Annotated in this window: 47 protein-coding genes (1 of these 47 running past the window's edge); 9 read left to right on the top strand and 38 right to left on the bottom strand. The window is 57.8% G+C overall.

The features are described from left to right. Positions 1-231: 231 nt before the first annotated feature. From AC4HNJ_RS20095 to AC4HNJ_RS20125, 7 genes are all read right to left on the bottom strand, one after another. Positions 232-3258 (bottom strand): beta-galactosidase, encoded by a 3027-nt coding sequence (locus tag AC4HNJ_RS20095; RefSeq protein ID WP_490481391.1) that lies wholly within the window; start codon positions 3256-3258, stop codon positions 232-234. Positions 3259-3366: 108 nt separating this feature from the next. Then, positions 3367-5334 (bottom strand): CocE/NonD family hydrolase, encoded by a 1968-nt coding sequence (locus AC4HNJ_RS20100; protein WP_490481440.1) that lies wholly within the window; start codon positions 5332-5334, stop codon positions 3367-3369. A gap of 95 nt (positions 5335-5429) precedes the next feature. Further along, positions 5430-8438: a TonB-dependent receptor gene (locus AC4HNJ_RS20105; RefSeq protein WP_490481392.1), complete on the bottom strand. Its 3009-nt coding sequence runs from the start codon at positions 8436-8438 to the stop codon at positions 5430-5432. A 533-nt stretch (positions 8439-8971) separates the two neighbouring features. Beyond that, on the bottom strand, positions 8972-9739 hold the full coding sequence (locus tag AC4HNJ_RS20110; RefSeq protein ID WP_490481393.1) for a DeoR/GlpR family DNA-binding transcription regulator: 768 nt from the start codon (positions 9737-9739) through the stop codon (positions 8972-8974). Continuing rightward, entirely contained in the window at positions 9729-11417 is a 1689-nt protein-coding gene (locus tag AC4HNJ_RS20115) for an ABC transporter permease subunit (RefSeq protein ID WP_490481394.1), read from the bottom strand. The genes AC4HNJ_RS20110 and AC4HNJ_RS20115 overlap by 11 nt, the downstream gene beginning before the upstream one ends. Further along, on the bottom strand, positions 11414-12421 hold the full coding sequence (locus tag AC4HNJ_RS20120) for an ABC transporter ATP-binding protein (protein ID WP_490481395.1): 1008 nt from the start codon (positions 12419-12421) through the stop codon (positions 11414-11416). The genes AC4HNJ_RS20115 and AC4HNJ_RS20120 overlap by 4 nt, the downstream gene beginning before the upstream one ends. A gap of 31 nt (positions 12422-12452) precedes the next feature. Next, positions 12453-13460, bottom strand: a complete 1008-nt coding sequence (locus tag AC4HNJ_RS20125; protein WP_490481396.1) for an ABC transporter substrate-binding protein — start codon at positions 13458-13460, stop codon at positions 12453-12455. 236 nt (positions 13461-13696) lie between these two features. Here AC4HNJ_RS20125 and hisN point away from each other — a divergent pair, with 236 nt between their 5' ends. Further along, a complete protein-coding gene (hisN, locus tag AC4HNJ_RS20130) occupies positions 13697-14485 on the top strand; it encodes a histidinol-phosphatase (protein ID WP_490481397.1) in 789 nt (262 codons plus the stop codon). Between the two features lie 359 nt (positions 14486-14844). Here hisN and AC4HNJ_RS20135 read toward each other — a convergent pair whose 3' ends face one another. The 8 genes from AC4HNJ_RS20135 to AC4HNJ_RS20170 form a co-directional block, all read right to left on the bottom strand. Then, the gene (locus AC4HNJ_RS20135) at positions 14845-15402 is read right to left on the bottom strand and encodes an AidA/PixA family protein (protein WP_490481398.1); all 558 of its coding nucleotides are present in this window, start codon (positions 15400-15402) and stop codon (positions 14845-14847) included. 69 nt (positions 15403-15471) lie between these two features. Further along, a complete protein-coding gene (locus AC4HNJ_RS20140) occupies positions 15472-16032 on the bottom strand; it encodes an AidA/PixA family protein (RefSeq protein WP_490481399.1) in 561 nt (186 codons plus the stop codon). Positions 16033-16101: 69 nt separating this feature from the next. Next, entirely contained in the window at positions 16102-16653 is a 552-nt protein-coding gene (locus AC4HNJ_RS20145) for an AidA/PixA family protein (protein WP_490481400.1), read from the bottom strand. Next, positions 16650-16790: a hypothetical protein gene (locus tag AC4HNJ_RS20150; protein ID WP_490481401.1), complete on the bottom strand. Its 141-nt coding sequence runs from the start codon at positions 16788-16790 to the stop codon at positions 16650-16652. Before AC4HNJ_RS20150 ends, AC4HNJ_RS20145 begins: the two co-directional genes overlap by 4 nt. Before the next feature lie 244 nt (positions 16791-17034). Then, positions 17035-18066, bottom strand: coding sequence for a hypothetical protein (locus AC4HNJ_RS20155; protein ID WP_490481402.1), 1032 nt, complete (start codon positions 18064-18066; stop codon positions 17035-17037). A gap of 202 nt (positions 18067-18268) precedes the next feature. Further along, positions 18269-18829: an AidA/PixA family protein gene (locus tag AC4HNJ_RS20160; protein ID WP_490481403.1), complete on the bottom strand. Its 561-nt coding sequence runs from the start codon at positions 18827-18829 to the stop codon at positions 18269-18271. Positions 18830-18941: 112 nt separating this feature from the next. Then, on the bottom strand, positions 18942-19517 hold the full coding sequence (locus AC4HNJ_RS20165; protein ID WP_490481404.1) for an AidA/PixA family protein: 576 nt from the start codon (positions 19515-19517) through the stop codon (positions 18942-18944). A gap of 154 nt (positions 19518-19671) precedes the next feature. Beyond that, complete coding sequence (locus AC4HNJ_RS20170) at positions 19672-20232, bottom strand: AidA/PixA family protein (protein WP_490481405.1); 561 nt, start codon at positions 20230-20232, stop codon at positions 19672-19674. A gap of 675 nt (positions 20233-20907) precedes the next feature. Between AC4HNJ_RS20170 and AC4HNJ_RS20175 the strand changes: the two genes are divergently transcribed. Continuing rightward, complete coding sequence (locus AC4HNJ_RS20175; RefSeq protein WP_490481406.1) at positions 20908-22293, top strand: DUF418 domain-containing protein; 1386 nt, start codon at positions 20908-20910, stop codon at positions 22291-22293. Positions 22294-22409: 116 nt separating this feature from the next. On the opposite strand, the gene AC4HNJ_RS20180 is transcribed toward AC4HNJ_RS20175, so the two are convergent. Together AC4HNJ_RS20180 and pdxR are read right to left on the bottom strand one after the other, a co-directional pair. Then, positions 22410-23303, bottom strand: coding sequence for an AidA/PixA family protein (locus AC4HNJ_RS20180; RefSeq protein WP_490481407.1), 894 nt, complete (start codon positions 23301-23303; stop codon positions 22410-22412). Positions 23304-24097: 794 nt separating this feature from the next. Next, entirely contained in the window at positions 24098-25591 is a 1494-nt protein-coding gene (pdxR, locus tag AC4HNJ_RS20185; protein WP_490481408.1) for a MocR-like pyridoxine biosynthesis transcription factor PdxR, read from the bottom strand. A 166-nt stretch (positions 25592-25757) separates the two neighbouring features. Here pdxR and AC4HNJ_RS20190 point away from each other — a divergent pair, with 166 nt between their 5' ends. Beyond that, the gene (locus tag AC4HNJ_RS20190; RefSeq protein ID WP_490481409.1) at positions 25758-26732 is read left to right on the top strand and encodes a transporter family protein; all 975 of its coding nucleotides are present in this window, start codon (positions 25758-25760) and stop codon (positions 26730-26732) included. Positions 26733-26773: 41 nt separating this feature from the next. Beyond that, positions 26774-27535: a class I SAM-dependent methyltransferase gene (locus tag AC4HNJ_RS20195; RefSeq protein ID WP_490481410.1), complete on the top strand. Its 762-nt coding sequence runs from the start codon at positions 26774-26776 to the stop codon at positions 27533-27535. A 246-nt stretch (positions 27536-27781) separates the two neighbouring features. On the opposite strand, the gene AC4HNJ_RS20200 is transcribed toward AC4HNJ_RS20195, so the two are convergent. From AC4HNJ_RS20200 to AC4HNJ_RS20245, 10 genes are all read right to left on the bottom strand, one after another. After that, complete coding sequence (locus AC4HNJ_RS20200) at positions 27782-28591, bottom strand: ferritin-like domain-containing protein (protein ID WP_490481411.1); 810 nt, start codon at positions 28589-28591, stop codon at positions 27782-27784. A gap of 156 nt (positions 28592-28747) precedes the next feature. Then, positions 28748-30223: an amidophosphoribosyltransferase gene (gene purF / locus AC4HNJ_RS20205; RefSeq protein ID WP_490481412.1), complete on the bottom strand. Its 1476-nt coding sequence runs from the start codon at positions 30221-30223 to the stop codon at positions 28748-28750. 7 nt (positions 30224-30230) lie between these two features. Next, the gene (locus tag AC4HNJ_RS20210) at positions 30231-30833 is read right to left on the bottom strand and encodes a CvpA family protein (RefSeq protein ID WP_490481413.1); all 603 of its coding nucleotides are present in this window, start codon (positions 30831-30833) and stop codon (positions 30231-30233) included. Positions 30834-30861: 28 nt separating this feature from the next. Beyond that, positions 30862-31830 carry an SPOR domain-containing protein gene (locus AC4HNJ_RS20215; RefSeq protein ID WP_490481414.1) on the bottom strand — a complete coding sequence of 323 codons (969 nt, stop codon included), beginning with the start codon at positions 31828-31830 and terminating at the stop codon, positions 30862-30864. Between the two features lie 87 nt (positions 31831-31917). After that, positions 31918-33189 carry a bifunctional tetrahydrofolate synthase/dihydrofolate synthase gene (folC, locus tag AC4HNJ_RS20220; RefSeq protein ID WP_490481415.1) on the bottom strand — a complete coding sequence of 424 codons (1272 nt, stop codon included), beginning with the start codon at positions 33187-33189 and terminating at the stop codon, positions 31918-31920. Positions 33190-33333: 144 nt separating this feature from the next. Beyond that, the gene (locus AC4HNJ_RS20225) at positions 33334-33498 is read right to left on the bottom strand and encodes a hypothetical protein (protein ID WP_490481416.1); all 165 of its coding nucleotides are present in this window, start codon (positions 33496-33498) and stop codon (positions 33334-33336) included. Positions 33499-33596: 98 nt separating this feature from the next. Then, positions 33597-34346, bottom strand: coding sequence for a slipin family protein (locus AC4HNJ_RS20230; protein WP_490481417.1), 750 nt, complete (start codon positions 34344-34346; stop codon positions 33597-33599). Then, a complete protein-coding gene (locus tag AC4HNJ_RS20235) occupies positions 34343-35734 on the bottom strand; it encodes an NfeD family protein (RefSeq protein ID WP_490481418.1) in 1392 nt (463 codons plus the stop codon). Before AC4HNJ_RS20235 ends, AC4HNJ_RS20230 begins: the two co-directional genes overlap by 4 nt. A 174-nt stretch (positions 35735-35908) precedes the next feature. After that, positions 35909-37570, bottom strand: coding sequence for a PQQ-dependent sugar dehydrogenase (locus AC4HNJ_RS20240; protein ID WP_490481419.1), 1662 nt, complete (start codon positions 37568-37570; stop codon positions 35909-35911). A gap of 147 nt (positions 37571-37717) precedes the next feature. Beyond that, on the bottom strand, positions 37718-38077 hold the full coding sequence (locus tag AC4HNJ_RS20245) for a helix-turn-helix domain-containing protein (protein ID WP_490481420.1): 360 nt from the start codon (positions 38075-38077) through the stop codon (positions 37718-37720). Between the two features lie 133 nt (positions 38078-38210). Between AC4HNJ_RS20245 and AC4HNJ_RS20250 the strand changes: the two genes are divergently transcribed. Then, on the top strand, positions 38211-38504 hold the full coding sequence (locus AC4HNJ_RS20250; RefSeq protein ID WP_490481421.1) for an XAC0095 family protein: 294 nt from the start codon (positions 38211-38213) through the stop codon (positions 38502-38504). Between the two features lie 52 nt (positions 38505-38556). Here AC4HNJ_RS20250 and AC4HNJ_RS20255 read toward each other — a convergent pair whose 3' ends face one another. From AC4HNJ_RS20255 to AC4HNJ_RS20265, 3 genes are all read right to left on the bottom strand, one after another. After that, a complete protein-coding gene (locus tag AC4HNJ_RS20255; RefSeq protein ID WP_490481422.1) occupies positions 38557-38781 on the bottom strand; it encodes a hypothetical protein in 225 nt (74 codons plus the stop codon). A gap of 110 nt (positions 38782-38891) precedes the next feature. Continuing rightward, a complete protein-coding gene (locus tag AC4HNJ_RS20260) occupies positions 38892-39269 on the bottom strand; it encodes a hypothetical protein (RefSeq protein ID WP_490481423.1) in 378 nt (125 codons plus the stop codon). A 130-nt stretch (positions 39270-39399) separates the two neighbouring features. Then, on the bottom strand, positions 39400-39609 hold the full coding sequence (locus AC4HNJ_RS20265) for a hypothetical protein (protein WP_490481424.1): 210 nt from the start codon (positions 39607-39609) through the stop codon (positions 39400-39402). A 286-nt stretch (positions 39610-39895) separates the two neighbouring features. Here AC4HNJ_RS20265 and AC4HNJ_RS20270 point away from each other — a divergent pair, with 286 nt between their 5' ends. Next, the gene (locus tag AC4HNJ_RS20270) at positions 39896-40084 is read left to right on the top strand and encodes a hypothetical protein (protein WP_490481425.1); all 189 of its coding nucleotides are present in this window, start codon (positions 39896-39898) and stop codon (positions 40082-40084) included. Between the two features lie 195 nt (positions 40085-40279). Here the strand turns inward: AC4HNJ_RS20270 and AC4HNJ_RS20275 are convergent, their stop codons facing one another. The 3 genes from AC4HNJ_RS20275 to AC4HNJ_RS20285 are packed head-to-tail and all read right to left on the bottom strand — an operon-like array spanning position 40280 to position 46219. Continuing rightward, a complete protein-coding gene (locus AC4HNJ_RS20275) occupies positions 40280-41731 on the bottom strand; it encodes an efflux transporter outer membrane subunit (RefSeq protein ID WP_490481426.1) in 1452 nt (483 codons plus the stop codon). Positions 41732-41748: 17 nt separating this feature from the next. Then, a complete protein-coding gene (locus AC4HNJ_RS20280; RefSeq protein ID WP_490481427.1) occupies positions 41749-42912 on the bottom strand; it encodes an efflux RND transporter periplasmic adaptor subunit in 1164 nt (387 codons plus the stop codon). A 13-nt stretch (positions 42913-42925) separates the two neighbouring features. Continuing rightward, entirely contained in the window at positions 42926-46219 is a 3294-nt protein-coding gene (locus AC4HNJ_RS20285) for an efflux RND transporter permease subunit (protein ID WP_490481428.1), read from the bottom strand. A 136-nt stretch (positions 46220-46355) separates the two neighbouring features. Between AC4HNJ_RS20285 and AC4HNJ_RS20290 the strand changes: the two genes are divergently transcribed. From AC4HNJ_RS20290 to AC4HNJ_RS20300, 3 genes are read left to right on the top strand one after another with little or no spacing between them, the layout of a single operon-like run. Next, on the top strand, positions 46356-47036 hold the full coding sequence (locus tag AC4HNJ_RS20290; protein ID WP_490481429.1) for a heavy metal response regulator transcription factor: 681 nt from the start codon (positions 46356-46358) through the stop codon (positions 47034-47036). Next, the gene (locus AC4HNJ_RS20295; RefSeq protein ID WP_490481430.1) at positions 47036-48436 is read left to right on the top strand and encodes a heavy metal sensor histidine kinase; all 1401 of its coding nucleotides are present in this window, start codon (positions 47036-47038) and stop codon (positions 48434-48436) included. Before AC4HNJ_RS20290 ends, AC4HNJ_RS20295 begins: the two co-directional genes overlap by 1 nt. Positions 48437-48484: 48 nt before the next feature. After that, positions 48485-50809 (top strand): FdhF/YdeP family oxidoreductase, encoded by a 2325-nt coding sequence (locus AC4HNJ_RS20300; RefSeq protein WP_490481431.1) that lies wholly within the window; start codon positions 48485-48487, stop codon positions 50807-50809. 45 nt (positions 50810-50854) lie between these two features. On the opposite strand, the gene AC4HNJ_RS20305 is transcribed toward AC4HNJ_RS20300, so the two are convergent. From AC4HNJ_RS20305 to AC4HNJ_RS20325, 5 genes are all read right to left on the bottom strand, one after another. Beyond that, positions 50855-53695 (bottom strand): IPT/TIG domain-containing protein, encoded by a 2841-nt coding sequence (locus tag AC4HNJ_RS20305; protein ID WP_490481432.1) that lies wholly within the window; start codon positions 53693-53695, stop codon positions 50855-50857. A 271-nt stretch (positions 53696-53966) separates the two neighbouring features. Continuing rightward, complete coding sequence (locus AC4HNJ_RS20310; RefSeq protein ID WP_490481433.1) at positions 53967-54347, bottom strand: hypothetical protein; 381 nt, start codon at positions 54345-54347, stop codon at positions 53967-53969. Between the two features lie 30 nt (positions 54348-54377). Then, entirely contained in the window at positions 54378-55031 is a 654-nt protein-coding gene (locus AC4HNJ_RS20315) for an RHS repeat-associated core domain-containing protein (protein ID WP_490481434.1), read from the bottom strand. A 35-nt stretch (positions 55032-55066) separates the two neighbouring features. Next, positions 55067-55495, bottom strand: a complete 429-nt coding sequence (locus AC4HNJ_RS20320; protein WP_490481435.1) for a hypothetical protein — start codon at positions 55493-55495, stop codon at positions 55067-55069. Beyond that, positions 55495-57671: the 3' portion of an RHS repeat-associated core domain-containing protein gene (locus AC4HNJ_RS20325; protein WP_490481436.1), read on the bottom strand. It continues 364 nt past the right edge of the window; 2177 of the gene's 2541 nt are visible here — the last part of the coding sequence; its start codon lies beyond the right edge, outside the window; the stop codon is at positions 55495-55497. Before AC4HNJ_RS20325 ends, AC4HNJ_RS20320 begins: the two co-directional genes overlap by 1 nt.

Raw genomic sequence — 57671 nt, forward strand, 5'->3', positions numbered from 1 at the left:
GATATGGCCCATAAATAAAATGCCCTCGGGGTCTGCGAGGGCATTCTTGCTTGCGACCGCTTCAGCGTCTATGTGTCAGATGAGTTTTGACACAGCCTGCTGAGCCGGCTTTCTTATGCATGGCGTTTCTTCGCCGGCGCTCGCCGCCTCGCATTCACACACCATCGCATCGAACGCGCATCAGCCCGAGCAGGCAACCTCATCGCCTGCTCGGGCCAACACACTCGTCGTTCACTGACTCGCTTCGCTGCCGCGCTTCAGGGTGGCACCAAAGATCTCTTTGTAGTCCGGCGAACGTACCAGCGGCACCCGCAAGGCACTGAGATAGTTCCCCTGAACGACCAGGGAGACTTTCCCCAGCCCACCGTCGTGCTCGGTATTCCACACCGCCAGCACGATGCTGTTTTCGCCTTGCGGCCGAAGGATGCCGGTGGGCAGTGAGAACACATGCTGCGGACCAAGCTCGTTGATGTAACGCCCCACCTGCCAGCCATTGACGAAAATCAGCACGCGGTAATGCCGTGACGGAACGTCGTCGATGCGAAGAGCGACCGGCACATCCTGGTCCGCCGGCAGGCTCAACGAGAACGTCGTTCGATACCAGTCCACGCCTGGTTCGGACATGCTTTGCGGCAGCGATACTGCTTGCCAGGACCGATCGGGGTAACCCGGCAAGGACCACCCTTCGCGCTCACCGTAAAGCCCTCCGTTATTCAAAGGGCCACGCACAGGGTCGACCAGCGTCTCGCCACCGCGCGTTCCCTGGATCCGCCACGAAATCGGCGCGGAGGAGCCGACCAGGGTCGCATCGGTCAAGCCACGCGGCTCTTTATACGCATCCTGATACTCCTCTTCGTTATGACCCATGTTATCGACCAGCACCGAGACCACATTGTCCTTGCCGGCCTTCAGATGGGATGGATCGATCGCGAAGTATTCCGCACCGCTGGGATAGCTGCCCAAGTAATGGCCATTGAGCCATGCCGTGAACACACCGGCGTTGCCAAGATGCACGCCCATCTTGGCGCCGAGGATGATGCCTCGCTCCTTGCCCGTGGCCGTGAAATGGCCTCGATACCAGATCATGCCGTGATGAAATCCGTATTCATCGGCGTTGAGGATAGGCAACTTCCCGTTCCAATCGGGGTTGTACGTATGCTTCTTGTCTGCCAGCTGCCAACCGGCATCATCGAACGCCGGCATGATTTCCGGCGCCCCTGCCTTGAACATCCAATGCGTGAGTACCGGCAGTGAAACCGGCTGCGGACCGGGTAGCGCTCCGACCAGACTTTGCGATGCCGTGCGTTGCGTGGCGATCGCATGATCGTTCCACCGGATAGCAGACGTCTCGCTGGAGCCGAACACTTCAAGCGTGGTGGGTTTATCCGTATCGCCGCGCAGCGCCAGCTCGCCATGTCCGGATTGCCCCGGTATCCAGCTGGCGGAGCGCACCAGATAGGGTCCCAGCACCAACATCGAGCCTTCATCGGTATCGAGCTTCCAGATACGGTTCGTCGTCGGGTCATCCGCAATCAGCAACAATAGCGAGCGATCCCCTTGCTGGATCCACACGCGCGCCAGTCCCTCATGCCGATAATTCAGCCTCAAGGTGCCATGCGCTGCATCCCATGTGCTGCTTACCTGCCCGGCCAACACCTCCATCTGTGGTTTCGCGGCGTATCTCAGCACCGTCTCGCCATCCTCGCCGCGCCGCCCGTACAGCACCGCCACATCGCGACCGTCGAGGGCGAGATCCATCATCAGCTCCGATGTCGAATACACCAGCTCCTGATGACCGAAGCGGTAATGCGCCAGCAGGATTTTCGAATCGCGTCCATTGATCCGTAAAGTCGTGCCCGCCTGCTGCGGAACCTCGGTGTAAACGGGCGAACCGGTGTTTGACCCAGACAGATCAAACCAAAGATGCGTCGTGTCGTCCGCCGTGGAGGTCGCATCCGCATGACGCAGAATGTAGAACTGCGTACCGTCATCGGGGTTATAGCGACCGTCCAGGCGCAAGGCCGGATTACTCGGCCGCTTGATCGCCATCCCCTCAGTCTTCCTCAACGACTGCACCGTCTGCAGAAAATAGCCAAGCCGCTTTTGCTGGTAATACTTGGATGTGAGACGGCGATCGACATCGATCGCGGCGCCATAATCGTAAGACGAATACATGCCCGGCGATGCCAGCCAGCCCCAGTTGAGGCCGCCATATGTCATGTAGAAATTCTGCATGGTCGAGCCCACGGCGATATTCGCCTCATAGAACACGCGCTCGAAATCAGCTCCAGTCAGGCGACGACATGCGTCGTACCCGTCCGCGCCCCAAGCATCGAAGGCGCCACCCTGGAATTCAGGAAAAAAGAGCGGTGACCCGGTCAACCCGAGTCGCTCCCGGCTATAGTCGTAAATAGACGTCCATTGTTCCGGACGCGAGCAATCGAAACCCAGCGGATAGGAATCATAGCCCGGTATATCGACAGCGCCGAGACCGCTCTGAAAACTTGCATTGTAATTGCCAGTAAGCGGCACCGTAATGCCGTCGGCACGCACTTTTTGTTCAATGTCATGCATGTATTGGCGGCCCGTCGGCGAGTTATCGTAGAACTCGTTTTCGACCTGATACAGGATCACCGTGCCCTTCCCCTGCGTCAGCTGATGGCGCGCGATGATGCGGTCGATCTGGGTCAACCATTGTTGGTAATCCGCGGTGTAGTCCGGAGAGGGTGACCGCACCTTGCCTTCGATCGTGGTCAGCCAGCCGGGAAAACCGCCGGCATCGGTTTCTGCATTGATATAAGGCCCCGGCCGGGCGATTACATAGATGCCGACGTCCCTGGCCATATCGAGCAACTGATCCACGTCGCGGATGCCCGAGAAGTCATACACACCTTTGCTCGGTGAGTGGTAATCCCAGTCGAAATAGATTTCCACCGTGTTGTAACCGGCAGCCTTCATTTTCTGCAGGACATCCCGCCACAACCCCGGACTCGGCAAGCGCCAATAATGAAAAGAGCCGGACCAGATATAGGCACGCTTGCCATCGATCTTCAGCGAATAGCGGTCATAGCTGATTGTGTGCGGCCTTGCGGAAACAAGCGCCGGTGCAGAAACGGGTGCGGCAGTCGCCATGCCTGCCGGCAACGCCGCGAGCAGCAACGCGCAGCCCATGTTTCGAAGCCAACCAGTCTTTCCGGAAAAAAGCGGAACCAAGGACCGGAAGGAACTGAAGGGTTTAGCGAGCTTTTCGTCATTCATAGATACCTCATTGATATCTCAGCTTCCATGTCGTCATCGACGCGCCAGCATGGAAGCGACGACAACGCACAAACAACTTCATGGATATAGGCGGCTGACCCGTCCACCTCAGTCTCCTGCCCGAACCACCGGCAGGTCGATATAGGTCGCCTGTTGTCCCGCATGGTAGACACGCTGCGTCGCTTTTTTATAGTCAGCAGGCTTGGCCAGGAAAATATTCGGCACGAAGGTCTGCGGATTGCGGTCGTAGAGCGGGAACCAGCTCGACTGAATCTGCACCATCAGACGATGCCCTTTTTCGAACACATGATTCGAGGTAGGCAAATCGAACTGATAGACCAACGGACGATCCGGCGTGATCGGTTGCGGATGCGCAAAACTCTGGCGATAGCGCCCACGAAAAATATCCATGGCCACGCCCAGCTCGTAGCCACCCATCGACGGCTTTTCGCGCACTTCGTCCGGATACACATCGATCAGCTTCACCACCCAATCACTGTCGGTGCCACTGGTCGAGGCCACCAGATGCACCATCGGCTCGCCACTGATTTTCAGCGGCGCGGTGAGCACATCGGACACATAGGTCAGCACATCCGGACGCGTCGCAAACTGGCGCTGGTCATCCACCAGCCATTCCGGCCATGACTCCACTTCGTCAGGTACACCATGACTCCAAGGCTGGATCGGACGGATGCGATAAGGCACCGGCTTGGCCGGATCGGACACGTATTCATCGTAATCGTCAGCGCCCGCAGCGGGCGCGGCGAAGCCAAGATGAAAATCGGGCTGCAGATACAGCGGCTTCATCTGCGGCTTGCAACCTTCAGCACAGCCGGAAGGCCATTGCTGCAATGGCTCCCAGGTATTGGCGCCCGTCACGAATGCATTCACCGGCGCAATGCTTGCCTTGGGTGCATCGTCCTTGAGGTACTGCGCCAGGAATGGCCGCAAGATGTGTTCACGAAAATACCCGGCCGTATCGCTTCCCAGCTGGATTGCGCCAATCGTCGGCGCCGCCTCCAACTGCTTGGCATGCCGCCAGGGGCCGATCACCAGAAACAACTTCTTGTGCGCTGGATCCTTGGGCTCCAGCGCACGATACACAGCCATATCCCCGTAGATATCTTCTTCGTCCCACAAGCTGTGCACCAGCATGGTGGGAACCGTCAACGGCAGCTTCGCCAGCAACTTGTCTACCGCCTGATCCCGCCAGAACGCATCGTAGGCGGGATGCTCGATCAATTTGCGCCAGAAGCCCAGCTGTTCCATCCCACGCGAGCGGGCCAGCGCATCGGCAGAGCCGGCGCTGAGATAAAGATCGTAGTCATCGCGATAACCGGACCACCAGGGATACTGGCTGGAGCGCCCGGCAACCTGCCCGTAAATGTACGGGATCATCTGCTCGCGAAAAGCGCCGTTGTGAAACCAGTCATCGCCCATCCAGCCATCCACCATCGGATTGATGGGAACCGCCACCTTCAGTGCCGGATGAGGATGCACGGTCGCCATCAGCGCTTCGAAACCATCATAGGAAATACCGATGATACCGACCTTGCCATTGCTCTCCGGCACGTGCTTCACCAGCCAATCGACGGTGTCATAGATATCCGTGGCTTCATCGACGGGCGTCTGGTTGAGCGGCCCACGCAGCGGCCGGTTCATGATGAAATCGCCCTGCGAACCATACTTGCCGCGAATATCCTGCACGACGCGGATATAGCCATCCTCCACGATGATGTCCGCAGGATTGTCATAGCCGTTGATCACCGGCCCCAGATGCGGGCTGGCCGCGCGCTGCGTCATGCTGTCGGCGCCATAAGGCGTACGCGTGAGCAATATGCCGGCATGCGTCGCACCACGGGGAATCAGGATCACCGTATGCAGTTCGACGCCATCGCGCATGGGGATCATCACCTCCCGGCGGATGTAATCGTCACTCTTCGTCACCGGCACGAAGTGCGAGGGCGTTTCACTCGGAAGTTGCGCATACGTGCGGTCTTCGCCCTGAACCGCACCGACCATCGACGTCAGTAACAGGCAAAGCACAAACACAGCAGATCGCCTGGATCGGAACATCATCAACGCCCCTCATACCGGTAAACGGAAACATCGAAAACACAAACGTCCGTGGCAATCGAACACGCTGCCCGATTGCCACGGCCAACCATCGATCAGAAGTCGTAATTGATGCTGAAACGGAAGTAGCGCGGCATTTCGTAGCTATCCACGCGCTCGTAGGAGTTCGAGATCGCGTCGCTCGCACCGTAGTTAGGACTCAACTGGTTCGCACGTTGCTGGTTGAACAAGTTGAAGACAGCCATGGTAAAGCCAAGCTTCTTGCCGGCCCATTCCGGACGATATTCCGCGCTGAGGTTGACGATCTCCTGCCACGGATTGCGACCGGCATCCCCCGGCCGCGAAGGCACGCCGCCGCAGAAGTGGTAGTAACTGCCATAGCCCACCGGGTCGGTCTGATCCGGTCCAAAGAAGCCCAGACATTCCTTAGGTGTGCCGGACAGTACGGAGATATTTGCCGACACCAACCACTCCGGCGCAACCTGATAAGAGCCATAGATCTTCAACTGATGCCGGCGATCGTTGCCCTGGTCACCGTTGGAATACTCCATCAACTGCCAATAATCCCAGTCGCGTGTGGCAGACACATTCTGCTGACCGGTGAACGACGTCACCTGTCCTTCCGTATCGCCATAGCTGTGTGAATACACGTAGTCGATCATCGCCGACCAGGTACCGTCGAACGGATGCGACAGATACGTTTCCAGGCTGTCGTAATTGCGCTTGAGGGGCGGGAAGTTGAAGTCGGCATTGGTAACCGTCACGGCGGTATAACCGCCATTGGCGTTGACCAGATCGTAGACATTGGCGCGGCCAGGGTTGGAGAGATAACACGAGCCGATGGTGAGCGCGGATACGTCGGCACCTTGTGCCGCCGCCGCGCGAGCGATTGCACCGTTGTCGCAGATGTCATCCAGTGCGTTGCGAAGATGGCGCACCGTACCCTTCATGCCCCATACCCACTTGTCGTTGAGTTGCTGATCAAAGCCGGCCAGGTATTCATCCTGATATTCGGATTTGATGTTCTGCGCACTCACCGTCTTGGGATCGGGCGCCTGACCGTATTCACCGTTCGGCGACACGGCGCCACCAGTGGACGAAGCAATCTGCGTCAGGCCGGTGGGCACACCATTGGGTGCGATGCCGGTATAGGTGTAGTACTCGTTGACGGCCAGCGAACCCGCTGCTGTGCGCAGCGCCACGCTCGCCGGCATCGCCAGGTAATAGCGACCCGCATTGGCATACACCTTCAAGGACGAATCGCCATGGACGTCCCAACTGGCGCCGATACGCGGCGCCCACTGTGGTTTGGTCAGTCGCAGATAAGGCACGCTTTCCGGGTTGTAGTTGGTGAACTCGTCGTCGCGGATACCCAGCGACAGCAATACCCGATCGGTGACCTGCCACTTGTCCTCGATGTACTGTGCGCGCTGCTTCACGCGAACGGTCGCGTTGGTGTCGTAGTGGCGGAAGTACACGTAATAGCCGGTCTGGCCACCCGGATACTTGCCGGGCGCATCGACAAACGGCGATGAACTGATCGGTGTATTAGGATCACCATAGGCGTACCAGATTTCGTAGCCGTCGGCGCCGATCGTCGTGCCATCGTCGATATCGGCTGAATCCTGGTTATCGATACCTGCGGTAATCGAGTGGTTGCCGATCTTGTAGTTCAGATCGAGACGAAGATTGCGATTGGTAGAGCGGTGACCCGGTTCGTTGATGGTATCGACGGTCTGGTTGTCGGTCAGGATATTGCCGCCGGTGAGCGCCGGGTTTTCGTTGTCGTCGCCGCCGATAAACGGACCGCTGCCGTTGGAAGTGGGCGGTTCGCTGTAGTACCGGATGCTCGACTTGCCATACATCGCCGTCAAGGTCAGATCGTCGGTGATGTAGCTGGTGAACTTGGCGACGTAGATGTTCGCGCTAGTCTTGGTGGTCGTTTCCGTACCGGCCTCGGCGCCGGAGGTATTGGTGCCGTAGTCGTACAAGTCATCCGTCGCGTTATAGCGGTGCATCTGCGATACGCCGGTCAGTTCGAGGATATTCTTGTCCGTGATATTCCAATCCAGCTTGGCGTACCACTTCGGATCGTTATACGTGTAGTGCGCGTTATACGAAGAAGAAACCGGGCCGACATTATTGCCTTCCTCGCGCTGCGCCTCCACATCCGTGAACAGGTACAGCTTGTCCTTGATCAGCGGACCGCCCACATACGCATCCATGGTCGTCGTCCAGGACTTATCCAGCTCGTTGCGCTGATAGATCTGGCCGGCCGTATTGCCATTGACGTAGAAAATGTTGCGCATGTCGGCTTGCGCAAATGCGGGCTGCCACAGAATCTGCCCACCGAAATGCCACGTATTGGTGCCGCTCTTGCCAACCTGGCTGATCACACCCCCATCCGAGCGTCCGTAGGCAGCCGAATAGCCACCATTCAACACTTCCTCCTGATCCACGGCATCGTACGGCAGCGTGATGCCGCCAAAGCCACTCAAAGGATCGGTGGTGTTGAAACCATTGATGTAATAAGCGTTCTCCGTGGCAGACGAGCCACTGAACGAAACGAGCGTATTACCCATCGAGCCTTTGAAATAATTACTGGCCGGCACCGCACCGGGTGCCAGCAACGCAACCGCCTCCGCCGTGCGAGCCAAGGGCAGCTTTGCCATTTCATCGGCCGTGATGATGGTGCTGGACCCGGTCGTCGTCACGTCGATCGGTGGCAGCGAATTGGCCTTCACCGTGATCGTGCCGAGATCTTTTGCCGCACTGACAGCTGCGCCGGTACTGGAAGAAAACGAGACGTCCGTGGCCAAGCCTACGCGCAAGGTAACGTTCGAACGCGTATCAACTGTCTTGCCGTTCTGACGCAGTGATACCGAATAAGTAGCCAACGGTAGCGACACTGCGCTGTACCGCCCACGGCTATCTACCGGAACCTCGCGCATCAGACCGTTGCTGCCTTGGATCAACACCGTTTCGCCGGGCGCCGCCGGCACGGTTCCCACGATGCTGCCGGTGGTGGACTGCGCCTGGACGCCGCCCGCAAACATCGCGGCCAGCGCGATGGCAAGCGCCGTGCGGCGATGCATAACCTTCATTTGACCAATCATGTTGAAGCCCCAGAAAGTAAGAAGAACGTGCTTGCAGAGAAGTCACGCCAGATTTAAATCGATCTAAATCCGAAACCAAAAAAAAGCAGCTCCGCTACTCCCTCATCAACGCTCCACGATTACGCAAGACGAGGCGATATCTGCGCGCGGGCTGAGCTGCATGGCTCAACGCTACATGCGCTGCCGCGCGTATTCCTCGCGGCATGCGGTTCGCCTTCCCCTCTTCATCTCGGGCAGCTTGTCGTGTGCAAGCATGTCGGCTGCATGCAAGGGGTGTTACATGCCCTCCTGCATATCGCCGTGCCCGTCCGCTATCGCCACATCGTGTGACGTGTCTCCGGATAGCGCGACTGACCAGGACAATCCGCGCGTCCGCGCCGCCTGTGCCGTCGAGTCCTCCGGAACTTCTATATGTCGATATACCGTCTTCCCGTTCCATGTCGTGCCGCTCCTGACGTAGCCGCAAGACCAGCGAGCCCGCTCGCCTGCTAGCTACGTTCCGCTTTCTAGGACGCGGATGGTCAGGCATAGATCACCTCGCCCACCACCTTGTTGATCGCCTTCATAGCGGCGATCTTCGACGCGCTCTTGTTCGTCACCAGCACATGGATGTCCTTGAGCGCGCAATAACCCACGCGACTGCGAACACCCATCTTCGAATAATCGGCAGCAATGATGGTTCGCCGTGCATTGACGCTCATTGCTCGTGCAACTTCTGCTTCGTCGAGCACGAAGCTGCTCGCACCGAACGTGGTATCCACCCCTACCGGCGACAGGATCGCAAGATGCGCCTGATAGCGATTGATCTCCGCAATCGTCGTCGCACCGTACGTCGATCTTAGCTCGCCATGGAACCGTCCGCCGAGCAACTGCACATGATTGCCATTGTCGGTGCCCTGCACACTCGCGATCCGGGTCGCGACGTCCACCGAATTGGTGATTACCGTCAGCCCACTCAGGCCCGACAAGGCTTCAGCCACCAGTGATACGGTGCTGCCCGCGTCGAGAAAAATGGTCTGCCCGCTTTCCACCAGCAACGCGACCTTCTTGGCGATCAGGCGTTTTTCTTTCACCCGTGTCGTGGCGCGCACACCGATCGGCGGCTCGCCGTCGGCCAATACCGCCCCGCCATGCACGCGCAAAATTTCGCCCTTGGCTTCCAGTTCCAGCAGATCGCGGCGGATGGTTTCCCGCGACACGCCAAGATCACTGGTGATGCGTTCAACCGACACCTTGCCGAAGGTCTTCAGCAAACCGCGTATCCGTTGATGACGTTCCTCATGCCACATACTGCTGCCTCCGCTGCTGCAGATAACGCTGGACGCGCGTGGCGAACCCGCGCATCAATCCGAGGGCTACGGCCACTACCACCACAATGCACGTGGAATACGCCGCCGCCTGCGATATGAAACCGTTCTGATCCAATTGCATGACCGACACCGACGCCAGATTCAGGTCGGGTGTCACCAGGAAAACTACGGCCGACAACGTCACCATCGATTGCATGAAAAGCAAAAAGAAGATGGATACCAGCGCAGGCGCCGCAAACGGCAGCACGACATCCCGGATCGACTGCAAGGCGTCGCCGCCAAGGCAAGCTGCCGCGTCTTCCAGCGACGCTGGTATTTGCCGAAGGCCCGTCGACATGGTGAGAAAAGCCTGCGCGTGGTTGTGATAGAGATTGCAGAGCACCACGATGAATACGCTGCCATACAGCCACTGCGACAGCAGGCCGGTGTTGAAGCTCAAAAGATAGGCGATGCCCACGATCATGCCCGGCACCGCCGCGGGTATCGTGGCCCATAGATAGATCAGCCGTGACAGAGCGCCCGGCAAACGCCGCGCACCCCATGCCAGCATAAAGACAAGCAAGGCACCCAATGCGGCAACCGCCAGCGACACCTTCAGCGACGTCAGGATCGGCGCATACCCACCCGGCAAATCAGTGTGGTAGTGCGCCAGCGTCAGGCTGAAGTTGTAGGGCCACAACTTCGCGAAACTCGCGTAGATCACCACGGCGAAGATCGCAAGTACCGGCAACAGAAGTACCACGGCGGCAACCGTCAACCCGGCATCACGCGCAAAGCGGCGTGGCGCTTCGAAGGGCAAGGCATGTTCGGATCCGCTCCCCCCACGCGAAGCTACGCGTTCCAGATAAAGCGACAACACCGCCGGCAACAAAAGGATGATGCCGATCGTGGCGCCCATGCCAAAATCCATCTGGCCCGATACCTGGTTATAGATCTCGGCGGCCAGCACACGATAAGGACCACCGACGATCATGGCGTTGCCGAAGTCGGTCATGGTGAGGGTGAACACGACGAACGCCGCCGACAGCAGGCCGAGCCGCGCCTGCGGCAAGGTGATGTCGACAAACTGGCGCCATGCCGATGCGCCCATCGATTCGGCTGCGTCGTAATAGCGACGATCGATGCGCGCAAGCGCTGCGGAGATGATGATCACCGCCTGCGGCAGCGTATAGCAGGCATCGGCTGCAACCAGGCCGCTGAAGCCATAGATATCGGTATGCAGGCCGGTGAGTTTGTGAATCAAGCCGTTGCGCCCCAGCAGAAAGATCAAGCCAAGCCCTTGCATCAGCGAAGGCGCCAACATCGGCAAAAGCAACACCGCACGAACCATCCACTTGCCGGGCATGCATGAGCGATGCAAGGCCACGGCAAGGACCAACGCCGCGACCATCGAAATGATTGTTGTCGTGCCGCTCACCAACAGGCTGTGCAAGGTCGCTCGCGGAACCACCGGATCGGTCCACAGACGCACATAGTTCTGCAACGAGAACGCATGATGGCTATCGATGAAACTATGGCCGCCGATAATCACCAGCGGATACACGAAAAACAGCAGCAAACCGAGCAGCGGAATACCGACCAGCAACCCTGCGACGAAGCGGTCTCCGAACACCGTTCGCCGCAGTGCATGCATAGTGGGATGCAGAGCCTGGTTCATGCCGCCACCCAAATGCAGCGATGCGGATGAACATCGAGCGAAACCCTGTCACCGCTTGCCAACGACACTTCACGATGCTGCTCCACTGTGAAAGCGCGTCCGCGCCAATCCACGACAAGCCGAGTCAAGCTGCCTAGGAACTGCACATCCTGCACCGTGCCTTCGCCCTGCGCATCAACGGACACCTGTAGATCTTCTGGACGAATACACGCCTCGAACGCCGCATCGGGTGCGCTGGGACGGCTATGCAATAACGCGGGCATCGCCTCGCGCACCCACCCGGTGCCGAGCAAGTTCGACGCCCCGACAAACTGTGCCACGAAGCGAGTCGCCGGCTGCAAGTACAACTCGCGCGGGGAACCGATCTGCTCGATCTTGCCGTGATTCATGCAGATGATAGTGTCGGCCAGGCTGAGCGCTTCTTCCTGGTCATGTGTGACCATGATGGTGGGAATGCCTAGCTGCCGTTGCAGCCGGTGAATTTCGCTGCGCATTTCCGCGCGCACGCGCGCATCCAGCGCCGAGATCGGCTCATCGAGCAGCAGCAAGGCAGGGTCGACGGCAATCGCCCGCGCCAATGCCACACGCTGTTGCTGGCCGCCGGACAATTGCGCCGGATATTTGTGGCCCGCATCGGGCATCCTGATCAGCTGCAGCAGTGACTGGCCGCGCGCCACCACCTCGTGCGCCGAAGCCCCACGGATCTTCATGCCGTAGCCGATGTTTTCCAGCACCGTCATATGGGGAAACAAGGAATACGACTGGAATACGATGCCGAATCCGCGTTCGCGCGCCGGCACGCGGCTCAGGTCTTTACCGCCGAGCGTCATCGTGCCGCTATCGGCCTCCAGCAACCCGGCAATGATCCGTAGCAAGGTGGTCTTGCCACATCCGCTCGGCCCAAGCAGGCACACGAAATCGCGCTCGCCCACGGCGAAGCTGATGCCATCGAGGGCTCGGAAGCCACCGAAGGATTTGCGGATATGGTCGACCCTGAAATGCACGTGCTCGCCCCTTATTCTTATGTGTAGCGCATCAGTGCGCGATGTCGCTTTTCCACTTGCTGATGATGGCGGCGCGTTCCGCTGCCGAACGCTTGAAGTCCATGGGGTAGAGCCGCTGCTCGATATTCGCCGGGAGCCCATCCTTGATTTGTCCTGGCGTTGGCCCCGCACCCGGCACGGCGACGATGCCCTTGTAGCGTCGATAAAGCGCTGCGGCTTGCGGCGAAGCGATCCAATCCAGAAAGCGTTTTGCATCCGCTTGGTGCGTCGAGCTTTTCATCAAGGCAGATGCCTCAAGCTCATTCCCCACGGTGTCAGAGGGAATCACCATCTTCACCGGGAAGCCCTGGTTGATCGCCTGCATCGCCACGAACGCGAACGACACACCGACAGGGAATTCACCTGTGCGCGCGAGCTTGCAAGGATCGGAGCCGGACGAGGTGAACTGCGCGACGTTATTCCCTATGCCCTTCAGCAAGGCCCAACCTTTTTCCGGGCCGAGGTGCTGCAGGATGCCGGAGGCGACCATGTAGCCGGTGCCGGACGATTGCGGATCCGGCATCACCACTTGGCCCTTGTAAACCGGCTTGGCGAGATCGCTCCACGACGTAGGCATTGGCACATGCGCCGACGCCAACGCATCGGTATTCACACAGAACGCGGTGAGATAACCGGTGGTGGCGAACCATTTGTTGTCAGCTGCGCGGTAACGCGGCGCAAGGCGCGCGATGTTGGGCGAAGTCACCGGCTGCAGCTCGGCCTCGATGCGCGGGTCGAGCATATCGGTCACCGCTTCGCCCCAAATCACGTCATTATGCGGCGCACTGGACTCGGCGATCAGGCGTGCGGCGAGATCACCCGTGGAAAGCCGCAATACATGTACCTGCAGATCCGGCATAGCCTGCCGTGCAGCGGCCAGATAGAGGGAAATTTCGTCGTTCTCCAGCGCGGAATACACCGTGATCGATCCCGCTTGAGCCGTACCGCAGACAAGCACGCAGGCAGCCAGGGCGGCAACCAAAGGGGCAGCGATACGCATGCAACGATCTCCGGCAACAAGGATGGCGTCTATTCGCGAGCGACCTTCCCTGTGGGCATCACTTCCCCTTCAACCGGGCCCGCTACCGATTAAGCATGCCGGAAGAATGTGTCAGTTTGTGGAAATTTGCAAATATGAGGCAAATGCCTATTCAACGGCTGGCAGCCCTGTCATCATTCCTGGCATCGCGGCAGCCATCATCCCGTCGCATCCCACTTCACCCGAGAGGTAAGAAGATGGCCTTGGTAGTGCCGGCTATCGAAGAATTTCGTCACTTCGCCGAAAGCGTCGCAGGCCGCGCGCGTGCCATCTCGCTGCCGGGCTTCCGCAGCGACATGCACATCAAACTCAAGGACGATGAAAGTCCGGTGACAGCAGTAGATCGGGATGTCGAAACCATGATGCGTGCCTGCATCCAGAGCACCTACCCGGAGCACGGCATCCTTGGCGAGGAACACGGCGCCAGTCACGCCGATGCCGAATATGTGTGGTCGATCGATCCCATCGACGGCACGCGCAGCTTCATCACTGGCTGGCCGCTGTGGGGTACCTTGCTGGCCCTGCTCCACAACGGCATGCCGATCCTTGGCGTCATTGACATGCCGGTACTGAATGAGCGTTGGGTGGGCATCCGGGGTGGTGTTACCACGCTCAATGGCACGCGCTGCCGCAGCCGTCAGCGCAAACAACTAGCCGAATCCACCATCTATGCCACATCGCCGGATATTTTTTCGCCATTCGAACACACCGTGTTCGAACGCATCAGCCACGCAGCGAACAGCCGACGTTTCGGTGGCGACTGCTACAGCTATGCGCTGCTCGCGTCCGGCCAGATCGATGCGGTGATCGAAGCCAATCTCAAACCCTATGACTATCTGCCGCTGGTACCCGTCATCGAATCCGCTGGTGGCGTGATCACCGATTGGCAAGGCCAGCCACTCCGTATGCATAGCGACGGACAGGTAGTCGCCGCGGCCTCGCCAGACTTGCATCGCGAAATTGTCGCGATGACGAAAATGCCTTAGCCGGCCGCCGAGAAATACTCGTCAGTTCATGGCTAGGGTTTTAGCCTACCGATTACGCTGTTTCTAACCCCTGTCACGCTTGCTTATCTCCGATATGCAAGCGTCAGGAGCGACCTTTGGGATACAGAGGGCAGGTGCGCCATGGGACCTGTTTACGCCGGCACATCCAAAGAACTGAAGAAAGTCTCGCTGGCGCAGCTACTCATGGAGAGAACGAAACCCACCGCCAGCCGCCATTTACCTCACGGATTGAATGCTCCTACCCATCCCAACGATTAGGTCGATAATGTTCAGGGGATCACCTCTTAAAAACGCGATCTCCCAAAAGTGACGCGCTGACAACATCGCATCGACGCTGATCAACTCAAAGAATGTCGATGGACGCCCGGAATTTGGACATAGGGATCGACCGAAAATATGCCGACACGCATGCCATTACTATCGAATATGGAGAAAATTACGTCGTATCCGGCATCACCCTGGGCATCGACGGTGGTTTCCCAGTAATAATCCTGAGCCTGCTTTGCGATTACGGTGCCGTCTGCATTCCGGAATGGTAGGGAAACAGCCTCGATCTTGTGCCCCCAGGATGACATAACGCCAGCACCAAAAGACAGCGTGAATGATTGGATGAAGCACTGGTATTCAAGCCCTCCTGTCAGGCTAATCATCCTCCATCTAATGGTGTCTTTAATCGCGGCATTGATGTCCAAGGCAAAACCGCCTTCGTTATTATCTTGATTGTCTACATATCCTGGATAGTACGTTCCAAAATTCACATCATTCCAATAGGTTAGTCCAAAAATATATCCCTTGCCTTTGTTTTTCAGTGCAACGACAGTGGAGTTCGATGCGACGGGATTATCTCGAATAATGGCGGCGGGGTCGGCCACGATGGTTATGTCGATGATGCTCACGATGCCACCTCATAAAAAATAGCGTGGATGTACCAATAAGGTTTCTGCGACGATTCGTCCCAATGACGATCAACTCAAGGCATATCGACGCGTGCCAGGCGACTCGATAAAAGGATCAATGGTGAATATACCGACGCGATGGCCATCACTATCGAATATGGAAAAAAGCACTTTATATGTGGCCGAACCTTTCGCGGCAACAGTCGTTTCCCAGTAATAATCCTGGACCTGCTTTGCGGTCACGGTGCCATCTGCATTCTGAAACGGGAGCGAAACCGTTTCAGCCTTGTGAGTCAGGGTGGATATAACGTTAGCGCCAGCAGTGAAATTAAAGGATTGAATAAAGCACTGATATTCGAATCCCATGGTCAAACTTATCATTCGCCACCGGATGGTATCGCCCACCTCGGCGTTGATATCCAGGGTAAAGCCGCCCTCGTTGGTATCCTGATTGTCGTTGTAGTTACCAAAGTAGTATGTCCCAAAATTCACATCATTCCAGTAGGTCAGATCAAAAACATACCCTCTGCCGTCGTTCTTGAGTACCAAGGGCGTGGAAGATGAAGCGACAGGATTGTCGCGAATAATGGCGATGGGGTCGGCCACGATGGTTATGTCGATGATGCTCATGGAGTCACCTCTTCAAAAATGGGTCGATCGCATCAATAATGAATCATCGACGATTCGTATAGATGGTGATCAGCTCAACGAATATCGACAAATACCTGGAGTGTTTACATAAGGATCCATCGTGTAGATTCCAACACGATTTCCGTTGCTATCGAACATGGAAAAAATGATGTGATATCCCGCCGTTCCAGGCGCGACGACAGTGGTTTCCCAGTAATAATCGTTGATCTGTTTTGAAGTCACGTTACCCTCTGCATCCTGGACTGCACAGGAGATGAGTTCGGCCTTGTGCCCCAGGGGCGATATCACGGAAGCACCACATAAAAATACGAAAGATTGGATGAAGCACTGATATTCGAATCCGCCCGTCAAACTTGTGATACGCCATCGAATAATATCATTAACCTCGGCTTTGACATCCAAGACATAACCGCCTTCGTTGTTATCCTGGCCGTCAGCATAACCGCCGTAATATGTCCCACAGTTCACATCATTCCAGTTGGTCAATCCAAAAAAATACCCTCGTTTCGTGAGCGGTATATTGGTGGAATTTGACGAGGTAGGGTTGTCGCGAATAATGGCGATAGGGTCGACAACGATAGTTATGTCAATGATGCTCATCGGATCACCTCTTCAAAACAGGCGCAGCAAACCGGCTTCTGCGCCTTCGGGCATGCCGCAGCTCCGTCCGGCCCGACATACGCGTACCACGAACCGGTATCGTTGACCTGAGCCATCTTCCATACGGGAATGCCCATGCCGTAAATCCCCTTCGGGTCGCTGACCGCTGAACGAGGCTTGCCACGTTCGTTTTCCTATGAGCATGTGCCGTAGTGACGCGTCGCATGCTGGGACTTTTATGCAGAAAGTATCGAATCGGCAGCCGACGGGAACGTGAGGTCCGTAGAGCGACATTGATGGCGAAAAACACTTCGAACGGGTGTTTTCGTTTCACCGACGCCGCTCCACGGACCCTGTGGCTAACATTGCAAGGTCTGTGTCTCAGCTCTTGCCATTGCACCCACAGCCATGGTGATGATGGTGATGTCCCTTACATCCACAGCCTTGATTGCTTCCTCCTTGATTTCCCTTCCCCTTGCACCCGCAGCCGTTACCAGGCGTAGAGCAACCATCGGGATAAGGCTCGGTGGGCCATGCGGACTGCGGATAGCATGCATCGATCACCTTGTGCATCAATACGGTCAAGCTGCACACCGATTTCATGATATTCGGCAGTTCATCGCACAATGAATTGTGCGGAAGGACGGGGCCAGGTTGCAGGGGCTTCGGCTTCGGGGAGACATTATTAAGTAGCGACGGATCTATGCGGGTCGCGGCGTTGATCGGGTATTTTTTACCATCGAACTCAGGCCACAGCTTGGTCAAGAGGAATGAGCCGTGTATGATGGGAAGCGGACTATTCGTATTATCAAACGTAAAGTAATAGTTGCCATCCGTATCCAGATAGAAAAGTGTACGTACCGGCTGTGTCGGGTCGCCAGCGCTCTGGCCGGTCGTTCGACACATGAGGGTCGAGGCGACAACGACTTGGTCTGATTTGAGAGCGGTCCATCCATTACTCTCAAGGGTATCTGGATTTGACGCCTGTAACGCCACTTTGTTTCCGGTTGTCGGGTCGCCAATCGGCCCGTAGATGTATTGATGGTCTCTGTAAAGACAGATGTTTTCTTCGCGAACACCCGTGCTGGCTGCGGTAACGCCCTGGTAGAACTTCTCGTAACCGGTGGGGACAGTAAAAAATTTACTTATAGGTCCATACGTCCACGCCTTGGTTTCGTAATTTTGGATGGCGCACTGATCTTTTTGGAAAAAGGCTAGCTGCTTGTATTCCGGGCAAAAATAAGCAGCATCCAGATTTTCCTCCGATGAAAAATCCTTGCCTTTGTATAGGCCTGGCCAAATATCATTAATTTGATAAATTCCAACAAAATCCATTTTGCAGTCATCGAATACGAGACACTCGTCCTTGCTGAAAAGACATAGAAGCGTGTTTGCGATGGATGGGGTTGCCATTTTCGTCTCCAGGAAATGTGCAGCGTGACTGACAATAAAAATCCACGTCGTGGATAGGTGCTTTTTCGTCAAATCGCTCGCCCTGTCGTCGTTTGGCGGGCAAAAGGACACGGTGCAATAGTTGACATAGGTACACCCCATGCCGACTAGTGCTTGATAAGCGAAGGTGATCGATCGTCGACCGTTCGACCTGCGGGTGTGCTCAGCTCAGGGCGTATGAAGATATGCCGGGCGACGAAAAATATGGGTCAACCGAGAATATTCCGACCCGGTTGCTGTTGCTATCGAATATCGAGAGATTCACGTTATATCCCGCCTGCCCCGTAGCGGAAATCGTGCTTTCCCAATAATAGTCGTTGATCTGCTTAGCGGTAATAACGCCGCTTGCATCTTGGGATACGAAGGGGACCGCCTCAACCTTGCGCGTCGGAGCCGACATAATATTGGAACCAAACGAAAACAAGAAAGATTGAATGAAGCACTGATACTCGAATCCCAACGACATGCTTATCATTCGCCATCGGATGGTGTCGCCGACGTTGGCTTTGATATCCATGGCATAGCCGCCTTCATTGTTATCCTGACCATCATGGTAGACCCCATTTCCATAGGTTCCGCAATTCACGTCATTCCAGTAGGTCACATCAAAAACGTATCCTCTCCCATAACTTTTCAATGGGACGGCGATGGAGGTTGATGCAACAGGGTTGTCGCGAATAATGGCAGAAGGATCGGCCACGATAGTTATGTCGATGACGCTCATGAGATCACCTCTTCAAAAAGTGGGTCGCTCGTATCGGCGTCCGAAGACTGCCGATCGGGGCAATGTATGCCTATACAAACGCGAAGGCTTAGCGGTCTTGCCAGCCGGTGATTCACGCCATCACTGTGTGCCAGGGGCTAAAGGAGAAGCGTCCCTGCAACGCCGCTTTCGCGTCGTAAATGCTGAACTTCAAGTTCATCGCGGCCATGCCCGTCTGTGTCATCGTCGATTCCCAGCAGCTGTCCGTGATCGGGATCGGCATCACCTGGTCCAGGGTCGACACGCTGGTATCCAGGGTCGTGGAGTTCGACGCCCGCTGTTGCAATGAAGGCGCAGTAAGGCATTGCTGGCCAATAGCGACGTCGATTTGCTCGATGAAACCCTGATAGTCACGCCGCAATGGCAGGTTCAGCATGCGATACCGAACCACATCGCCGACCTTGACCGTCGTTTGCAATTCATAGCCGCCTTCCTGGCTATCAGAACTACCTGTTTGCGCCGCGTTGCTCCACGGGGCAACCAGGAAAACATAGGATCGGCCACCGTTCAGAAGTGGCGTAGCATTGCCGCTGGAGCCAGTGCCTGATTGATTGGAACTGCTCGACTGAGGCTTGCTTGATTGCGCCGCATGATCCTGGAGAATGCGCGCAGCGTCGATGATGATCAAAACGTCAATAATGTTCGACATATCAACTCCTTTTAAGGGCGATTGGTACCGATCCCTTGTGAGTTACTGGATCGTGGCTATAGATTCCCAAGCACCGAGGCAAATGCTTGCGATCAAGGGCTGCTATCTGAATAAAAAGTGCCTCAATCACGCACCCTATTTTTCCGGCGGCATGCTAGCTGCCAGAAACGGCATTTATGTAGGGATCCTGCGAGAACTGGCCTCTTTTTACTCCAGCACTGTCCGTGATGGTGAAAAGCAGGTTGTACGCCTGCCTGAGTTTTTTTGTAACCTGGGATTCCCACCAAAAATCTTGCGTTTGCATCGCGACGAGGCCGTAAGGCTTACCCGAACCAGGCTTTATGGCCGCACGGGTTACCGGATTAGTTTTAGGCTGTGGCGGCGTAATGTTGTACCACGCATCCGGAGATACCAATTGATAAAGATAGCATTGGTACTGAAGAGGGGATGCCAGTGCGATTAATCGCCAGCGAAGCGTATCGCCGACATCCGCCATGACATTTAACGCGTAGCCACCTTCCTCTTGGTCCTGCTCGGACACTTTATAAAAAATATCAGTATTCTGGTATTTGTCCGTGTCAGCCCATTCGGTCAACGAGAACGCGTAGCCTTGACCGTTATTCTTGAGAGCAACGGGCTGTGACCCGTTAGGAACATGGTCCTGCAGGACACGCTCAGCATCGATAACCGTAAGTATGTTAATGATTTTTGGCATTTCCGTTCCTTCAGGTACGGACCATCAAATTTAGACGTCCAAACATATCGCAATGCTATGAAGCGGATGGAATGGATTCCACTTACCCACGACACTCGCGTCGAAACGATAAACGCGCCTCGCGTTGTTTCGTGTTTATTATCCTAATCGCCAAAATATCGGGTGAGTTTTGCCTGCACGAACCATTCTTTTTCGTGGCGGAAAAATTTCATATGGATGATGAAAATGACGAAGGCCATGTACGAACGTCCGTTTTTCACCAGGCGTTCACTCTGATTCATTCTTCACATGGTGCACCCTGATGCACACCCATCGACCGCTCGCGCTCAGGAAGCCAACTTCGTTCGTCTCGCCAACCTTCGGCGCGGGAAAAAAGTGCAAATGCTACACCTCATCGTTGTGCGGGCCTGCGCTTACACCGCTATAGGGTGCAACGCCGCCCGCCACGCCGACGACGAAGTCCAGTAACAGCAATGGGTTCCAGAAGCGTGAGCACATCGCCTCCCGCCGGAGAGGGTTGGCGAGGATTGGGCTGCACCGGTACGCCAACCATACAAGACAATTCAGCCTAGCCGATGCAGGCACGACCAGAAAAACTAGCGCCTATAGCAGCATTGCCAGATCTTGCCGGGTTTGGCAGTCAACGAACTTCGTATGCCTCGGGATACCTGCACCATGGCAAGCCAACACATCCGCACGTTTGAATACAGTATCTCTGGATACGCCAGCGCCCCCACTCCCGAAACCCACCGCATCGCCGCGCTCGACTTTCTACGCGGCGTCGCGCTGCTCGGGATCCTTGTTTTGAATATCGCACTTTTTTCCGGACCACATTCGCTTCACGATATCCCGATCGGCACCGTGAAGCCCGCTTTCGTGGGATGGCATGCCCATCTGGACATGATCATTCTGATGATCGAGTGGGCGTTCTTTGAAGCCAAGATGCGCGGCTTGTTTTCCATCCTGTTCGGTGCCGGCTGCGTGCTGCTTACTGAACGCCTTGAACGAAAAGGCCAGCCAGCGGCCGATATTTTCCTTCGACGGAATATATGGCTGGCGCTATTCGGCCTGTTACACGGTACCTTGATTTGGGGCGGCGACATACTCCTGTCCTATGCACTTTGCGCCCTGCTCTTCCTCTACCCTTTGCGTCACGTTGCATCCAGGACCCTGATCGTGACCGGGTTTGCGATCTGGTTGATCGGCGGAACGTGGAGCGTTGCGCAATATCTCAACGTACCAGCCGCGATCCGCGCAGAAGCGCTTCATCAGCAGGCCGTGGTTGATCAGGCAGCGGGCCATACGCTGAGCCAAGCCGAGATCGACAGTCTCGCGAAATGGAATCAAGCAAAGAAGGAAGCTGCTGCCGCCCCCGCCAAGGCAGTACGCTTGCGCACGAAGCCCTATCTTGACGGCCTGCAGAGACGTGCCAATGACTACCTGGACGAGGTTATCGCGGACTTCCGGTCCGGGCTATTCCTGCCTTTGGTCGGCTGCATGATGATTGGCATGGGCCTCTATAAAATCGGCTTTCTGTCCGGGATGCTATCAACCCGCACTTATCTTCGGGTTGCATTGTTGGGATATGCCGTTTGCCTGCCCATTGTGATCGTCGGGTTGTGGCAGGCCAGCCGTAGCGGCTTTTCTCGGGGAGAAACGATGAAATGGGTTTTTCTCCCTTACACGCTGGAACAAGCCGCCGGAACAATGGCCAATACGGCATTCCTCCTGCTGCTGTTCAAAAGTGGTTTGGTACGGTACATAGTAGCTCCACTGAAAGCCGTGGGGCGCACGGCTTTCAGCAACTACATCCTTACCAGCCTGATCTGCCAGACACTCTTCGTATGGAGCAGCCTGAAGTGGTATGGGTCGCTGGAATATTACCAAGAGCTCTATGTAGTTGCCGCAGTGTGGGTATTCAATATCGTCGCCAGCTCACTCTGGCTGCGCGTATTTTCCTATGGCCCGCTTGAGTGGATTTGGCGCTCGCTGACCTACTGGCACCGACAGCCCATGTTCTCTCACAGGAAAGCCATTACTGTGGCGGCGACCACGGATTAAACGGCATATTTCGGTCGCTAGGGATACCTGATTTATTCCTCACATGGTGCCACCTGCTACGTGGAGTACCAGAAGGCGGCGGCAGATACGAAGTGATTTATTCGGGGCATCCCTGACTAACTAGCTTTTGGGCTCGTCACTGTCAACACAACGGGCCCAGCAAGCTCGGTAATACTATTGCCATAGCCGTACCATACGTTGTACGTGCCGGGCGCAAGACTGGAGGTATCGAACGTCAATGTGCCCATGATGTCTGGCGCGTACTTCCAGCTGACGGAATTACCATAGCCAGGATGGGTACCCGGCGCGTAGATACCGATCCAGTTGTAATTGTTGACTTTGTCTGCCGGCGTGGCGTAATCGAAAGACACTTTGGTGCCTTGGCTGACACTTGGCGTGGCACTGGTGAGGCTAGATGCGGTGATAATCTGCGTGGCGCCAAATGCATCTTCGACCCAAAGGTCCGATGGAAAACTGAACCCGCCTTGCCTTTGCAACTTGGCATCATAGATCGAAAAGTTAACGGTGTATTGCACCTTTCCCGAAACAAGTGTCGTTGCTTCCAGGCAATAATCCTGGCCTCGGGTTAGTGCGTATTGGGTGAATGGCGGCACCGTAGGATCAAGCTCGGTAGTGGCTATCGCCCGGCATGCCGGGTTAAAAGCGGTAATGCTCTTTTCGCCGGGCGAACTGATGAGGATTTTATCGATAAAGCACTGGTAGCTACTCGGCCCTACCAGGGCTTGGGAACGAAACCGGGCCACATCGCCAACCTTGAGGGCGAGCCTTAATTTTTCTCCACCTTCGTCCTGTTGAAACGTTTCCACTTGCTGTTGCCCCGCTTGGTCCTGACTTGCCTGGTTTGCAATGTTTAGCCAGGGAGCCACCATAAATACGTAGCCAAGACCTCCGTTATTCAGTGGAGTGTAGCTATCGCTTGCGTTTGTGCCGTGATCGGCGAGGATTTTATCCGTATCCATCACAATCAACGTATCGGTCACCTTCGACACTTGGCTCTCCTTCAAGTAATGGGAGTTTATGAGGATTACGAATATCAATTATCCGTTCAACAACGAAACATGTTTTCGACCTTCTCAGGTACGAAATCATCTCCATGTCTTTTAATACGCAAAATATTTATACACACGAACTCAACAAAATCTTGATTATTGCTTCACACACGGGCATGCGCGTGCCATTTCGATACGTTGCAATAATTTGCTTCGATATCTTCGACGCAATAAAGATAGGCTTGATACCGATCAAGCGCCTTTTCCAAGGCGCACAAATCCTTTGTATGACGGAAAAATTTTCTGGCTTACCTGGCATCAGTGAACTCACCTGCTACATCTGCAGGAGTAAGTAAGCCGCCAACATGGACGCGTCACAAACAGCGCCATCTGACGGACGTCGAGGCGGGCTTGGAACGCCTCAAGCGTACGTATGCAAACCTGGCGCTGGAGCCTGATGCGTTGAAGGATATATCGATTAGCGACCCTCGCCGCAACATAGCGTGGCTTAATCACTAACCCCATCGCCACGCATGTCGATCATTTAAATTTTCCCATGCTTCCTGGCACGCCTTCTCGCACGTCTATTACACGCACATGACAACGTGCGTGTGGAGCATGTTCAGCCATTCCATCTTTTTACCCAAAAAATCGAAGCGACCGAATTCCTGCCAAACACTTTTCATTCCCTTCCCCTATGCTCCTAAGCCGCGCATTGCGCGCAGCAACGCCAATAACATTGAGGATGCATGGAATTTCTGTCAATAGGCCTGACCCAAGTTCGAATGAGTGGACTAAAAATCCTTTATCCTCGACAGACACGTGCGAAGTACACGCACCCCCTCATGAATCTCGTACATATCTGCCCCCGAGTAGCCGAGTATCACTCCGCCCCGGTCCGGACGCCTCGCATAGCAAATAGACAAAGGCCTCGCCGAGATCCCCTTCTTGGCGACCTTGATCGAAAGTGACACATCATCGACACCCTGCGGAAGCAGCGCCGCAAGCTGCATTCCCGCATGGGTACCCACCACTTCGATTTGGCCGTCCATATATTTATCGATGGCTTCGAGCAACGCGGTTCTTCGCGCCAGATAAAGTGCGCGCATACGGCGAATATGACGGGCGAATCGGCCTTCGCGAATAAAGTCGGTGAGTGCAGCCTGATACAGCACGGATGAGAAGGTGTCGAATGCGGCGCGGACGGTGGCGAAGGCAGGAATCAGATCGTTGGGGACGACCAGGTAGCCGACGCGCAAGGAGGGAAACATGACCTTGCTGAAGGTGCCGACATAGATCACGCGATCATCGGTATCCATGCCTTGCAGAGAAGCGAGTGGACGGCCACCGAAGCGGTATTCGCTGTCGTAGTCGTCTTCGATGATCCATGCGCCGGTACGAGTGGCCCAGCTCAATAATTGCATGCGTCGCGCGGCACTCATCGTGCAACCCATGGGAAATTGATGGGACGGCGAAATATAAGCTGCACGTGCCTGCCGGCTTCGGCGCACGCCCTCCTCCACATCCAGGCCTTCGTCATCGACCGGCACGGGAATAATCTTCGCGCCGATAGTGCGGAAGGCCTGCCATGCACCTGGATAACCGGGATCTTCCATCCACACATGGTCTTTCGCATCGAGTAACGCATGCGCGCAGATCTGCAGTCCGTGTTGTGATCCGGTAGTGATCAAAACCTGGGAAGCGTCGCATCGTACGCCGCGGACTGTACCCAGGTATTCGGCGATGGCTTCGCGCAGGGGTTCGTATCCCATGGAACTGCCATATACCATGTGCTCGATGGGTGGTTTGCGCGCATGCCGGTTGATCAGCTTTGACCACGCTGCCATCGGGAAATGATCCAGCGCAGGCAGCCCTACACGGAATGCGCCCTGATTGTTGGCCCATGTCTGCGGCGGCGTGCGCAATGCAGCCACGCGCTGCGCCACGATGCGAGGGCCGCTCTGTTTCGCGCTTTTTTGCACGCGTTCTGCGACGCTTGATGGCTTCAGTGCTTCGTCGGGGATCGCACGCGCTACGCATGTACCTGCACCAACGAAGGTTTCCAGGTAACCCTCGGCATACAACTGCTCATAAGCGCTGAGCACGGGAATACGAGAAATATTCAGTTCCCTCGAAAGGCTGCGAGTAGATGGCACGCGCTGTCCCGGCCGCAGGCGTCCGTCCGCGATGGCTTTGCGGAACCACTCGGACAATTGGTCGTACATCGGTACATGGCTCGCGCTATCGAGCGCAACCGAAGGAAGAAAACCCGCTGGCATTCGCTTCATCGATCAGCCTCAAAGTGGCTATATCTTATTGCATTAAAGTGGTTATTTTTGCAAACCACTTGAATGCCTAAGCTTAGCGCCAAAACAGGCGGAGAGTATCCAGCCATTTCCGGATAGCCGTGACTGACGTGACAGCCCTATCGTGCTGCTCTTTACCCGGGATTCCATGAAAACAAAGCCGCGCACATCAGGTCTTTTTCTGCTCTGCACGTTTATCTTTGCCCATGGCGCATGGGCACAAACCACTCCGACGTTACCGGCTGCACAGCAATCGATGAGCGATGTCTGGTGGACGGGGCCGATGCTGGCCAATTCGGCTGAAACACTTCCGCCCGGGCATTTCCTGTTCGAGCCGTATCTCTACGATATTCGCAGCACAGGCACGGATAGCTTCGGCTCGCGTACTTACATCCTTTATGGGCTTGCCAATCGCCTGTCAGTCGGTGTGATTCCCGTATTTGGGTATAACCGCGTCGACAATGGACCCAACACGGCAGGCGTTGGCGTGGGTGACGTTACCTTGCAAGCCCAATATCGACTGACGGAATTTCACCAGGGCCACTGGATACCAACAACCGCGATACAAGTGCAGGAAACGCTGCCTACTGGACGTTACGATCGGCTGGATAATCACCCCAGCAATGGCCTGGGTAGCGGCACCTATACCACGACGATAGCCGTCAATTCGCAGATGTATTTCTGGCTACCGAATGGACGCATACTTCGCACGCGCTTCGACGTATCCGAAGCGTTTTCGCATAGCGCGCACGTGCAAGGCGTAAGCGTGTATGGCACGCCACAGGGATTTCATGGGGATGTAAAACCCGGCCACGGTTTCTTTGCGGACCTATCCCTGGAATACAGCCTGACGGAGCGCTGGGTGCTTGCCACAGATGTCACCTACAGCCATAACGACAATACAAGTGTCATGGGGCAGACCATGGTCGACCCTGGCAATGTGCCTTATCCGCAGAACCTGCGTATCGACTCCGGCTCCAGTTCGGCGTTCGGCATGGCGCCTGCCATCGAATACAGTTGGTCGCCGGCCATCGGGGTTCTGCTAGGTACGCGTATCATCTTCGGTGGCCATCATACGGTAGGCACTGTCACACCCGCGATCGCCATCAATTACGTATATTGAGAACCCTGTTCGCGGGCCATGCAATTCGAGGAGTGCGAGAAATGAAACGACTTATGCTTTTTGCCGCTATCGGCGCATGTGTTGCGGCGGCAGGTTTGCCGTTGAGAGCAGCGCCCGGCGTTCCTTCATACATCAGCGCAGCAGTAGCTGATCCGGCACGGCCGGCAAATGAACGTGCGCAGGACATTCATCGCAAGCCGGCGGAAGTGTTGACATTTACCGGCATCAAACCCGGCGACAAGGTGGTGGACCTGATGCCCGGCGCGGGTTATTACACGCGTCTTTTCAGCAAGATCGTCGGCTCCAAGGGTGTGGTTTATGCCGTGCAGCCCGCCGAAATGGATAAGGTTGCGCCGAAAGGTCTGCAAAGTCTGCATCGCTTCGCAGGCACACCCGCTTATCGGAACGTCACGGTGATGGTGCAGCCCATTGGCGCTTTGAACTTGCCCAAAGGGTTGGACATGGTCTGGACGTCGCAAAACTATCACGACCTGCATGATCCATTTATGGGGTCGCCGGATATGGCACGCATCAATAAGGCGATTTTCGATGCGCTGAAACCAGGCGGCCTCTATATCGTGCTGGATCACGCCGCGGCGGCGGGCGCAGGTGTTACGGAAACCAACACCCTCCATCGGATCGATCCGGCTGTCGTGAAAGCAGAAGTGACCGCGGCGGGATTCGTATTCGTAGGCAAGAGCGACGTGCTGCACAATCCTGCGGACAATCACACGCTGCCGATTTTCAATGCTTCGATCAAAGGCAGGACGGACAAGTTTATTTATAAATTCCGCAAGCCTTAGGGGCCTGTTTACCCGATGGGCGTAGCTCGCGTTGCTGTTGCGTAACCGTCAGGTGGTAGTGCGTAGCGCATCAGGTCAAGCCACGTGCTGCCGCATGGCGGCTACGCAACAGCAACCCGACGGGCTGGGGCTGCTTGCACGCCATACCGCAACTCAACGCGAGATTCGCTTTACCCCATTCCGCTCCTACTTCACCTGGGGGAGGAATGGTTTCAGGCAGTTTGAGAATGAGTCGAGGCGTAGGTGCTATGACGCGAGCGCCAGTGCGGTGAGTTGATCGAGTTCGGCGGCGTCGAAGCCTGCTTGCAGTCGCGCAGATCGATTGAAGGGACCGCGCAAGTTGCGCCCCATGTAATCACGCACCAGATCGAGGAAAGTTTCACGCGGATCGAGGCCATCTCGCTCGCAGCACCAGCGGAACCAACGCGTACCTGCCGCAACGTGGGCTACCTCTTCGCGCAGAATGACTTCCAATATAGCAATCGTTTGATCATCACCGACGGCACGCAGGCGTTCGATCATGCCCGGGGTAACATCCAGCCCGCGTGCCTCCAGTACGCGCGGAACTAGTGCCATGCGCGCCGTATCACAATGCGCGGTTTTCTCGGCCATTTCCCATAGGCCGTTGTGTGCATCGAAATCGCCATAGACATGCCCCAGCTCGGCAAGCCGATGGGAAAGCAAAGCGAAATGGCGCGCTTCATCATGGGCGCAACGAGCCCAGTCCCGATAGTAATCGGCTGGCATGCCGCGAAAGCGATATACCGCATCCCAGGCAAGATTGATGGCGTTGAATTCGATATGCGCAACAGCATGCACCAATGCAGCGCGACCCTCGGGCGTACCAAGCCCACGATGTGGCACCTGGCGCTGCGGAACCAGTTGCGGACGCAAGGGGCGCCCTGGCGCGGTGATGGGCTGCGGAATCGGCGACGCAGGATCAGGATGCCATGCACCAGACTGCAAGGCCTCCCAGGTTGCATGCGTAAGCCGGAGCTTTTCTGCCGGGTCGGCAGCATCGAGACAACGTTTGGCGGCAGCATGGAGGTCAGTCATGTCGAGGGCACTATAAGCAGTTTCAACTCGCCTTGACCTGCGACGACATAGATCCCCCACCAGCGAGGACCCATGTCACTCTTCGGGATTTCCGCGTGACGGGCCTTGCTATTGAAAGCCCGTCACGCGCACAACGGCATTGCACCAGCGTTCGAACTACGCGCTCCGCCGCGCGGCTTTGGCGTCATCCGAACGCAGCATCTCGATCTGCTGCAGGTAATGCTGGTCGAGACCCGTGATGTATTCACCGGAGAAGCAGGAGGTGTCGAAGTGCTTCAAATTCTCGTTACCGTCCTGCACCGCCCAGATGAGGTCTTGCAGATCCTGGTAGATGAGCCAATCGGCACCGAGCATTTTTTCCACCTCGGCAACCGTGTGACCTGCCGCGACAAGTTCCGCCGCAGCCGGCATGTCGATGCCATACACGTTCGGATAACGCACCGGCGGCGCAGCCGAAGCGAAGAAGACGTTCCTGGCGCCTGCATCGCGTGCCATCTGGATGATCTGCCGTGAAGTGGTACCGCGCACGATCGAATCATCCACCAGCAGCACGTTCTTCTTGCGGAATTCCAGTTCCACCGGATTGAGCTTGCGGCGCACGGATTTCACGCGCTCGCCCTGCCCCGGCATGATGAAGGTACGGCCGATATAGCGGTTTTTGACGAAGCCTTCGCGGAACGGCACACCCAGCATTTCGGCCAGCGCACTGGCCGCGGTGCGTGCGGTATCCGGAATGGGAATGACCGCATCGATGCCGTGGTCGGGCCGCTCGCGCAGGATTTTCTCGGCCAGCTTCTGGCCCATGCGCAGACGCGCCTTGTACACCGATACGTTTTCAATCATCGAATCGGGGCGCGCCAGGTAGACATATTCGAAAATGCACGGCGCATGCACGGCGCCCTCCGCGCACATGCGCGTATGCAGCTGGCCGTCATTGGTGATGAAGACGGCTTCGCCCGGTGCGACGTCACGCAGGCGCTTGAAGCCCAGGATATCCAGCGCCACCGACTCAGAAGCGAGCGCGTACTCGCGCCCTTCGGCTGTAACGCGTTCACCCAGCACCAGCGGACGAATGCCGTTGGGATCGCGAAAGCCGAGCAAGCCATAGCCAAGCAACAGCGCCAGGCAGGCATAACCGCCGCGTGCACGCGCATGCACTCCCGCGACCGCCTTGAAGATGTGATCCGGCGTCAGCGCCATCCGATCCTGGATCTGCAGCTCGTGCGCCAGCACATTGAGCAGGATCTCCGAATCGGAATCCGTATTGATATGCCGGCGATCGTCTTCGAACATCTCGCGCCGCAGCGTTTCGGTATTTACCAAATTGCCGTTATGCGCGAAGGCGATGCCGTAGGGCGAGTTCACGTAGAACGGCTGCGCCTCGGAAGCCCCTTCGGAACCGGCCGTGGGATAACGGCAGTGACCGATGCCGACGCGTCCGCGCAGACGATTCATCGAACTCTGGTTAAAGACGTCGCGCACCAGTCCGTTTTCTTTGTGCAGCCGAAGCCGGGCGCCATCCACAGTGGCAATCCCGGCGGCATCCTGTCCGCGATGCTGCAGGACGGTCAGGCCGTCATAAAGCGCCGATGCCACTTCGGTGGTACCGACAATGCCGATGATTCCGCACATGGTGCTGCTACCCGTTACTGTGATGCGTTGTACCAGCCGCGCTCGAAGCTGCAGCCGGTGAAGAAGAACCGTGCGCCGGGATACTGATCGGCAACACGTTTGGCAAATGCGCCGGCAGATTCTCTGGACGCAAGTGCTCACGCACGTTCGGTGGCATTTCCTGTTCCAACCACGCCGCCAGACCCTTGAACTGCGGCAGCAACGTCGATTGCTGCCACATGGGTTCATGCGCAAACGACGTCAGGTTCACCAGGAAAACCAGCAGCGTCACCAGCAACAGGCCACGCGCAAAACCGAAAACCATGCCAAGCAAGCGATCCGTGCCACCCAGCCCCGTGCCGTCTACCAGCGCATGAATCGCGAAACGCACCAGCGCACCAACGATCAGCACGGCGATGAAGCACAGACCATAGCCCAGCAACACTCGCAAGATCGGCGTCTCGATCGACCGTTCAAAATGCGCTGAAACCACCGGGCCGTATGTCCAAGCCACCCAAAAAGCCGCGATCCAGGTAGCCAGCGCCAGCACCTCGGATATGAGGCCGCGCCATAGCCCTACAAGGACCGAAAGCACCAATACCGCAATAATGATGAGGTCGACCGCGTTCACGGTTTCGCTTCCGGCCTGTCAGCGCGCGTCAGTTGGCACTGACGACGTTGCCATCAAGGCCAAGCTTGGCCTTGATCTGGTCGCGCAACGATACGGCATCGCTGCGCTGGGTCTGCGGCCCCGCGCGCACACGCCACAAATGCTTACCGCCTGCATTCACCGAATCCACGAATCCATCGAAACCATTGGCGCGCAACTTGTCGCGCAAGGCCAGCGCATCGGCCTGGTTACCCATCGCCGCCACTTGCACAGCCCAGCCACCGGCTCTGACCGGCGATCCGGCCGCCGGAGCGGGCATGTCGCCAGAGGGTGTCACCGCACCGCTTTCCAGTCGCGCCGGCACTCCCGGCACGGTCTGGGCAATCTTTAGCCGTGCCGATTCAGCCTGGGCGCGCGTTTCGAACGGCCCTGCGCTCACCAGCGTCAGCATCTTGCCCGCGCGCTGGATGGTCTGGCCTCGAACCGGATAACCCAAGGCGCGCACGCGCTCCATCAGGCGATGTGCGCCGGCCGGCGCATACGCGCTCAAATTGATCGCATAAATCCCCCGCGCCGCGGTTTCCGGCGGCAACGCCGGAGCGGCTGTGGGTGTAGGCGGCGGTGCAATGACCGGGCGGTTCGCCGCCATCACTGCCGATTTGGGGGGTATCGCAGGAATTTCGGGACGGGATGAGGACGGCTGTTGAGTTGGGCCGGGGATCACCGGCGTCGCTGCCGTGCTTCCGGGAGCGGCAGCCGCCGTATCAACCGGTGTCATGCCTGCTACGTTCGGCGCTGTCGAGGTAGGCGGCGATACGGCCGCACCAGCATTAGGCTGCGTCGCCGTCCCGGTCAGGCTCATCGTTTTGGTTTGCAGATCGCGATCAGGCGCTGCCGGAATCGTCAGGGGAACCGATTGATCGGTGTTCGTCGACGGCGGCTTGCCGGAAAAGAACATCGGCACGAACAGGATTGCCAGCGCAACGAGGACGGCAGCTCCCAACAGGCGTGTGTTCAAAATGAACTCCAGACAAACCAGCTTGTATATGACGCCGCGGATTATACCCGGCCCCGCGCCCTCACATGACAAAACGAAAAGAGCGATTCAGCCGCCGGCTTCCGCCAAGACGGCCGATGCCACGAAAAAGGAACCGAACGCAAGAATGCGTCCGCCATGGCGTGCCGCCCCACGCGCGGCGGCCAATGCCTGACGTACATTGTCATGCTTATCAAAGCGGGCATGCGGCAGGACCTCGCGCAGTACGCCCGCCAGCACGGCAGCGGGCAAGCCGCGTGGCGTATCCTGCTCCAGACCGGCAAGATGCCAATGTGCGATGCGCGAACCCAGCGCCGCCATCACGCCGCCCACATCTTTATCGGACAGCGCGCCGTACACGGCATGTACACGACCACCTTCCTGCCTATCCAGCCACTCCGCCAGCGCACGTGCCGCCTGCGGATTGTGTCCGACATCCACGATCAAGGCGGGATCACCGCCTAGCGACTGCAATCGCGCCGGTGCACGGGCGACATGCATGCCTACGGTTGCCACGCGCTCCAGCGCCAACACCGGCACCGCTTGCAAGGCGTGCAACACAGCGATGGCTGCGGCGGCGTTTGCATATTGCACCGGCGCGGCTAATTCGGGGTTGGGCAACGTCAACGCAGTGCCGTCGCAATGGCGCCAGCACCAGTGCTGCACATGGTGCTCGACGAAAAAGTCGTGACCGGCACGCTCGATCGCCGCACCTTCCAAGGCAAGCGCATCGAGCAGACCGCGTGGCGGATCGGACTCACCAATGATCGCCGGCCGTCCACGACGGGCAATGCCGGCTTTCTCGCGGCCAATGCTATCGCGATCGGGACCTAGCCATTCCACGTGATCCAGATCCACCGTGGTGACGATCACCGCGTCAGCATCTACCAGATTGACGGCGTCGAGACGACCGCCCAGCCCGACCTCCAATACCGCCACGTCGAGATCGGCGCGTGCGAACAAATCGAACGCCGCCAGCGTGCCGAATTCGAAATAGGTCAGGGAGATATCGCCACGCGCGAGCTCGATGCGTTCGAAGCTTTCGACCAGGGATGTGTCATCGACGTCAGCACCCTCGATACGGATACGCTCGTTGTAGCGTGTGAGATGGGGTGAGGTGTAGCACCCCACGCGCTGGCCAGCCGCCGCCAGCATGGCTTCCAGGAAGGCGACGGTTGAACCTTTGCCGTTGGTGCCACCCACGGTGATCACGCTTCGCGCCAATCGGGGCGCCCCCATGCGCTGCCACACCTGGCGCACCCGGTCTAAACCAAGATCAACACCCAGCGCATGAAGACGCTGCTGGTATTCCAGCCATTCGGCAAGATTGGTGGGCTTCAACGCAAGACTCCGGGTGTCGGGCTCGCGCACCATAAGGGCGGCGGCGTTTTCACACAATCCTTGACGGAATCGCCGCAACCACGCAGCGCGGGCAACGCTGTAGCGTGCCCGCCTGCCGCTCGATCGCCATCCTTTCCAGCTGGCTCAGCCGAGCAGATGCATCCCAGTCGCGTGCAACGCCCAGTACATGGCGAACACTGTCCAAAATGTGCGTTTCAGCGCCTTGCCCGCCAGGAATGCCGCCGCCAGCCCGATCAGCCAGGGCATGTATTTGTCCAGTGTGCTGCGCGTATCGTTGATGGTGCTCATGATCGGATCCTCCCGCACCTCTCTGGTGCGGGAGAGATCATCCGCCCAGGCTTGCGCACACGGCAGGCGCAGCCGTCACCGATCGCATCTGACAGACGTCACGCGCCTTTGTCCAACAGCGGCTTCAACAGATCGAGCGGCAGCGGAAACACGATCGTGTTCGACTGTCCGACGCTCGCCATGCTGGCCAGTGTCTGCAAATAGCGCAGCGACAACGCCTGCGGTTGTTGCGCCAGCATCGCCGCCGCATCGCGCAGCTTTTCCGACGCCTGCAGCTCGCCTTCGGCATGAATCACCTTGGCACGCCGCTCACGCTCGGCTTCCGCTTGCCTGGCGATCGCGCGCACCATCGTCTCATTGAGATCTACGTCCTTGATCTCGACATTGGTGATCTTGATACCCCACGGATCCGTTGCCTCATCCAGAACCTGCTGCAAACTGCGATTGATCGAATCGCGCTGCGAAAGAATTTCATCCAGCTCGTGCTGGCCGAGCACCGAACGCAAACGGGTCTGCGATAGCTGACTGGTGGCCTGGAAAAAGTCCGCCACATTCAATATCGATTTGTCCGGCTCCATCACGCGGAAATACACCACCGCGTTGACGCGCACCGAAACGTTATCGCGCGAGATGACGTCTTGCGGCGGCACATCCATCACCGTCACACGCAGATCCACCCGGCTCATCCGCTGCACCATCGGCACCAGGATCACCAGGCCAGGCCCCTTGATACCGGTGTAACGCCCCAGGGTCAGGATCACGCCACGCTGGTATTCCGGCAACACCTTGATCGACGAAAACAGCAGCGCGATCACAAACAGTACGACGACACCCACAAAACCCATCATGAAGACTCTCCTTCGCTGAAACCTTCAGCATCTACCCGTAACAGCAACCCCTGACGGGCGATCACACGGACTCGCGCCCCCGCGGGAAGCGCCTGATGACTATGCACGCGCCAGCGCTCGCCACCGATGCGGGCCCAGCTTTCACCGCCTGCTGCCACCGCTTCGAGCAATTCGCCTGTGTTTTTCAGCATACGCTCGTCACTTTCTACTGTGCGGGCACGCCGTGCCCGCATCACCAGCCGCAGCAATCCGGCCAGTATGACGACCGCACAAAAGCCGACGCCTGCAATAACCCCTACGTCGACGGCGTAGCCGGGCACATCCCGGCGAAACAACATGACCGATCCCAACATGAAGGCGACCACGCCGCCCATGCCAAGCACACCCGCCGTCGGCAGGAACGCCTCGGCCAGCAGCAAAGCGATACCCAATGCCATGAGGGTCAGCCCGGCATAACTCACCGGCAACAGATGCAAGGCATACAAGCCGATCAACAGGCAGATGCTTCCACTCACGCCGGGGAAAAACGACCCAGGATGAAACGCTTCCAGGATCAACCCATAGATGCCCGCCAGAAGCAGCACGTAGGCGATCGTCGGATTGGTAATGACGCCAAGAAAACGCGCGCGCCAGTTCGGCAGATAGTCCCGCACTGGCAAGCCACGCACGGCGAGCGTGACGGTGCCGCCGTTGACACGCACCGTACGACCATCCGCTTGCGCCAGCAGATCGTCCGTATTGGCAGCGACAAAGTCGATCACATGTTGCGTTGCCGCTTCGCTTGCTGTCAGCGTCGCCGCGCCGCGCACGGCCTGCTCCGCCCAGGCCGCGTTCCGGCCATGCATCTGCGCTAGCGAACGGATGGTCGCAATCGCGTCATTGAGCACTTTCTGCGCTTCGGCATCCGTGGCCGCATGTCCTTCGGCACCCTGCTCCACCGATTTGCCCGGAGCCGGCGAAACCACGCCAAGCTCGACCGGCGTGGCAGCGCCCAAATGGGTGGCGGGCGCCATCACCGCCAACGGACATGCATAAAGAATGTAAGTGCCTGCGGACGCCGCGCGTGCGCCAGGGGGCGCAACATAACCGAGCACAGGAACGCGGGAAGCGAGAATCTCCGCGACGATGTCGCGCATCGATTCGAGCAAACCGCCCGGCGTGTCCATTTGCAGCACGATGGCCGTTGCCCCATCGCGTCCTGCCTGGCGGATCGCGTCATCGACGTACTCGGCGGCGGCCGGCCCGATCGGACCGATCAACTGCACTCGCGCGACAAATGCAGCGCTCCTTGCAGGTGCAGTCGGCGCTTCGGATGCCACGCGCGTCCACATCAATGCCATAACCGCACATGCGGCGGCGCCCCATACCATCCATCCTCTCCGTGACATGTCGCGGCCTCCTCGGCCCCATGCGCACCACGCAACCGCCGTAAGTGGCAGCTACAGAGGAGAGTTTACGCTTGCGGGCCAGGCTGTGCCCTTGTCGCGCGAAACGGCGAAAACCTGGGCCGCACAGCGAGACCATCGGTGGGATATCTCGCTGCACCTTCTTCGCATCTTTTGTCAGTGGCCTACGTAATCCACGCGCCAGATGGAATTCGATCCATCGTCCGTGACCAGCAACGAGCCATCGGGAGCCGTCGCCACGCTTACCGGCCGTCCCCACACACGCCCATCCGGCAAGACGAAACCGGTCAGGAAATCCTCGTATTCGCCGCTGGCCTTGCCGGTGTGATGTCGCGGAATGCGGATGACTTCATAGCCCACGCGCGTCGCCTTGTTCCAGGAGCCATGTTCGGCCGCGAACAAGTCGCCGTCGTATTCCTTCGGGAAGCGGCTGGCTTCATAGAAGGTGATTTGCAGGGAAGCGTTGTGCGGCTGCAGCAGCACGTCCGGCGTAATCACTTTGTCCTTTAGCTCAGGATGCTTGCCCTCGTGACGTGGATCCTGATGTCCCCCCATGTACCACCACGGCCAGCCGTAGAAGCCGCCCTTGCGCACGGAAGTAATGTAGTCGGGCACCAGGTTGTCGCCCAATCCATCACGTTCGTTGACGGTGGTCCACAACTGTCCGCTCTTTGGATCGACCGCAATGCCCGATGGATTGCGTATCCCCCATGCGTAAATACGCATGTGCGAACCGTCCGGATCGAAGGCCAGGATGTCGGCGCGATCTTTCTCGGCCGGCGAGGTATCCGGATCGTTGACGTTGGAAGCCGAACCGACCGAAACGAACAGGGTCTTGCTGTCCAGCGAAAACGCCAGGTCGCGCGTCCAATGTCCTTCGCCGTGCGGCAAGTCCGCAATATGTTCGGCCGCGCCTCGCGCCTTCAGGTCGCCGTTCCGATAAGGGAAGCGCAGCACCGCATCCGTGTCACCGATGTACACCCATTGCGGGTGGGGCCCACGCGGATAGAACGCGATGCCGTAAGGTCGATTGAGATGCGTGGCGAATACTGATGTCTGCTGCGGTTTGCCATCCGCCGTCATGCCGCGAAACACGCGAATCTGGCCAGAGCCGCTTTCCGCGACGAACATGTCGCCATTCGGCGCCTTGCGAATCACACGCGGCGTATCCAACCCTTCCGCATACAAATTGACCTTGAAGCCCGGCAGCGCCTTGGGCATGACACCAACGGGACGCGGACTGATCTCGGGACCATTGCTCGCCGAGTGGGTGGCGTAAGGTGCGGGCAGATCATTCACCGTGATCTTGCGCACTTTGCCGGGTGCCTCGTAGCGGAAATCAGTGAACGGCGCAGTGGGGGGCGGCGCGGTAATCGGCGAACCCATGGCGGTGTTCTCCGCGACTGGGGCAGGCTTCACTTTGGACATCACCTTCAAATACGACACGATCTGCCAGCGCTGCTGTTCCGGCAACGAGGCCCACGAAGGCATGCCGTTGGCGACCGACCCTTGCGTGATGAACCAGAACACGGACCCATCCGTGGCCTGCTGCGTAGGTCCTTGCGCCAATGCTGGAATATTGCCGCTGCCTTGCCCACGCAGACCATGGCAGCTGGCGCAATGTTCGGCATACAAGGTGGCGCCTGCATGAATCGCAGCCTGGCCGTGATAGGGATTGGCCTGTGAAGAGGCCGTGCTCGGCGCGCCGTGAAACCCCTGCGTATCGGCTGCTCCGCTGATGCCCGTCGCCAGCACACCAAGGCCACCGGCCAGGGTGAGCCACGCCAATCCGGGCCGTGCCAAAGAATGCTTTGCCATGAGCTGCTCCCATTCGAAACCATCAAGACGCCACGGTACCCACCCCTCGGCACACATAGCAGTTCGAAGCAGATTGTCAGCGCTTCGATGTCACAGTTGGATGCACGATGCTACGCAAAACTTGCCCGATTACCTGGCCAGCCGTGCTCATTTCGATTTGCTGCTCTTGTCCTTCGCAGCGCGCCCCTTGCTCTTGGAAGTCGCCTTTGCAGTGCCGCGTTTGCGCGGCGACAACCTCGGCGGCCGAGTCTCGCTCGTGGCAGCTTTGAGACGTTTCTCATAGCGCTCGACGAATTGCGGGAAACTGATGTCATAGACCGAGCAGAATTCACGCACTTGCAACAAATCGATACCGCGCCGCCCGACCTCGACCGCGGAAACATACGTCTGCGGACGCCCCAACGCCTGCGCGACCTCGGTCTGCGACAAATCCGCCTGCAGCCGCAAATCGCACAGCAGCGTCACCAATTCCCGATGCTCCGGGGAGTGTATGGACTTCCTCTTCATCATCGCTCTCTGTAGGCGAGCGATGACGTTATTATCCGATTTATGGATACGCGAAATTCGTCTTTTTACTCGTTTTCCGTCTGACGGAAAAGTCTAGACTGGGCCCATCGCAAACCCTTGCATGGAGACCACCGTGGCAGGAAATCCACATAACCCCTCCCCAGCCCGCTTGAACCCCTGCTATCACATCGCCGGCGAGCAATATCAGGTGCTCTGCCAGATCCGGAACGAATTGCGCCTGCTGTCCGCTTTCGCCACCCGCCGCGCCACCCACGAACCCGCACAGGCCGATCACCACACCAAGCTCTCTCGCTGCTTCGGCAGCCTGGCGCGCCGGCTGGATAGCATCGTAGGCTCGATGGATCAGGCCGGGGCCGATACAACGACCGATGACGAATTTCCCCATGGAGACCATTCGGGGTCTTAGGCGCAACGGAGTCGCCTGACCTGCAGGGTTTCCCGACATTGAGGTCAGGCGCTCAGGCCTCGGAATCGTCGTCCGGCTCGATATCGATGTCGTGGAAATAGCGGTCGATCAAGGCTTTCGCTTCAGCTTCCCAATGCTCGGGGCCACCCGTTGCGATCACGTGGCGACGAGGGTCATCGGGGAAGAAGATGAGCCCGCTGCGGGAGTCGTTGCCACCGTTGTATTCGTGCTCGAACTTGATACCGCGATATTCGCCAAACTGCTGATCCGAACGCATGTCGCACTCTCGCCCATGGACTTCAATCCACGGAGTGTAAGAGAACCCACACCCTCGATTGAAATGACGCGCCATCTTTCAGCAGGCGCCCCATGCGGCCCGGGTACAGTTCAAAAAGAAGTGTGCCGCTGTGCCCGGGTGACACGGGGTGCCCGTGGACGATGGTCAGAAACTGACACGCTGAGTACACCCAGGACAACGCCGAGCAGCGCCAAGCCCACTCCGCTCGGAAGCTCCGACAACAAACGCGCAAGCTTGGCCGCGCCATACCAGGAGTGCGGATTGTTCACAAAGGCGCACGCTCCCGGACAGACATTGCCGATCCAGGCCATCACCGGCGGCTGATGGGTCCAATATCCATCATGCAGCCATTTCAAGCACTGAAAACCAAACCAGAGTGCAGCGGCCATGTTCAACATCACGGCCCCCAGCCACAGCAAAAACGCGACCGCCTCCTTGGCCAGTTCATCGAAGCGCATCATCTTCATGGCTACCTACCTGCGGGTACTCAAGACCTGCCGGAAATCATGCATATCTCATGCCCGTCCTACCTCGCAGGATTTTTTTACCCCGGCGGCGCCCGTCCGCGATGCGAGCGCCGTTTTCTTTCATGCGCGCTCAGTGATCGTGGTTACAACGGTGGATCGCCTCACTGCGCGCCCGATCGTATTCCGACTGGCTCATGGCCCCCGTGTTCAAGGCGTTTTGCAGATCCGTCAGCTGTTTGCCGCACGAGTCTTCGTTTTTCACGATGGTCTTCGAACCGCCGCACGCAGCAAGAGCCACGCAGGTAACGATCATCATGCTTGCAAGCATTGGTTTGATCATGTCGCAACTCCCGAAGCAGCAGGTGTGGCATCGATCGTAAAGCCGCGCGACCAATGTGCGCTGACTGGGCGAACTGACAGATCTCGCTTTCACTATCTGGCGACTGCTCGTTGACGCCCGCCTCGCAAAGCATATGGACCGCGCTATCCGCTGCTGCGTTACCCCGGGGAGATGCATGACTTCGCCGACGTCCTCTCAAGTCAGTGCGCCATTGGCCGATAGCTTGCCAGCGGACCTCATGCTCCTACCAGGGCAGCCGCTACACGCTTCCACAGGGGATTGAGCCATGACCACCTCGGTCATCCAAGAACTGATGCTGCACAACCTCACTTGTCCGCAATGCCGTGCCAGTGAACCGTGTCTGGTTGCCGAACATATTGAAGACAGCTGGCCGCGGCGCGTCGCCTTCGAGGCGGCCGAAAGCCTGCAGAAAATCACCGCACTGGAAGAAAACCCGCAGGCAGCATCCGCCTGACGCGGGCAGGACCGGCGATTCGTGCATAGACGTCATCGGCTTCTCTGATGATGTTGCCTCGCGTCTGCTCAAAAAGGATGGACCGCTGTGCAAACCCCATCCCTCATCCAGGGAGAAGCCCGAGGCGAGAGACACACTCGTCACGGTGCTTCTATCTCACGCACTCAACACGTGCCATCTGTGCCAGATGCGCGACTATCCGCCTGCATCCCACACCCCACCCAATGCCTTGATCAAGCGCACATCGGCCTCAAGCCGACGGCGCGACAGATCGACCTGGCTGCGAAGCTGGGTGAGATTGACGCTCTGCGTGGACATCACTTCGAGGTAGTCCGTCGCACCATCCTGATAGCGCGTCATCGCCAGTTGTGCGGCAAGCGTGGAAGCATCGACCGCATGCTGCTGCGTGATGGCTTCACTGGCCAATACATGCAGGGATGACAAATTGTCTTCCACGTCCTGGAACGCACTGAGCACCGTCTGGCGGTAATCGGCCGCCGCTCCCTCTTCGGCAGCCTGCGCAGCCGACAATTGCTCCCGTCGGCGACCGCCATCGAACAACGTGCCGACCAGTGCAGGTCCGATCGCCCAGAAGCGGCTCGGCAACATCGCCCACTGCGTAAATTTTGATGATTCGAATCCGCCGGTCGCAGAAAGCACCAGATCAGGGAAAAATGCTGACGTCGCCTCGCCGACATCGGCATTAGCCGCCGCGACGCGACGTTCCGCCGCTGCGATGTCCGGACGGCGTTCCAGCAGTGTCGAAGGCACGCCTGCGGGAATCTGCGGCAGCGGCAGGGATGTCGCATCCGGTGCAAGCGTGACATCCGCCGGCGGCACGCCCATCAGCACGGCTATGGCGTGCTCATACTGCGCGCGCGCCTCGCCGAGATCGATAAGCTGCGCCTTGGCGACATCCAGTTGCGTCTGCGCTTCGGCCAGATCCGATTGCGAAGCAATGCCGCCATCGAAGCGTGTCTGCACCAATGATCGCGCCTGTGTGTAATCGGCCACCATCTGCTGCATCAGTGCGGTTTCCGCATCCAGCTCGCGCAGGTCGATGTAGTCCAGCGCGAGCTCCGCGTGCATGCTCAAACTGACCGATGCCAGATCGGCTTCGCTCGCCTGCGCGCGGGCGCTGGCTGCATCAACCTCATGCCCGATGCGATCGAACAGATCCGGTTCCCACGAAGCCGTGATACCTGCGGCATAGTCTTGCACCGTACGTCCGGCCAATGACCGCCCCACCACATTTTGCGAGGTGTGACTGACGTTCGCGCCAGCCCCGGCCGTCACGAACGGCATATACGAAGACCTCGCCACGCCAACCATCGCCCTCGCCTGCTGCAGGTCGGCCACGCTCTTCTTGATCGTCTGGTTACCGAGGGTGACCTTGGCTTCGAGCTGGTCCAGCGTGGCATCGTCGAACACCTTCCACCACATGCCGCGGCTTGCATCGTCCTTAGGCTGTGCAGCCACCCATCCCGGGGCGATCCGTCGGGGATCGTTAGCTTCCTTGTAATGCTGGGGCACGCTGATTGAAGGACGCACATAAGCCGGCCCCGGCGTGCATCCCGCCATCAATCCAAGGCTCACGCCTGCCAGCAAAGTAGAAGCGATTTTCAGTGGACGGCTGCACGTACGCATTATTGTCTCCGCGCGACTCAGACCGGCGTGGCCGGATGACGATTGATGTGCACCGTCTGTCCTGCGCTGATCGCATCGCTGGGATTGACGATTACCTGCTCATCACCCTGCAGGCCGCTACCAATCTCCACGCGCATACCGAAATCGCGACCCAGCGTCACCGTGCGCAATTGCACGACACCTTGCGCATCGACCACAGCCACTTGCACACCCTGCGGCCGGAACAGCAGCGCATTGGTCGGCAACGACAAGCCGGGATGATCGGTTTGCAGCATCAATCTGACTTGCGCAAATGCGCCGGGCATTAGCGTGCCATCCGGATTATCCAGATCGACCTCCACACGCAGTGTGCGACTGGCTGGATCGATCGCTCCGGAAGTACGCGCAACCGTTCCGGAAAACGAACGTCCAGGAAACTGCGGCAGCGTCAACGTCGCCCTTGTACCTGGCACGACATGCGCGGCATCCTCCTGCGGCACGTTCACGAATACACGCAAGCGATCCGTCTCCGCCAAGGCAAACAACGCTGCCGGCGCACCGCCGTTCCCAGCGTCGATCAGCGCACCTGTATCGATATTGCGTACCGTGATCACACCCTTGAACGGCGCATACACCTTTTCGAACGACTGCAATTGTTCCAGTCGGGTAACGTTTGCCTGCGCAGCGGCCCATGTCGCCTGCTTGGCCTTCATGATGCTCACGTTCTCCTGCGCAGACTGCCGCGACACCGCGTTGCGCTTGAGCATTTCCTGCCAGCGCGCCGCCGTGATCTTCGCAATCTGGTAATTGGCCGATGCCATGGCAGCGTCCGAACGGGCTTGTGCGAGTTCGGCATCCACTTCCGGCGATTCGATCTCTGCCAACAGCTGCCCCGCTTGCACATACGTGCCGATATCGGTGTACCAGCGACGCAGATATCCACTGGTGCGCGCATAAATACGCGCCTCTTGATACGCCTCGATCTCGCCCGGCAGTACCAGCGCCTGCTGCGCGGGCGCGCGTGTCGGCGCGACAACCGAAACGGTCGGCTCGCTCAGCAACGCCGTTTGCCGCGAAACACTGGAATGCGCGGTCAGGCGAGGCAAGCCGCCGATAGCCAAGGCGGCGCATACCATCGCCGCAGGCACCCACAACAGTCGTCGTGAACGGGTGGCGTGAATCGTGGAATCAACAGTAGACATGAGCTTGCTCCAATCAGGTCGCTGCAGGCACGGATGCAGAGGCGTCGGAATCACCCGCCGGATGGCGTGCGCGAAACCAGGTATGCACGGCGGCGAACGCCACCGGCACGAACACCAGGGTCGCCACAGTTCCAAACATCAGTCCGCCGATCACGGCACGCCCCAGCGGCGCGTTCTGTTCACCGCCGTCGCCCAGTCCTAGCGCCATCGGCAACATGCCAATCAGCATCGCCAGCGCCGTCATCAATACGGGACGAAAACGGCTGCCGCCTGCATCGAGCGCGGCCTGCAGTGGCATGGCGCCCTGCGCCAGACGATCACGCGCAAAACTTACGACCAGGATGCTATTAGCGGTGGCGATGCCGATACACATGATCGCCCCCGTCAATGCTGGCACGCTTACCGTCGTGCGCGTGACGAACAGCATCCAGGTGATGCCGGCCAAGGCACCCGGCAAGCCGCTGATGATCACCAAGGGATCGGTCCACGATTGAAAGTTGACCACCATCAAGGCGTAGACCAGCACCACCGCAAACACAAGCCCCATCAGCAGTCCCGAGAACGAGGACTGCATGGTCTGCACTTCGCCACGCACCACGATGCTTGAACCCGGCGGCAACTGCATGCGCGCCCGCTTGACCAGGCGATCCACATCGCTGGCCACCGCACCGAGATCGCGGCCCTGCACACCGGCAAACACATCGATCACCGGCTGCACGTTGTAGTGCGATACCACCGCATCCTGCGAAGTGCGCGACAGCGTGCTGAGCGAACCAAGAATCGGCAGCACCCTGCCCTGTAGCGGTGCATCGACAGCCGAAGCGCGACTCAGCGGGATATTGCTGAGCGCCTGCAATGAATCGATGGTGTACTGCGGCGACTCGGTCATGAGCGGATAGCTCACGCCGTTCTTGGGATTGAGCCAGAAATTGGGCGACGTCTGCGAGCTGCCGGACAACGCGATCAACACATCCTGGGCAATCGTGCGCTGCGGGAAGCCGGCCTCGATCGCTTTGACCCGATCCACATCCACATGGATCGCCGGCGCGTCGTCCGGCTGCTGGATGCGCGGATCGACCAGGCCCGGCACGTTGCGGAATGCGCTCAGCAGCGATTCCGCGATCTTGCGATTCCCGGCCTTGGCGTTGCCGACCACCTGCACATCGATCGGCGACGGCAAACCGAAATCCAAGGTCTGGCTGATGATGTCCGCCGGCAGGAACGAGAACGTGACACCCGGGAAATCCTGATTGAGGCGATCGCGCAATAGCGTCACGTAAGTATCGGTCGGCCGGTGACCCGCCTTCAGGCTGATCAGAATATCGGCATCGGACGAACCCACCGGCAAGGACGAGTCGTAAGTCATGTTGATGCCACTGATCGGCAAACCAATGTTGTCCAACACCGTGCCGAGTTCGGATGGCGGGATCAGGCTGCGTATGCGTCGCTCCACCACATCCACCAAACGTGCAGTCTGCTCGATGCGCGTGCCGGTACGCGCACGCAGATGCAAGCGAATGGCGCCGGTGTCGGAGGTGGGAAAGAAATCCCTGCCCAGCACCGGAATCAACAACAGCGAGCCAGCGCACACGACAGCGAAGGTCAAGGCCACGCGCTTGGGCTGGGCGACGGCCTTGCCAAGAAAAATCTGATACCTGATATGCAGCGCTTCGAAGCCCTGTTCAAAGCGCTGCTGGAACCGACGCAGTGCGGCGAAGCGCCCTTGCCCATCATCGGTGTCGCTCGATTCGCGCTTGAGCATATACATCGCCAAGGTCGGGATCAGCGTGCGCGAAAAGAAGTACGAAGCCAGCATCGCGAACACCACCGCTTCGGCCAACGGCACGAACAGATAACGTGCCACACCAGACAGCAGGAACATCGGCAGAAACACGATGCAGATCGATAGCGTCGACACGAGCGTAGGCAAGGCGATTTGCGCGGAAGCATCGATGATGGCATCCATCAGTGGCCTACCCATCTCGCGATGGTGGCTGATCGCTTCGATCGCCACGGTCGCGTCGTCCACCAGGATACCCACCGCCAGCGCGAGGCCGCCGAGCGTCATGATGTTGATAGTCTGGCCCAGTGCCGACAACGCGATCAGCGACGACATCACCGACAGCGGAATAGTGATGGCGATAATCAAGGTCGAACGCCAGCTGCCCAGGAACAGCAGAATCATCATCGCCGTCAGCCCGGCCGCGATCAGCCCTTCGCGCACCACGCCCGACACAGCCGCGCTGACAAACACCGATTGATCGGAAACCGGCTTGATCTGCAGCGCCTTGGGCAAGCCAGCCGCAATCGCCGGCAGCATGCGCTTGACGTTGCGGATGATATCCAGCGTCGACGCATCCCCGCTCTTCTCGATCTGCAGCAACGCAGAACGCGTGCCGTTCACACGCACGATATTGGTTTGCGGCGCAAAGCCGTCCCGTACGGTTGCCACGTCATGCAGATAGATCACGCCGCCCGGCGTGGCTTTCACCGGCATCATGTTCAACCCTGCCACGGAAGCCGGACTGCCGTTCATGGTGACGTTGTACTCCAGCGCGCCGATCTTGGCGGTGCCGCCAGGCAGGATCAGGTTCTGCGCATTCACCGCATTGACGATATCGAGCGGCGACAGACCGCGCGCTTGCATCGCCTGCGTGTTGATATCGACCATGATCTGCCGCACCTTGCCGCCGAACGGCAACGGAATGGCGGCACCCTGCACGGTGGCCAGCCGCGTGCGGATGAAGTTATTGCCCAGATCGTAAAGCTGCTGCTCGGACAGCGTATGGCTGGAAAGCGCCAGCTGCAGGATCGGCACCGTGGAGGCGTTGTAGGCAATCACCAGCGGCGGCAGAGTTCCCGGCGGTAACACGCGGAGAATCGATTGCGCGCTCGACGCCGCTTCCGCAATCGCACGATTGATGTCCGCGCCTTGGTGGAAATACACCTTGACCACCGCCACGCCATTCACGGTTTGTGACTCGACGTGCTCGATGTTGTCGACGTCGGAAGTCAGCGCACGCTCGTAGGGCGTGGTGATGCGATTGGCCATATCATCGGCCGAGAAACCGTTGTACGACCACACGATGCTCAGCACCGGGATATTGATGTTCGGGAAGATGTCGGTCGGCGTGCGCAGAATCATCAGCGGCCCGATGAGGGCCAACAGCAAGGCCAAGACGATGAAGGTGTATGGCCGACGCAAGGCCAAATGAACGATCCACATATCCAACCCCGCTGCCGGCACTGGAGCATCCAGCGCTTCTGATGCTCGATCTGCCTGGATGGCATGAAGGCGGCTCGCCATGGGACAGATCGTCCGAGCATGCCTGGCAGGCTAAGCGCCGAGCGCTTGCCGGGTACTGACGAGGTCCTGACGATTTTGTAATCGCAGCCGCTGCGCCGCGTGGCTATGATCCCTCCGTACACAGGTGAGAATGGCCATGCGTCTGCTTGTCATCGAAGACGAAAAGAAAGCCGGCGAGTACCTCAAGAAAGGGCTCGAAGAATCCGGCTATACCGTCGATATCGCCTGCAACGGCATCGACGGCTTGCACCTGGCCCTGGAAGAGGACTATGCACTCATCGTGCTCGACGTGATGCTGCCAGGCATCGACGGTTGGGAGGTACTGAGACGGCTGCGGGCCAAGAAAGACACAGCCGTGCTTTTCCTCACCGCCATGGACGAACTCGAAGAACGCGTGAAAGGGCTGGAGCTTGGCGGCGACGATTATCTGGTCAAGCCGTTCGCCTTCGTCGAGCTGCTCGCGCGTATTCGCACCCTGCTGCGGCGTGGACCGCCCAGGGACGTGGAACACATGCACATCGGCGACCTGGAAATCGATGCCATTCGCCGCCGCGTGCGCCGCGCCGGCCAGCGCATCGACCTCACGCCGCGCGAGTTTTCATTGCTGCAGTTATTGGCCCGCCGGCGTGGCGAGGTATTGAGCCGCACGCAGATCGCCTCCTACGTGTGGGATATGAATTTCGACAGCGACACCAACGTCGTGGAAGTGGCGATCCGCCGGCTGCGTGCCAAGATCGATGACGGCCATGACCTCAAATTGATCCATACCGTGCGCGGCATGGGTTACGTGCTCGATCTGGAGCACGAGGAACCGTGATGCTGCGCTTGTCGCTCACGGCCCGCCTGACCGCCACCTTCGTGGTGATCACGGTGATCTGTTTCAGCACGGTGGGCTTTCTATTATTCAAAGTGGTATCGCGACGCGTCTATGTGCAGGACCAGACCAATATCGTGCTCAACGCGCGCCATCTGCGCCGGCTGGCTTCCGAGTTCGATGCCATCAGCGATCTTTCCGCACACAAGGAGCGGCTGATCTATCTGGTGCTCGGCGACAAAGCCAATGCCTTGCAAGTCACTGACGATAACGGCCGCCCCCTCATCGACTACGACCCCCAAGGCTATCGGGTAATGGCCCAGCCGGCCGTGCCGTGGAATCAACGCATCGTCGCGGCAGACGTCCAATCCTGGCAGGACGATCATGGCAACGAGATCCGCGGCACCGCGACCACCGCACGACTGAAAGACGGCAAGCTGGTGACCATTGCCGTGGCGCGCTCCCTCGCGGATCGCGCCATCCTGCTCGACAAATACCGGCGCGATGTCTCACTGGCCCTGCTGGCGGGTCTGCTGGTCGCCTGCGCATTGAGCTATCTGCTGGTACGGCAAGCGCTGCGGCCGCTGAGGAACATGGCCGAAAGCGCCGCCGCCATCACCGCGCAACGCCTTAGTTCGCGTATCCCCCTGGAGAATGCACCGGCCGAATTGCATGACCTGGCGGTTTCCTTGAACGACATGCTGGCCCGCCTCGAACAAGGCTTCGCGCGCGTATGGCAGTTCACGGTGGATCTGGCGCATGACCTGCGCACCCCGATCGGCAATCTTCGCGGCGCCAACGAGGTTGCACTGAACCGTCATCGCTCCGTGGCCGAATACGAAACGCTGCTCGGTTCCAATATCGAGGAATGCGACCGGGTCAGCCGCACCATCGAAAGCGTGCTGTTTCTGGCCCGCGCAGAGAGCCCGCAATTCGCGTTGCAACGTTCCGTGCTCGATACCGCACAGGAGCTGCAACGGATCGCCGACTACTTCGAGGGCATTTCCTCCGAAGCCGGCGTAAATGTCGTCATTGACGCCGTAGCATCGATCTATGCCGACCGCGATCTATTCCGCCGGGCTGTCAGCAATCTGCTCTCCAATGCATTGCGTTACACGCCGGCCGGCGAAACCATCCACCTGCGCGCCACGACCAGCGAACGAGGGGTGGAGGTCGTGGTAGAAAACCCCGGCCGTGGCATCGCGCCGGAGCATCTCGACAAGCTGTTCGACCGCTTCTATCGCGCCGACCGCTCACGCAGCGATTCGGCCAACTCCACTGGCTTGGGTTTGTCGATCGTCAAGAGCATCATGGAGCTGCACGGCGGCACGGTGGGCGTAGAGAGCGGGTCCCGCACTACGCGTTTCACCCTGCGCTTCCCTCGTATCGCCGGTCCGGGGTAACGCATCAAAAACGGCCTGCGCAGTAATGCCAACTGTGGGTTTTCCATCATGAGCGACAAAATCAAAGTTCCTGGCGTGAGCACCTATCAAGGACCGGCCGGCGGCTGGGGCGCGCTGCGTGCCGTCGCCAAAGCTGTGGGCGGCCAGATGGCGGTCGGCCGCGAGGCGCTCGCGCTTCGCCGCGTCAACCAGCCGGCCGGCTTCGATTGCCCCGGCTGTGCATGGCCGGACCCCAGGCACACCAGCTCGTTCGAGTTCTGCGAGAACGGCGCCAAGGCGGTGTCGTGGGAAGCCACCTCAAAACGCGTGCGGCCCGAGTTCTTCGCCAAGAACACCGTTACCTCACTGTGGGATCTCAGCGACTACGCGCTGGAAAGTCTCGGCCGCATCACGCATCCCATGGCTTATGACGCCGCCAGCGATACCTACGTGCCGATCGCATGGGATGAAGCCATGCAGCGTATCGGGCAAGCCCTGCGCGCCCTGCCCGATCCACGCACGGCCGAGTTCTATACGTCCGGGCGCGCGTCCAATGAAGCGGCCTTTCTCTACCAGATCTTCGTGCGCGAATACGGTTCGAACAATTTCCCCGACTGCTCGAACATGTGCCACGAGGCTACCAGCGTCGGCCTTCCTCAATCGATCGGTGTCGGCAAAGGCACGGTCACGCTGGAAGATTTCGACCATTGCGACGCCCTGTTCTGCATCGGCCACAACCCCGGCACCAACCATCCGCGCATGCTCGCCACCTTGCGCGAAGTGTCCAAGCGCGGCGTGCCGATCATCGCCGTGAATCCGTTGCCCGAGCGTGGCCTGGAACGCTTCACCTCACCGCAAGATCCGCTGGAGATGGTCGCCGGCATCGCCACGCCGCTCGCCTCCACTTATTACCAGATCAAATCCGGCGGCGACCTCGCCTTTCTCAAAGGCATGATGAAATGGCTGTTCGAGCAGGACGAACACGACGTCGCCAACGGTGGTAGCGGTCTGCTCGATCATGACTTCATCCGCGAACACACCGTCGGCATCGAGGCGCTAAAAGCCGATATCGCCGCCACCACGTGGGACGACATCACTCGCAAGACCAGCCTGTCACGCGCGGAGATCGAAGCCGCCGCGCAGATCTACGGCAAAGCCCAGCGCGTGATCGTCTGCTACGGCATGGGCATCACCCAGCACGCCCACGGCACCGAGAACGTGCAGCAGATCGCCAATCTGCTGATGCTTCGCGGCAACATCGGGCGCTCCGGCGCAGGCATCTGCCCGCTGCGCGGCCACTCCAATGTGCAAGGCAACCGCACGGTCGGCATCACCGAAAAACCCAACGATGCATTGGTCGCCGGCATCGAACGCGCCTTTGGTTTTACAGCGCCGAAAGAACATGGGCACGACGCCGTGCGTGCGATCCAGGCGATCCGCGACGGTCAGTCCAAAGCCTTGATCTGCCTTGGCGGCAACCTCGCCGTAGCAATGTCCGATCCGGAAGCCACGTTTGCCGCCATGCGTAATCTCGACCTGGCCGTACACATCACCACCAAGCTCAATCGCTCGCACCTGATCATCGGCAAGCAATCCATCATCCTGCCTTGCCTTGGTCGTACCGAACTCGACATGCAGGCCGAGGGACCGCAATCCATCACCGTGGAAGACTCCATGTCCATGGTGCACGCCTCCTCCGGCGGGCTTGAGCCCGCTTCCGAACACCTGCGTTCCGAACCGTGGATCGTGGCGCATATCGCCAAAGCCACCTTGCCGAACACACGCGTGGACTGGGATGGATTGATCGCCAATTACGACCGCATCCGCGAAAAAATCGAAATCGTCTATCCCGATTTCTTCGACTACAACCAACGCATTCGCGCACCCGGCGGATTCCGCCTGTACATCGCCGCCTCCGAACGGCATTGGGCCACGCCGGACGGTAAAGCCCATTTCCTGATCGCCCGCGGCGTCAGCGAAGATCCACAACTCCCCGCCCAACATCTCACCCTCACCACCATCCGCTCGCACGACCAGTACAACACCACCATCTACAGCTTGAACGACCGCTACCGCGGCATCACCGGACGTCGCGACGTCGTGTTCATCAACCCGGACGACCTGAAAACCTACGGACTGCAACACGGCGACCGCATCGACGTCGAAGTCGTCGGCCCCACCGCCAAAGACAACCAAGGCAACGCACGCGCCGTGCGTGGATTCATCGCCGTCTCCTATCCCATTGCCGCAGGCACCGTCGCCATCTACTACCCCGAAGGCAACTGCCTCGTCGGTCTCGACAGCTTCGATCAGGAATCGGGGACACCATCGTACAAGTCTGTGCCGATTGCGTTGCGAGGGTCGAAGATCGGGGCAGTTCCGGTGGATGCTTGAAAAGAGGTCGCGATAAGGGGCCTATGTTGTGCGTACCATTCAAAGCTATTGCGGCGCGAAAGTAAGCTGACCGCTAGCTGGTGTCCCCCATCCTGTAGAGACGACTACCGTGTAAGTGCCGCTTACTGGCAAGTTCCGCAAAACATCTGTATTCGAAGTACTGGCTGAAAAGGTTGAATAAATATTTTGACCCGTAATGGTCCCCGCATCAGGGCGCCATATCTGCACATTGACCGCCTGACCTGTAGGCGCAGATGTACTTACGTCGGAAAGCTGCAGCGCTACGTTGCTACCTACATTTGCATCGAATGTAAATCGCTCTGATTGCCCAGCCAAAAGATTAACCGTCGTTGGTGTATTACCTATCAACTCTGGCCCGATGATATCGGTGTCTAAAGTGGCATTGAAGTCAATCACACCGTTGGCATCTCCTGGTGATACTACGACGGAATAAGTTCCAGCCACTAGGTTCCAAAGGGGAAGCCGACAACCACTACCCGGGCTACTCGTTGAACATGCCGGATAAGCAATGTGCATATTGTTCCCGGATGGATCATAAACATTAATCAAAAGCTGGCTGTTGCCTGAGCCAGTGACCGAGATTCCATTAAAGGTCAATTCGAGGTTATCACCCTGATTTACCGTAAATGTCAGATATACGTCCTGACCACCAGTACTGGCCTGAAGGTTCGTTGCAGGACCATTTTCCGTAAGCGTGCTTGTAACGCCTTGAACCAATGCAAGTCGCGCACTGCCTGGCGTACCGTATGGAAGAGAAACGACGATAGGATAAGTTCCACTTACCGGCAAATTGGGAAGATTTATTAAAGTCGACGTCGCAGTTTGAGCCGTTGTATAGATATTCTGACCTGTGATTGTTCCTGCATCAGGCCTCCAGATTTGGACATACATGGGTTGTCCCGAAGGATCGACCGTATTCACACCAGATAACTGCAACGCCAATGCCTCCCCTGCATTCGCATTAAAACTCAATCGTTCCGACTGCCCTTGCCCGAGGCTGATATTGATCGGCGCGCTGACTGCCAGCGTAGACCCTATAAGATCAGGCAACAAAGTAGTTTTGAAACTGATCTGTGTATTGACGCTCTGGGGAGACAAAACCACCAAATAGGTTCCTGCCGTCAGATTCCATAAAGGAATACGGCAACTCGAACCGGGATTATCCGTCGAACAACCAGGATATGGAATGTTCATATTGGCTCCCGTCGGATCAAAAACGTTCACCGACATCGCACCGCTTCCTCCACCAACGGAGGAAATATTGTCGAACGTCAGCTCGAAATTGTCGTCTTGATCAGCTTGAAATGTCAGATAGATATTTTGGCCAGGGACGTACGCTTGATAACTTTGCGCGGCACCATTCTGCAACAAAGTACCTTCGATGGCCGGACCCCACGTGACCTGCCCGGTGCCTGGAGTGCCGTACTGTGTCGAGATGACGATCGTGTAGATACCTGTGGCGGGTAAGTTCGTCAAATTGACGCTGTCTGAGCCCGTTGTGTCGAACGAGGTATAGACATCCTGCCCGGTGATACTTGCGCCTGGACTCCACACTTGCACCAACATCTGCTGCCCCGAAGGTGCTGACGTGTTTACTCCTGACAAACGTAATACAGCGCTGTCTCCTGCATTGGCATTGAATGTGACTCGCTCAGACTGTCCCGCGCCGAGCGCAATCTCGCTCGGCGCATTGGCAGTGAGCTGCGGCCCGACCTGATCCTTATCGAGGATGACATTGAAGCTCATGATGGCGCTGGCATCCATGGGAGATACCACCACCGAATAGGTACCTGCCGGAAGGTTCCAAAGAGGTAACCGGCATCCCGCACCAGGATTAGTACTTGAGCAGCCAGGATATGGGATGTTCATATTCACGCCAGACGGACTGAAGACGTTCACAGTCACTCCCGTGCTGCTCGACCCCGAAATGGTTATGCCATTTAGCGTCAACTCCACATTGTCGCCTTGCTCGGCATTAAAAGTCATCACAGCAGATTGCCCGGCCGTATCTGTACCAAAATTGGTAATTGGGCCATTGACAATCACGTAATGGCTTTTCACGCTACTGAAAGTATTGATGACATTGCTTGGCAACAGAGCAATGGGTGTCGCGCTGACAGCTTCACCGTAAGGGGTCGTCACTGTTACGAAACCGCTGACAGCGTCGCTTGGAACTATGTATTGGAGTTTGCTATCACTTGCCGAAGGAATCGAAAAAATATTTTCCCCGCCCATCTGCACAGTTGTGCTGTCAGCAATCGGGTACAAATGAGTACCGCTTATCGCGACCAACTCTCCCACTGCAGCAACCATGGGGTTCAGTTGAACAATAGTAGGTGGCGCCCCGGTATCGTCGACTGTAAACGGCATGGCGCTTGTTATTGGCTGCCCGTTCGTCGTCACACCTATAGGCCCGGAGGATGTGCCTGCAGGCACAACGACCGATAACTGATTGTTTGAAGCAGCAATGATAGATGCAGGAGCACCATTGAAAGTAACGGCATTGCCTGCCACAGAGCCATCAAAAGCTTGGCCTTGGATTGCAACGGTAGTACCGGCCACACCGTGGGTCGGACTGAACGTAAAAATGGCCGTTTGTCCGGCTGGCATCGGCGCGTTAGTCTTTTTGATGTGTCCCACAGAGTTGTAGCTGTACTGGACGGTGCTGCTGCTGTTGGCCGTAACGGCCACCACTCGGCCATTGGCATCGTAGACATAGCCGGTTTGCCGGGCGTGGAGCATGCCCACCCAGAGCAGAAGGCCACTCAGCGCCAAAAGCAGAGATATGCGAAAACATCGTCCTAACTGGCGACATCCTTTATGGCGCTTGATGGTAAGCGATCGACCTACTGTCTCCAGAAGCATTCTCGTTCCTTCGAGTCATTCGGAAATTTAAGGTAAGTATCATCGACGTGAACCAGATTTTTGGGTCACTCGGCTTGGGCTTGTATTCACTACGCGCAATCGCAAGCAAGCGTTCGCGTAGCTTGCCTTGGGACATGAGGCCGATCACGATAGTTTTTTACGCCTTCATTAGCCTTATGCCCTCTGCTCTCTGCTCTCTGCCCTGCCTTACCCCTGTTTTCATTTTCTGCTGACGCAGCAGTTGCGGTGCAAAAACGTTTCGTGAGTACAGCTAATGTGATGTGCCAACGCTTAATTGACCAAGCATTGTTTCATTGTATTGCTTCGCATAAAGGCGAGCATTTCGATTTAGCATCTCCTCCTTCTTGGTACAAAACACATCGCCAGTACCTTCAAGCATTCGTATCTCATCTTTATGCTCGTGCGGATCACCGTTAAAACCAGGAACCTCCGTGGAATAGCCATAGACGCCAAGCAAGCGATGGTCGCCAGCCTTGAAGGCTGCCAATGCATCGCTAGACGCATGATCTACCTTCAGCGCGGCTAGCTCCGACACACCATTTCTTGGAGAGCATTCGCCGGGTGATCGATCACACCCTGCCATCGATAGAAACGAAAATATGGCGAAAAATACGTATGCACGTCGATTCATGAAATAGCACCCGATTATGCTGGAGACAACTCAGTAAGCAGTTCGAAGAGGCTGGCCCAACGCACCTGCGACTGGGTTCTCATTCTTGTTCACGTTGTTCATTCTGCAAGGACCATCATCATCGTCGCCCATCAGTGAATGTCCAAACTCGTGAGCAATAATCCTAGACAAGGAGGCAGGAATCCTGCCATTCGTCGTCGGAATTATTGGATGGGAATTCGGATCGACATACACCTCTCCACTTCCTAAAGATGGAGTGTCGTTCTGACCATTGTCGTTGATGTAAATGTCTTGCGGATTCCCATGTTCGTACCAGGGACCTTCAATTTGGGAGAGCATTTCTTGCCCTCTTGGCGTTGAAAATACCTGGTTCACCGCCGCTTGTACTTGAGCTTGCTGTTCTGGCGTGCCTCCGTAAATCGTGACAGGTGATTCCCATGGCCACAGAAACAAGCCCAACGGATCGGTGTAGCTGAGCGGATCAGCCCCCACGTAGGCATAGAAGCTCAGTTGTCCGCCGCCGAATGTGATCGAATCTTCGCTAATGAAGCCGGGAAGTTTCGGGCTGTAATAGCGCGCACGGTAGTAATACAGCCCTGGCGTGTCCGCCTCGCGCCCAGTGTATTGGTACGGCAGTACACGGTAGACCTCCCCCTCGAAATAGGCTGTTCCCTCGCTCGCCACGAAGTGACCGTTTCGGACAATCGGTCTAGTCGACCTCAGTGGGTAGCTTTAAGAATGGCTTCAATCTTTTTGACGTCGGTCGGACGAAATGCCTTCATATTGATATCGAAGTCAAGGGTGCTGCCGTTTATGACACCGTGAACCTCCAATCGATTTGGTGGGCGATTGCCGCGCGAGACAAGATCAATTTGTCTGATCACCTTTCGGATATCGCTCAATTTTATTTCTTTACGCCGAAAAAAAGGTGATCGATAGACCAACTCACCATCCTCAATTTTCAGCAAAAACGATCTCCACCATACGAAAATTAGGATGCATAAGGAACCTGTGATTACTGCGCCACCCCATCCCGCATGATTGATCACTGCGCCATATACAAATAGAAGAAATATCGGCACTGCGAAACACTCAAAAACAATCAACATTGAGGGCGAAGCCGTTACCCGAATCGACTGATCATTCATCATTGGCATCCGCACCCACCGCCATTATCGGAGCCCAAAGCATCTTCGACAGCGGAAACAATTGGACCTACTGCTGTCCCAGATAAACCTTCCGCTTGTTTTGAAGCCGCCATTTTCATGGCCGTGTCTCCGGATATGCTTGTAATCGTTCCGTTCGACTGCTTAGTAACCATCTGTTTGAAGATTGATGCGTAACTTCCTCTCCCGGAAGTAACTCCTTCTAACTCCGGCCCAACAATTCCACCTAATGCGGTACCTATGCCAGTATCGAGCGCAAGTGATCCGTAGTTGAAATGACATTGCTTATGGGTAGCGATATTCAAACCCTGTTTGGCTAAGTTCGTGGCTCCCCCAAATACAGCGCCAGTGGCCAATGGCCCTAAGTAAAGGCTTGCTTCACCAGCAGCAGCACCACCAATTGCTGAACCAGTGTAGTCCTGCCAACTGCTTAAATGTCCTTCGATAGCGTCACTAAATCCTTGCGAGACCACACCGACCACTGCACCGATACCGAGTGCGGCGGCATCATCTAAACCAAAGTAGAGTCCGGATGGATCGCCATGACCTACCGGGTCACCGCCAACATAGCCGTAAAAGGTGGGTTGGCCGCCTGCGAACGTGATCGGATCTTCGCTGATAAAGCCACCCATCGGCGGGCTGTAATAACGCGCTCGGTAATAGTAGAGCCCCGGCGCATCAGCTTCGCGTCCTGTGTATTGGTACGGATTCGTGAATCCCGTCGTCGTGTCACTCGGCGTAACGTTCCCATAGGGATCGTAACTATATTGCTCTCGTATCGCGCCTGTCGGATCAGTGAGCGCGATGGTGCTATTCAGCCCATCGCTTAAATAGTACGTGCGTCCTGTGACGTCGTTGCGTGCATAACGTTCATCAATACCAAGTCCAACCAGAATTGGATTGATAACGCTTCCTTGCGTCTCCTGCACAGCGTTCACGCCGCTATAAAGAAACTGTGTCGGCGTACCACTCTGTACCGTCTTGCTGATGCGCCGTCCCATTGCATCGTAGGCATACGTAAGCTGCGCCACGCCATTCTGACTCACCTGCGTGAGCTGGTTCCTCGCATTCCACGTATACGTATTCGTCCCATCACTGGTCAGATTGCCATCGGCATCGTAAGTGAGCGCCTGCCCGTTGAAACTCGTCTCCCGGTCATTGAGGTCGAACGTCGCCGCCTGCGTGGTCGCTGTCGGCAATACATCGGTGGCAAAGCTGCCGCCCTTGCTGATGATGCGCCCGTCCGCGTCGTAGGCATAGGTGAGGTTGCCCAGCGTCGTGCCGTTGCCTTGGTTGTAGGTCAGCCCGGTCAACTCACTCGCCGTGTCGTAGCCATAATTGACGGTGATGCCATTGGGCAAGGTCAGCGTGGTGCGTCGGTTGTCAGCGTCGTAGGCCAGTTGCACCGTTTCGCTGCCCTGGGTGATGCCGCTCAGGCGGTTGGCGTTGTCGTAGCTGTAGCTGGCGGTGGCTTGCGCCGCGGGGGTCATGCTGGTGCGCCGGCCGGCCGCATCGTAGGTGTAGCTGACGCTGCCTTGCGGGCTGCTGGTGCTGGTGATGCGATCCAGGCCGTCGTAGCCCCAACTGAGCGTGCCGCTGCTGGAATCAACCAGACTGGTCAGGCGATTGCCGGCATCGTAGCTGGCCTGGAGGCCGGAGCCATCGGCATAGGACACCAGGCTGCGGCGGTTGAGCGCGTCGTAGCTGAGGTCGGTGAGCTGCCCTTTGCGGTCGGTGTGGCTGAGCACCTGGCCCAGCCCGTTGTATGTCCACGACTCGCTCTGGTTCATTGCATCGGTGCGCGTGATCAGGCGATTGCGGGTGTCGTAGCTGTAGTGGATCACGCCGGTGTTGGGGAGCGTCACGCTGGTGAGGTTGCCGTTGCCGTCGTAGGCCAGCGTGGTGGTCTGGTTGAGTGCGTCGGTGACGGCGGTGACGCGGTCGTTGCTGTCGTACTGGGTCAGCGTGACGTTGCCCAGCGCATCGCGTGTGGCGATGCGTCGGCCCAGCGTATCCACCACGTAGTTCGTGGTGCGGTTGAGTGGATCGGTGAGGCTTTGCAGGTCGTAGCCTTGGTAGCCCAACTGCACGGTGTGACCCAACGCATCCTGCACCGCGGTCGGCTCGCCGGCGCTGTTGCACTGGATCGTGGTGCTGT

The organism is Dyella sp. SYSU CM1112, from assembly GCF_058216415.1.

Excerpts from the sequence above, each read along its gene's own strand:
- AC4HNJ_RS20095 (WP_490481391.1), bottom strand. The coding sequence starts at position 3,258 with ATGAATGACGAAAAGCTCGCTAAACCCTTCAGTTCCTTCCGGTCCTTG.
- AC4HNJ_RS20100 (WP_490481440.1), bottom strand. The coding sequence starts at position 5,334 with ATGTTCCGATCCAGGCGATCTGCTGTGTTTGTGCTTTGCCTGTTACTG.
- AC4HNJ_RS20105 (WP_490481392.1), bottom strand. The coding sequence starts at position 8,438 with ATGAAGGTTATGCATCGCCGCACGGCGCTTGCCATCGCGCTGGCCGCG.
- AC4HNJ_RS20110 (WP_490481393.1), bottom strand. The coding sequence starts at position 9,739 with ATGTGGCATGAGGAACGTCATCAACGGATACGCGGTTTGCTGAAGACC.
- AC4HNJ_RS20115 (WP_490481394.1), bottom strand. The coding sequence starts at position 11,417 with ATGAACCAGGCTCTGCATCCCACTATGCATGCACTGCGGCGAACGGTG.
- AC4HNJ_RS20125 (WP_490481396.1), bottom strand. The coding sequence starts at position 13,460 with ATGCGTATCGCTGCCCCTTTGGTTGCCGCCCTGGCTGCCTGCGTGCTT.
- hisN (WP_490481397.1), top strand. The coding sequence starts at position 13,697 with ATGGCCTTGGTAGTGCCGGCTATCGAAGAATTTCGTCACTTCGCCGAA.
- AC4HNJ_RS20140 (WP_490481399.1), bottom strand. The coding sequence starts at position 16,032 with ATGAGCATCATCGACATAACCATCGTGGCCGACCCCATCGCCATTATT.
- AC4HNJ_RS20145 (WP_490481400.1), bottom strand. The coding sequence starts at position 16,653 with ATGAGCATCATTGACATAACTATCGTTGTCGACCCTATCGCCATTATT.
- AC4HNJ_RS20150 (WP_490481401.1), bottom strand. The coding sequence starts at position 16,790 with ATGGGCATTCCCGTATGGAAGATGGCTCAGGTCAACGATACCGGTTCG.
- AC4HNJ_RS20155 (WP_490481402.1), bottom strand. The coding sequence starts at position 18,066 with ATGGCAACCCCATCCATCGCAAACACGCTTCTATGTCTTTTCAGCAAG.
- AC4HNJ_RS20160 (WP_490481403.1), bottom strand. The coding sequence starts at position 18,829 with ATGAGCGTCATCGACATAACTATCGTGGCCGATCCTTCTGCCATTATT.
- AC4HNJ_RS20165 (WP_490481404.1), bottom strand. The coding sequence starts at position 19,517 with ATGTCGAACATTATTGACGTTTTGATCATCATCGACGCTGCGCGCATT.
- AC4HNJ_RS20170 (WP_490481405.1), bottom strand. The coding sequence starts at position 20,232 with ATGCCAAAAATCATTAACATACTTACGGTTATCGATGCTGAGCGTGTC.
- AC4HNJ_RS20175 (WP_490481406.1), top strand. The coding sequence starts at position 20,908 with ATGGCAAGCCAACACATCCGCACGTTTGAATACAGTATCTCTGGATAC.
- pdxR (WP_490481408.1), bottom strand. The coding sequence starts at position 25,591 with ATGAAGCGAATGCCAGCGGGTTTTCTTCCTTCGGTTGCGCTCGATAGC.
- AC4HNJ_RS20190 (WP_490481409.1), top strand. The coding sequence starts at position 25,758 with ATGAAAACAAAGCCGCGCACATCAGGTCTTTTTCTGCTCTGCACGTTT.
- AC4HNJ_RS20195 (WP_490481410.1), top strand. The coding sequence starts at position 26,774 with ATGAAACGACTTATGCTTTTTGCCGCTATCGGCGCATGTGTTGCGGCG.
- AC4HNJ_RS20200 (WP_490481411.1), bottom strand. The coding sequence starts at position 28,591 with ATGACTGACCTCCATGCTGCCGCCAAACGTTGTCTCGATGCTGCCGAC.
- purF (WP_490481412.1), bottom strand. The coding sequence starts at position 30,223 with ATGTGCGGAATCATCGGCATTGTCGGTACCACCGAAGTGGCATCGGCG.
- AC4HNJ_RS20225 (WP_490481416.1), bottom strand. The coding sequence starts at position 33,498 with ATGAGCACCATCAACGATACGCGCAGCACACTGGACAAATACATGCCC.
- AC4HNJ_RS20230 (WP_490481417.1), bottom strand. The coding sequence starts at position 34,346 with ATGATGGGTTTTGTGGGTGTCGTCGTACTGTTTGTGATCGCGCTGCTG.
- AC4HNJ_RS20235 (WP_490481418.1), bottom strand. The coding sequence starts at position 35,734 with ATGTCACGGAGAGGATGGATGGTATGGGGCGCCGCCGCATGTGCGGTT.
- AC4HNJ_RS20240 (WP_490481419.1), bottom strand. The coding sequence starts at position 37,570 with ATGGCAAAGCATTCTTTGGCACGGCCCGGATTGGCGTGGCTCACCCTG.
- AC4HNJ_RS20245 (WP_490481420.1), bottom strand. The coding sequence starts at position 38,077 with ATGAAGAGGAAGTCCATACACTCCCCGGAGCATCGGGAATTGGTGACG.
- AC4HNJ_RS20255 (WP_490481422.1), bottom strand. The coding sequence starts at position 38,781 with ATGCGTTCGGATCAGCAGTTTGGCGAATATCGCGGTATCAAGTTCGAG.
- AC4HNJ_RS20260 (WP_490481423.1), bottom strand. The coding sequence starts at position 39,269 with ATGAAGATGATGCGCTTCGATGAACTGGCCAAGGAGGCGGTCGCGTTT.
- AC4HNJ_RS20265 (WP_490481424.1), bottom strand. The coding sequence starts at position 39,609 with ATGATCAAACCAATGCTTGCAAGCATGATGATCGTTACCTGCGTGGCT.
- AC4HNJ_RS20270 (WP_490481425.1), top strand. The coding sequence starts at position 39,896 with ATGACCACCTCGGTCATCCAAGAACTGATGCTGCACAACCTCACTTGT.
- AC4HNJ_RS20275 (WP_490481426.1), bottom strand. The coding sequence starts at position 41,731 with ATGCGTACGTGCAGCCGTCCACTGAAAATCGCTTCTACTTTGCTGGCA.
- AC4HNJ_RS20280 (WP_490481427.1), bottom strand. The coding sequence starts at position 42,912 with ATGTCTACTGTTGATTCCACGATTCACGCCACCCGTTCACGACGACTG.
- AC4HNJ_RS20285 (WP_490481428.1), bottom strand. The coding sequence starts at position 46,219 with ATGGCGAGCCGCCTTCATGCCATCCAGGCAGATCGAGCATCAGAAGCG.
- AC4HNJ_RS20290 (WP_490481429.1), top strand. The coding sequence starts at position 46,356 with ATGCGTCTGCTTGTCATCGAAGACGAAAAGAAAGCCGGCGAGTACCTC.
- AC4HNJ_RS20295 (WP_490481430.1), top strand. The coding sequence starts at position 47,036 with ATGCTGCGCTTGTCGCTCACGGCCCGCCTGACCGCCACCTTCGTGGTG.
- AC4HNJ_RS20300 (WP_490481431.1), top strand. The coding sequence starts at position 48,485 with ATGAGCGACAAAATCAAAGTTCCTGGCGTGAGCACCTATCAAGGACCG.
- AC4HNJ_RS20305 (WP_490481432.1), bottom strand. The coding sequence starts at position 53,695 with ATGCTTCTGGAGACAGTAGGTCGATCGCTTACCATCAAGCGCCATAAA.
- AC4HNJ_RS20310 (WP_490481433.1), bottom strand. The coding sequence starts at position 54,347 with ATGAATCGACGTGCATACGTATTTTTCGCCATATTTTCGTTTCTATCG.
- AC4HNJ_RS20320 (WP_490481435.1), bottom strand. The coding sequence starts at position 55,495 with ATGAATGATCAGTCGATTCGGGTAACGGCTTCGCCCTCAATGTTGATT.